This is a genomic window from Fusibacter paucivorans, from assembly GCF_018390735.1.
GTDB classification, from domain to species: domain Bacteria; phylum Bacillota; class Clostridia; order Peptostreptococcales; family Acidaminobacteraceae; genus Fusibacter; species Fusibacter paucivorans.
On record NZ_JAHBCL010000029.1, the window covers coordinates 1 to 57,671 of the forward strand.

Genomic DNA, 57,671 nt, shown 5'->3' on the forward strand with positions numbered 1-57,671 from the left:
CCATGATTATTGGGCTGCAGTAACACTGCAGCCACTACACGCATTTTTTGAGGCAAGATAAGCGAGCTAGCTACGGCAAGAGTTATGAGCTAGGCAATGACAGAACTAGAAATCAGAAACAGGTACCCAAAAGGGGGATCTAGCTGTCATTGCTGAGCATAACGGTCAAAGAGCAGGCGCTGTGTTTATTCGCCACTGGTATAAAGATAACAAAATGCGTGGCTATATTGCGGATGATATCCCCATTTTAGTGATTGGCGTCGTACCGCCTTACAGGAGAAGAAGTATTGCTAGCGGCCTTTTAAAAGCGATTAAAACGACTGCAATAGATAATGGCATCTCAAAAATAAGCCTATGCGTTACAAAAAACAATATCGCTTATCCGCTCTATGTAAAAAACAATTTCGAAATCGCGGAAGATCTAGGCGATTCCTATAATATGCTCTGGAAAGCTTAAAAGACAACAACAGTCATCAAACATATCCCGAAGCCGAACTGGCAATCAACACGATCACTTCAAAAGAAGATCGTTATCTCACAGAAAAAACAGTTATTACACGATATAAGCACGAAGAATTCAACGTTTTAGAAGATTCTCAACATCTTCGAAAAATGCTTGGGGTCTATTAAATTATATCTATTAAAGCTAAATCGTATCTTACAAAGACAGTAACAGGAGGTACTCAGCGTGGGAATAAAATCATCTATAATCTGCTTGCACTTATTGTCAATCATAAATTTTTTACCGATTTTTGCTCTAAAATACCTTGGCTATTCCAAATTAATATTGCTAATCGGCGGGATCTATTCACTCATATTATTTATAGCGGTTCAAGTCATCATCCGAGGGTTAAAAAAAGAAAAGTATTGGTCATGGGTTGCCGGTATCATCATCCTAGCACTGCATTTAAACAGTCTATATATCATTATTTGTGTTATCGGCTTAATTGGCATGTTCAATAAAGAGACTAGGGCCTTATATAGTCACTAGCCCAAAATTCAGTTCAAATATCCGTTAAGAATGGCGTATCTATGCAGACGGCTAAAATAATCATCATAACATTATTGTATCTCATTGAAGGGTTCATACTGATTAAATGTTTTAGCTTTAGGTTGAATGAACCAAAGAAAAGCTATCATTTCTAAAGGGGTTGCTTGTTTGCATTGTGGTGGAACTAATGTCATTAAACATGGAAATATTGATAGTCTTTGAAATATTGTGAAATATTATTATTGAAAGTTGGTGAGGATTTGGAAAAGACGAAAAGTTCCAGAAGGAGAATTCTTAGATTAGTCATTACAATAGCGGTTATTGGGTTTGTTTTATTATGGTTTTCAGATTTTCTACCTCAAAGAGTTGCTGAAGTTGTTGCTTCAGGCTATATGAGTAAACAAGAAGATGGGAATGAATATGATTTAATTGGGGTGGATTACTCTAATGCTCACGATTGTTACATGGTATACTTTGAAGATGAAAGCGGTGCAAGACAAAGGAATATTGGCATATATTGGAGATACTTTCCTTTTAATGTATACTTTGATTCCGACTACCCAGGCTAAAAGAGAATGATAGATTCTCTTTTTTTATTTATGAACAGCACTAAAATCTAGCAGAACCTATCTTTTAAAGTAATTCAATTTTAAAATCCTCGACGGACGCCCACGATCGTTGACAATTCGTTCACCGACAATATTGCAGTAGCCATGTCGCTCTAGCTTCTCAATCACTCTGCTCAAAGTACGATAATTGACAGCACATTTATTGGATAGCTCTGCAACTGTAAACGTATCTAAGCCGTTTTTCTTTGACTTGCTATAAATATTATAAAGAATTTTAGAGCTAACACCTGTTTCATTAGAAATTTCATCTAGAATTTTATCGATGTTTTCATTGCTGGGAGCGGGTAGTGCGCTAGATGACATTTTTTGAATATGCTTTTCACTATAGACAATATATGCCGCATTACCGCCTGCTTTAATGGAGACATTCATACCGTGTATCGCATTATACTTGGCCTTGTTTGCAGTAGAGCCATAGCCAATACCGGCACTGATCGTATAAAAAGTCTTTTTCTCAACTTTTTGAATCAGTTCAAACTTATTAAAATGATCGGTCTCAAGTTCCAGCATCTTTCGCGTTGTAAACACCAAGAACTCTTTATTGGATATCTCAATAACTGCCGCTTCAATTTTTGCAGCAAATAAGTAGATTAATTCTGTGATTTTCATTTTATTGAGAATAAATTCATATTCATCTTGAGCCATAACAGAATATGAACTTAAATTATCAATTGCAATTGAGATGGCAACAATCTGACTATTTTGATTTTCTTTAATTAAATACGTCAGTTTTAACTGTGTGAATGCAGATAGTATGACGCTGTTTGTCAATTTGCTGCGTATACAGGGGATCCCCATATCACGCAGCTTGTTATAAACGTTAGTAATACCTGTAATACAGAAAATTCTGCTATTTAAATAATAATTTTGCAAATGAAAATTGATAACCTGTTCCTCATAATCATCATCAAGTAATCTTAGATCGGCAACGAGTATGGAATGCTGACTATCATTTAAATTAGCGATTTCGATAGCCTCATTAACAACGTCCTGATAGTAGGTATCAATGCTTAGGTTTTCAATGATTTTCTTATCCCGCAAAGTGAGTTCTAAAAACGTTCCCATTAGTGAACTTATTTCTCTGGGACAATAATGCCAAGGTACCAATGGTTGTATATTGTCCATTGCATAGGCATAGGGGATTTTGCCGACAAACATAATCGCATCCATATTGAGTTGGTCTTTTTCGAGAATTGAAAGCGTTTCTTTATAATTTTCATAAATTAAATCAAAGAATACGATATTTTCTTCTTTTTGACTTTCAAGAACTTTATGCGTATTTTCAACGATATCTCTTGGTCCTAAAATTCCAACTTTCATATCCTGACCCCCAAATCTTATATGTATCACATACTATCATGTCAACTTGAGTCTATAAAATTTAATCAATCCGAAACAAGCCTTATTCAGGCTCATTTCGGATTGATTTTTAGTGTTCTTAATCATTAATAATATAGTTCATATCCTGCAATTTGTCAAAACATGTCTTAAAATCCTATAAAGCGACTTAAAATCCTATGATGACGCCAATAATAACTGCAAGCATTGAAATACCTACCCATATACCGATTAATGGCATAATAAATTTTAACCATTTATCATATGGTACTTTTGCAAGGCCGATAAAGCCCATAAGTGTACCAGATGTTGGAATAATCAAGTTTGATACACCATCGCCGTATTTGTATGCCGAAATAATAACTTGCTTCGATAAGCCGATGACATCACCTAATGGTGCTAAGATCGGCATAACCACAGCAGCTTGTCCACTGCCTGACGGTACAAATAGGTTGAATATGAGGTTAAAGAAAAACATAAATACTGCCGAGAACATCGTAGAAATATGCGAAAGCGGCAATGAACAATAGTAGATAATTGTGTAAATGACATTACCTTGTGTTAATACGACTGAAATTGCCGTTGCAAATCCAATAAGAATCGCTGAGAATACAGCCATTTTACAGCCATCAACAAATTCTTTACTCATATCTTCAGGAGACATTTTGCCAATCACGCCACTGACAATCGCTAAGATGATAAAAATTGTGTTGAGGTGAGCGATACCAAAACCAAGGTTTAATGCACCATAGATGTAAATGCCTAAGAAGATAAAAATCAGAGCTAAGATAACTTTATGTCTGAAATTAAATTCTGTTTTGTTGCCTTCGTGAATTTCGACAGCCCAATCATAATCAGCAGTCCCAAGTGCCGATAGTGATGGGTCTTTCATAACTTTCTTTGCATATCGCATTAAATAGAGTATTGCACTCACTAAAAGCAAAAGAAAGACAATGGTTCGATAGGCGATACCTGACAACAACGGTACGCCGGCAATGGTTTGTGCGACGACAACTGTAAAAGGATCCATCCCCGATCCTATGAAACCTGAATAAGTTGCCAAGTACATCATCGACAAACCGACAATGGGGTCAAGCTTTAATTTTCTGGCAATGACGAGACCAATCGGTATAAAAACAATGGTCTGGTTAACGACAATGCCAAGATAGCCTAAAACAGACATCAATGCCATAATAACAGGAATAAGCAAAAGAACACGCTCCTGTAGCTTTGCTGCCATTGAATCAACAACTGCCTCAATAGAACCAGTTGCGTTGATTACACTGAAAGCCCCAGAGAGTAAAAATACCGAAAAAATAATTGAAGACCCTTTTGTTAAGCCAGCCGTAATCGCCATAATTGCATCAAAGAAATTAACCGGTGTCCTCTCAATAAAATGGAAAGTACCCGCTGTAACAAGTGTTTTTCCCGTCGCCTCGTCCAGATACGTATCATACGTCCCCGCAGGCAAAATGTACGTTAGCACTGCTGCTATTAGAATAATGTAAATAAGCAGTACATACGTTCCTGGCAGTTTAAAACGCTTTTTCTTCTTCATAGTTTCAACTGACATTACTAATCCTCCTTAGATATCCATATAGCCCCCATTCAGCTATAAGCATTTTAATGTTTAACGTTTAACATTAAATTTAACATTATGATAATGTAAAATATCTGACATTAATATGACAATATATTGTCAATTAGTAAATACAGGGTGTATTTATTGTCACTTTAATGCCGTTTTATTGCCTGTTTATTTATATTATTCTGAAAAAAAATGATGAGATCGCAAAAGCAGATTAATGGAGGCAAGTTAATGATAAAAAATATTATTGAAAACATAGAACATAGGACAAACGACACCATTTCACTCTTAGAAAAACTCGTTAATATTGATTCTGGATACGATAATCCGGAAGGCATTCATGAAGTCGCTCATATCGTAGGCGATAAATTAACCGCATTTGGATTTGATGTTGAGTATATTACGGATCCGGGTTTGTCTACACATGTCCTGGCAAAACGAAAAGGGAAGAGCAATAAAAATATAATGATCATTGGTCATATGGATACAGTCTTTTCAAAGGGAACTGCTGAAAAACGTCCTTTTAAAATCATTGACGACAAAGCATATGGCCCGGGTGTATTGGATATGAAAAGCGGATTGGTCATCGCTTTATCAGCTCTACAAGCACTTTCAGATATCAATTGGCAGGAACACAATCTGACCGTACTCTTTTGCGGCGACGAAGAAGTTGGGCATCATAACGACAAAGCTTCAAAACTATTTATGAAAGAAGCAAAGGGAAAAGATGCTGTTTTCAACATGGAAACGGGATCAGATGACGGTGCTGTCGTCGTCGGCCGAAAAGGTGCCATCTATCCTGAAATTCATATTCAAGGAAAATCGACACATGCCGGCAAAGATCCACAGAAAGGTGCGTCTGCCGTCTTGGAATTAGCGAATAAAACAGTTGATCTGCACGCTTTAACGGATTATGAAGCGGGCATCACTTACAACGTCGGCGTTGTTGAAGGCGGCACGGTGCCAAATGCCATCGCAGGCAATGCAAAAGCGCGATTGGACATCCGTGTTACAACCGTTGAACAAATTGAAATTGCTTTAAATCAACTGCGAACCGTTGCAGATAAACAATATGTAAAAGGGACGACAACCAGCATTTCAAACGATCACGTTAGATTTATGCCAATGGAAAAGACAGAACAAACCATGAAGCTTTTTCAAGTCGTACAGGATCAAGGCAAACAGTTGGGGATTGAACCGGAAATACAACCGATTACTGTCGGCGGCGGCTCTGATTCCTGCTGGACTGTTATGGCAGGTGCACCTACCGTATGTGCTATGGGCGCAAGAGGAGAACTTAATCACGGTGAACATGAATACATTCACTTATTTAGTCTTGATGAACGCGCAAAATTACTCGCATGTACCATTACTGCATTATAGTTACTACAATAGGCATTGTATTATAAGCAGTTAATCATCAGCAAAAGCAATAGACATGCGTAATGCAAAAGGAGAGACGTATGATGGTGGATACAATACACTTAAGAAAAACTTGGGCAGAAATCGATATCGCAAAATTAATTAAAAATATAGAAGAAGTTAAACGCTTGACACATCCCGGTGCGCTCATCACAGCTGTCGTCAAAGCAAATGGCTATGGACATGGCGCAACAAAGGTGGCAAAGATATTTTTAGATCATGGAGCCGATCGTTTAGCAGTCGCCATTCTCGATGAGGCGATTGAGCTTCGAAAAGCCGGTTATTCAGTGCCGATTTTAATCCTTGGGTTTACACCGATTGAACAATTAGATGAAGTGGTTCAATACGATCTCGAGCAAACGATCTTTTCCTTTGAATCTGCTCAGTTGCTTTCCAATCTGGCTGTCGTCCAAAAAAAGCAAGTGAAAATCCATTTAAAAGTTGATACGGGGATGGGCAGAATTGGTTTTGAGCCAAGTGAAAATACCATCGAGACAATTAAGCGCATTGCTGCGTTGCCAAATATCATTATCGAAGGGATCTTTACACATTTTGCAATTGCAGATAGTACGGATAAATCATATACAAACGCACAATTTAAGTTATTCGAACAATTCTTTCATCAATTAAATGATCAAGGGATTCAAATTCCGATAAAACACTGTGCCAATAGTGCTGCAATCATTGATTTACCTGAATATCATCTCGATATGGTTCGCGCGGGGATCATGCTCTATAGTGTAACCCCGACGAAAGATATGTTGAGGGAAACCTACTTAGAACAGGTTATGACGCTTAAAACTAAAATCGCACATATTAAAACAGTTGAACCTGGTGAAAGCATCAGCTACGGTCGTACATTTACTGCACACCGCAAAACCCGTATTGCAACACTGCCAATCGGTTATGCTGACGGCTACCCAAGAGGACTTTCAAATAAGGGGAGCGTATTAGTAAAAGGGATGAAAGCACCCATTGTCGGGCGAATTTGCATGGATCAATGCATGATTGACGTGACAGACATTGATGATGTCCACGTCGATGAAGAAGTCGTCTTATTTGGTCAGCAAGGTGAAAGTTTTATTGCAATTGACGAACTCGCGGTGACACTGGGGACGATTAATCATGAGATCATCTGTGGAATCAACCGACGCATTCCCAGACTTTATATCAAAGACGGCGAAGTCGTCGATGCACTGAATTATTTGCTTTAATTAATACAAATCAGTACAGCTCAATACAGCAAATGATTGGCTTTAGATGCCTTAAAGCATATTTTAAAATGATTACCAATTGATAAGATAGCAATAGAATAAAGGACAATCTAAAGAGTAGAAAATGGAAAAAGACCTAAAAAAGTTACAGAAAATGCTAACTTTTTAAAGGTCTTTTTTAACTTCAATTTAGGCTTCAATTTTAAATTTCAATTTTATGCTTCAATTTTGAGCTTCAATTTTTATAAACTTCAATTTTAAATACATTTGTGATTAGTTTAGGATCAATTTAGGATCAATTTCAAATAAATTTGAGAATAACTTAATCATTTAATTAATTTAGCGATCATCTTCTTCACTGTTATTTTCGTCGTTAAACTCATCCAAGAGTTCATACTGATTGATAACATCACGTTTTGCATTGCGGCGATGAGCCGAATAGAGCTGCGTCGTCGTCACATTTTCATGATCCAGCAGGTTCTGTACATCATAGATTGAAAACCCGTACTGAATCAGCGAAGACGCAGCGGTGGCACGCAGTTTATGCGGACTGTATCCCTTATCTCGCGGCACCTGCATAGCAATGGATGTGTATTTTTTAACGAGATCGCGTATCGCGCGTACCGTCATACGTTTGCCTTGGAGCGATAAAAACAGGGCATCATCATTATTTTGAGGTGCTGAACGCTCCAGATGTATATACTCATCAATCACTTTGATAGCTGACTGATTTAACGGCATCGTCGTTTCTTTGCCGCGTTTTCTAAAAATCCTGAATTCACCTCTGGCATAATTAAAAGAACTGATATTCAGCTGCTGAAGCTCACTCACGCGTAGACCATAGGTCGTAAAGAGAATTAAAATCGCCTTATCACGGCGTTTTGTCTTCTCCCAGTACTGTTTTTCCTTATCGGTGAGCTTTTCACCGGTTTCGACAGCTTTCAGCATCATGGCAACTTCTTCAATCTCAAGTCGTTTAATCGCATCAGGCTGTGGCTTAGGCATTTTTATCGGATTAAAACCTTCGGTAATATTGGTTGTTAACAGCTCGTTGCGATAGAGAAATTTAAAGAGCACGCTTAGTGAGGAACGTTTCCTTGCCAGCGCCCGCGTATTGTTTTCGATAATATAATCGGCATTTTCTGTCTCGACTATATAACGCGTACAATAATCACCCAAGAAAATATTAATATCCTTGGCTGTCAGCTGATAAAACGCGTCTGCCTCAATCTGAGCCATCTCTTCATAATGTTCAAATTTTGGATGGTGTTCAATGAGATATTGGCAAAAAAACTGTAGATCACTGAGGTATGCCAAACGACTGTTAATCGCAATGGCATTCTTCAAATACAGAAAATAATCGGTGAGAAAGTAGGGCAATCGCTTTTCAATGGCCATACATTGATTGAGCGTTTCATTGCGCTTAATCAAAATATTATCCGGCACATCTGATTTATTATATAGTTTCTGAATAGGCTTTTTATTTTTTGCAGCCGTGTCTGAAACAATTTTCTTACGTGCCATTCGAGAACCTCCAATAAAATAATTTGAATAATTGCTAGGAAATAAAAAGAAATAATTAATCAAGTGCATTGCAACGACAATGACTTGGGCATTAAGTAGCAATGGATAGCTATATAAAAGCCGGATCGAGTATGGTCGTAACGCCAACGCAACTATTCTTTAAATGTATATTTAGGGAATAGTTGATAGCTTTTCTTTAGTATACTTGATTTTAATCGCTTTGTAAACCGTTAATTATTAAATGAAAATCATGAACCTACAAACCACCCTTAGCTCAACACAAAAAAGCATTTCAACATCCTTTATACGCTCAACATTTCGTTTCACATTTCAAAGATGTAAAATGCTTTTTCATCATTATAAATCATAAATCACAAATTATTCTTTAATCATTACCAAATCATCACGCCTAACAATCTCCGTCAGTTCCGGTACATGGTCGTAATAGATTGTCTCATGTTGATATGTAAATACAGCACTCGTCACTGGCCACCAATTGAGATCAGGCTGTAATACATTATATATAAGTGTACGTTCAGTTGAACCGCCACCAGATGATCCTTGGAAATATCGATTAAGCCAGCCGCGGTATTGATCATCGTTTTCCGCGTTTGGCAATTCTTCTAAATTTATATAAGCACAGTAACCATCTGTTTCAGAATCGCTTTCCAGTTTTTCCAATTGAATTGGTAAATAGTCAAATATTTCAGCACTCATACGTTGTATGACATCATTCAACATATTTTCGGCATCATTTGCCGTTATGTCTGACATCCCAGATGCATTTAACAGCGTTTCGTTATTTATAAAGTAAAGCATTTGAGGGTTCCACATATCATCAAAAGCATACAAGTGAATGTATTTGCCGCTATCGATGCCTTCTGCTGCCATAATCGCCATTTGATCTGCAAGAATGGTTTGATAATGAGTCACTTTGTCACTCTGCGCTTCTGCAATGGCTTCATACAACTTCAACTGCTGGTTTTCAGCTTGCTGTGTTGATTGAATCGCATCTATTTGTGATTTCAACGCCGTTAATTGAGATAACAGCTGCTGATTTTCTGTTGTTAAACGACTAGACGAAAAACTGCCATACCAAATTGTACCGATTATAATGATGATGAGCCCGATCATTACAATATGCTCTTTTTTCAAGGCTATCCCCTCCTATATCCTACCTATATCAACTAATTGATTAATACTTCATAATTATTGTACCTAATTATTTACTTAATTATTGTACCTAATTATTATTGTATTTAAAAAAAGTATCTGAAAATCAAATCAAAACGGCCGAATCGTAAACGCCGTCAAGCAAATTGGCAATAATGACATCCGGCATTTTTTCACCAAAATAAGCCAAGAAGCTCAATCTAAAAATGAGTGCAATTGCGTCTTTTTCAATCTCGTTTAATGGGCGCACTTGTTCATAAGCACTGATAAAATCATTCAAATAAGCAAAACCGCTTTCCCATTGAAATGGCTTACCATTGACAATATACGTATTGAGAATTGCTGTTTGTACCAATTCATTGACGTACTTTTCACGTCCCATTAAGTTAAAATCAACAATGCCGACTACGTTTTCCTCAGCATCAAATGCTAAATTGTATTGCCCAAAGTCACCGTGGACAATCCCTTCAGGCAAAAGTGCCCAAATGCCTCTAAGTTTATTCCGTACAGCATGGTAGCGATTGAGATGTTCCGGCAACCGTTCTGTCAAACGTTCAATTTTTCTGGACACTGCATCGTAATCATACAGCGTATTCGTAAGATTGCTGCCAAATATTCGCCACTGAGAACCACTCTTCATCTGGCACTCAAAAGCTTCAGACCATTTATGGATATTGCCGAGCATCACTCCGATTCCATGCAGTTTCAAATCAGAAAATGCCGTCTTTCTAAACATACTGCATTTCGCTTCAATCGTCAATGGATACCCCGCCAACATGCAAAAGGGTTCACCCTCTATTGTCAATCGATACGGCATCGTCTGAATACCTTTTGCCTCTAAGAATTCTTTAAAGAGCTGCTGTTGCCAAAGGCGATTAGCATCGACAAAATGATCATGATGAATTTTTACAATATATGAATCACCTGTTGCCGTCGTCATACTGTAAACTTCATTATACCCCTCTTCGCATTTTAAACATTCAAACATCACACCTTCTAAATGATATGCATTTTGAATAACGGATTCCAGTGCTTTCATCAATGTGCAGTTCTCCTTCGATTGCAAAAAAAATACCCGTTAAAGGGTATTTTAATTTAGTTTTTCATCCATCCAAACCTTGAGCTCATCTTCAGATCTGAAAATATGAAATTCTCTTTCCGTGAGCTTTCCAATTGCTTCAATCGCCATTTTTTGCAATAAATTTGCACGGTAAAAGGCAGATAATGAAATGAATGGCTTATGTTTCGTCGACATCGCTTCAAAGAGGCGCGTAACCTTACGATCAAACATCACATTTTCAATATTCGTGATGACAACGATGTTATCTTCGCCACTATTTACAATTTCATGATGTGTCGCATCGAAAGCATCCATCAAAGCATCTTGGTCAAGGTTGGAAAAATCGACTTTTAGGACATTGTAGCCCTTTCCAGTTTCCCATTTCAATCTTTCCATAAGCGTCTCCTACTTTTTTATTCCCCAAAGTAAAGATCCCCTAATTTTATTATACCCAAAATGACCTTCAATAATCAACGCGCCATCAGCCTCTAACAATTGAGCCATTCGTACGAAAGCTATTCAGCATTTTGTCCTATATTACGAATCAAACATTGCGCATTTCAAACATTTCGCATTCTATTGTATCTTTATGTCGCGATATGAGCCAGACACCAATCTCACGAAACGCATAGCATCATACGCATGTATTACATTTTAACAAAACGATCAATCTCAGCAATCGTCTTTTCAACATGTTCTTCCTGTATCATGTGTGTACTATTTTCAAACGTTACAATTTCAACTGGTGCCGAAGCATTGGCCTTGATGAATTCAGCTGTCTTAATCGAATAAAGCGGATTATCAGGCAAGAAATATGAAACAGGTACAGTAATCGCCTTAATATCCTCGCGATAATCATTGTACATCATGGAATTCCAGAAACAAATCAATGCCTGATGGTCATTCACGCCCACTAAGCCCGGTGCAACCAGTTCTTTCAATTCTTCCGGCAGTGCGCCAAAATCAGGCAATACAAGCTTCCAGAAACGCCACATGAAATCACTTAGGGACATGCTCATCAGTTCCATGTCGCTTAAATAATCACTCATTTTATAAGCACCACACAGCAAACCGGCATCCCAATCACCTTCATTAACAAGTTTTGGACTCATGTCCATCAACACGACCTTTTTAAGTCGATCACAACCAAATTGTTTCACATAGCTGTAAATGGTTGCAGCACCCATTGAGTGTCCAATGAGTACGACTTTCTCAAGCCCCAAGTAATCCAGCAGCGCATTAAGATCTCTCCCCAATTGATCAATCGTAAAACCGCCTTTTGGTGCAGATGAAGCGCCATGTCCTCTATGATCATAACTAATACATTGATATTGTTTTCTCAGTTCTTTAACAACTGGTGCAAAAGTCTTTGTTGAACAAGACCAACCATGGATAAACACCAAAGGGTCACCTGCTCCTACGACCTCATAATAAAGTTTCGTAAAATCTTCCGTTGCAAAATATGCCATGATACATCTCCTTTCCATTCAATCAAGCTTTTCATGTCGCCTATTGCGTTCGTTGAATAGGAAATATCATGATCCGGATTATATGTGAGTCAATTAACCGTTGCCATCACACACATGATGCTTCCTTTATCTTTATCATATATCAGAAGCTGCACGAATACTAATATCTATTATACTTGCGATTGATAACCTTGAGTTATGGATTAATGCCTACTATAATAAGAATATATGACAATCATAAAAGCATGTGCTGCCACGCCGGTCACCGGTCGTGCATGTTCGCGAAAAATTGATGCGAAAGCACTCGGTACATGAGCATTGACAGCTGCATCACACCATAGAAACTATAAGGGAGGTTATCACCATGGATATCCGCGAGATGAAATATATTAAGGAAATTCAATTAACCGGTCATTTTACCAAGGCAGCAGAAAACCTATATATCTCTCAACCCGCACTCAGCAAGGCCGTCAAAAGAATTGAAGCAAATCTAGGTATTAAGCTCTTCCAAAAATCCGGGGTCAAAAATGTATTAACGCTTCAAGGTGAAGCACTTATTAAAATGATTGATCCCGTTCTTGAAGCTTATCACCAGTTTGAAAAATCAGTCAAGTCGATCCAGACAAACCATGCCTTTGTCAATTTTGGCTTTACCCCTTATTACTGCACACCTTTCACCACGATGTTCCTATACGCATTTAAAGAAGCATTTCCAGAAATCGTCGTCAATGTCGTTGAAGCATCTCAGAACATCCTAGCACAGAAAATACTCAATGGTGAAATTGACGTCACCATGACCGAAGCGATTATGCCATCACCAGGCATTGATGTCTATTCGGGTTTTCAAGATGACGTCGCCATCGCAATCGGCGAAAAAAATGCGTATTATGATCGTGAAAGTGTTACTTTTGAGGAGTTAAAAGGTCAAACATTTAATATGATTACCAACAGCCAAATTCTTTACAATCAAATTATGAAAGGCTGCTTAAAAGCCGGGTATTCACCCAGCATCGGTTATCAAAGTTCTCAAATTGGATTACTTCTTCAAAGAACCTGCACCGAGGACGGTATTTGCATCTTTAACCGACCAATGATCTACGATAACATCTCAGCCAATCCAGCTTTTAAAGCACTTCGCATCGTCGGTATCGACCCGCCTCCTCAGTGTTTCTGCTATGTATCTTATCGCAAAGATGCCAATATCACACGTGAACTCGGTGCTTTTCTGGCGCACATTACCACAGCGCTTACTGAGGACACAAAAACGCGCATTCTTTAAACATTTAAAAAAATGCGCGCTTTCGTCAACGATGCATCAATACGCCATACGGCATCGTCGCTTTATTTTGATTTCTGTTAATTGAGTGCCCTTTTCACGCATCTCAATTATAATGTTCTGCTTTAAATCCAAGCATATGCGTCAGACGATCCTGCTTAATAATCCAGCTGAAAATCGGCACGCCAGCAAGCGTAATGACGACGAATTCGCCTACAGCAACCATTACCGTCCAGAACCAAAATGATTCCGGCGCACCAAACACCACTGTAATCTCAAACGCAATGATAAAGCTAAAAATAGCCGGCCATAAACTCGCGACAATTAATCCTTTTAAGTTGTATCCAAGCACTTGCCGCGTCTTATAAATCATCAACAATGCGACAAGTGAAGAAAAAGAGCCGAACACCGCATCAATAATGCCATAGGGGCCCATTAAGTTCGCCATAAAGCAGCCGAGTACCAGACCGGGAATATAGAGCGGATCAATAAAAGCCAGCAGCACCATCACTTCAGATACTCTAAACTGAACCGCTTCATAACTTAAAAAATAAAATGCAAAAGTAATGACGACGTAGAGCGCTGCAACCAGCGCTGTTTTTACGAGAAAATGCGTGTTACGCTTCATGAGAATTGCCTCCTACACCAAAATCAGTATTATGCCAAAGTATTTCGATATTCGCTAATTTTTCAAGCGCACCATACGTATTGTGAAACCATTCGATCAAATCTTTATCCGCCTTTATAGGCGTTGAATTATTTTGGAAGATATTGATACACCCATACTTAAAATTTTTTAATAGGATCTCAATATCGCGATGAATCATCGCTTTTGTCTGCCCTTGAATACCAACCAACAGACAAATACTTTCAAAATGTGATGCCACTTCGCTGGGCGCATTAAAATAGACACCCTTTTTTAGCACCTTATTCCGAAAATCATCATCGAATGTCTCAATACCCGTTTTAAAGACAATGGGTACTGTAAAACGCTTTCGAAACGCTTCCAGTTCATGCTTGTACTGATAATGCGCTTCAAAATACAGTTTTTCAATGGCTTTTTCTGTTACGATGGCTTGGATGTCTGATAGTGTTTCATTTGGCAATTCCATGCAACTGCCCGAATTAATAATTTCCAGTTGACGATGTATACCTGTTACACGCTTTATAACCTTTTTGTTCATACGAATGTTCTCTTGCACATTGACATCATTATCACTGATGTAATCACAAAAAGAACAAAGCCCCCAATGACATGGTCTGCTTTTCAACAGCAGCATTTCACGGGGGTTTTTCATCTCAATAACACTATAACGTTCTATTGACAAATTAATCAACCCCTTGTTTTTTTAGTGGGTACCAAGGAAACACTATACAGACAGACAAAATTATACCATAAAACGCAATAAAGTAAAGCATTAAATGACTTCAATATTTGATTATACTTGTAATATCCAAAATGATAAACAGCTGTCTGACATCATACGTTCGCTTTGCGGTTACAATTGTCTTCTTGTCATACATGCGTTTTGAGCACCTTTTTTCTTGTCTGATGTCTTAACAAAGATATTTTTACAAAACGGCAGAGAATGATATTGCTATACGCGCAGCGTTACCTTTTGATTTAATGCATCGGCATGCTTTTCACGAACCGGTGCAACAAAATGTTCAATAAAATAGTCCACTTGTTCAGGGCATCTGCCAATATAGGTTACTGGTGTCATGAGCTCTGATAGATCATCTTTTGTCAGATTGAATATGGGATCATCGACAATGCGATCAATAAGGTCGTTTTCCAAGCCCTCTACTTTAACTTTTGCACCAGCATCCATTGAGTGTACACGAATAGCTTCATGAAGTGCCTGACGATCGCCGCCCTTTTTGACTGCTTCCATAATGATATTCTCTGTCATCATAAACGGCAATTCTGCCATAATATGACGTTCAATCATTTTTTCATAAACTACCATGCCCGTTGTCACATTATTGGCGATATCTAAGCATGCATCAATAGCCAAAAACCCTTCAGGAATGGCAAGTCGTTTATTCGCACTGTCATCCAGCGTTCGTTCAAACCATTGCGTTGAAGCAACTAATTGTGGACTGCTGCTCAATGAGATGACATATTTGGCAAGTGATGATATACGTTCACTGCGCATTGGATTACGCTTATAAGCCATTGCCGATGATCCAATTTGACTCTTTTCAAAAGGCTCTTCAATTTCCTTTAAATTTTGAAGCAACCGCAAATCATTCGTCATTTTATGGAGCGATGCAGCGACTCCGGCTAATACACCGAGCGCTTTTGCATCGATTTTCCGCGTATAAGTCTGACCGGTAACTGGAAACGACGCCTCAAATCCCATCTTTGACGCCACCATTTGATCGAGTGTTTCAACCTTATGGTGATCGCCGTCAAAGAGGTTTAAATAAGAAGCCTGGGTACCTGTTGTGCCCTTGGTACCTCTGAGCTTAAGTTGTGATATTAAAATAGAAACATCTTCATAATCCAACAGCAATTCCTGTATCCAAAGGGTTGCACGCTTACCGACAGTAGTCAATTGAGCTGCTTGAAAATGTGTAAATCCAAGTGTAGGCAGTGCTTTATACGTATCAGCAAAATGCGCAAGCTTATCAATTAATATCGCGATCTTCTTCTGAATAACATAAAGCGCTTCTCTCATGACGATGATATCCGTATTATCCCCTACAAAGGCGCTGGTTGCACCAAGATGAATAATTGGCATCGCCTTTGGGCACTGTTCACCAAAAGTATGAACGTGAGCCATAACATCGTGGCGAAGCTTTGCTTCAAATTCAGCGGCTCTTTTAAAATCAATCTTGTCGACATTCGCCTTCATCTCTTCAATTTGTTCATCAGTAATATTTAAACCCAGCGCTTGTTCGGACTCTGCTAAAGCAATCCATAATTGACGCCAGGTTGAAAATTTTTTCTGGGGTGAAAAAATATGCAGCATTTCTTGACTAGCATAACGCTCAATAAGCGGGTTTTGGTAATTATCCATGATATATTCCTCCATATTATTCGTATTATAACGAACATTTATTTCATTAATTAAAGATAATATAGCGCCAAAACTATTATAATATATATTGTTTTTAAGTTCAACAATGTTAACCTATTCAGTCATAAAAAAAGACAGTAAACGTTTCGACTAACTTGCGTTCCAACTAACTTGATGGTAATCGATTCGTACAATGCGTTATAAATGCGTTATAAATGCGTTATAAATTCGAACAATGCATCGTAATAATTTGATACAAAAAAATAAAGGGGCTGATTATGCCAGCCCTCTACTTGGTATCACGTTTTAACGATTATATCACAAATCTCATTCATTTAAACTTAGAGAAAAAATCATTCAGATGTTAATCACTGTCATCCAATTGTTAATCATTATCTCTAAAATTCTAATCATTATCTTTTAGCCATGGATTACAGTCTATTAGATTATTATCTTGGTTGAATGATTAGCTTAATCGCAGTCCGTTCTTCGCCATCAATGATAATATCGGCAAAAGCCGGTACACAGACTAAATCAATGCCCGACGGTGAAACAAAGCCTCTTGCTATTGCAATTGCCTTAATCGCCTGGTTAATTGCACCTGCCCCTACTGCTTGAATCTCTGCACTGCCATGTTCGCGAATGACGCCGGCAAGTGCTCCAGCAACGGAATTTGGATTAGATTTTGACGAAACTTTTAATACTTCCATCTCTACATGCCTCCTTCATTATCTCTTACTGTTCCTTTTACCATAAGTTCTATTGCAGTTCTTCCCCTTGCCACTTTTCTATCCAGAAGCAGGTGTCTTACGAATTGCCGCATGACGGATCAGCTGCATTTTAGTATTATTATGATGTCCTCTCCTTCACACACCAATGTAGATTATGTAACATAGATACCCTAGGTTTTTTTTTATAAACATTAATCATAAAAGGCTCTATTGCATCTTTAAATAGCGTGAAAATAAACCGCCAAGCTCCCGAGAGCGCAAACGATACCTTTTAATGGTAGCAGCATCGTTTTAAAAACTTTCCGTAAAATTAAAAAGAAGAATCCATTTCTGAATTCTTCTTGCATCCATGATTGTTTTATTCTATAACATTATTTAGCATAATCTGTAACTCTGGATTCTCGGATGATATGCACCTTGATTTGTCCAGGGTAATCGAGATCTGCTTCAATTTTCTTGCTTATTTCTCTTGCTAACAAGAACATACTATCATCATCAACTTTTTCAGGTAAGACAACAACCCTAACTTCTCTCCCTGCTTGAATCGCAAACGATTTCTCTACACCCTCATAGCCATTCGCAATACTTTCAAGTGCTTCCAACCTCTTAATATATGTGTCTAAGGTTTCGCGTCTTGCACCTGGTCTTGCTGCGGACAACGCGTCTGCTGCAGTAACAAGAATTGCTTCAATACTTTCAGGTTCATAATCGCCGTGATGTGTGCTCATTGCATGAATAACGGTTTTTGACTCACGATACTTTCTTAAAATTTGCATACCAAGTTCGATATGCGTCCCCTCGAGATCATGGTCAACGGCTTTGCCGATATCATGTAATAACCCCGCTCGTTTAGCCACTTTCACATCAGCACCCAATTCAGATGCCATCAACCCGGCCAAATGTGCCACTTCTATAGCATGTTTTAAAACATTTTGTCCATAACTCGTTCTGAATCTTAATCGGCCCAAAAGCTTGATGAGTTCTGGATGTAAATTGTGAATACCAACATCAAAGGTTGCATTTTCGCCCTCTGTCTTAATGATCTGATCGACTTCTTTACGAGATTTTTCAACCATTTCTTCAATACGAGCCGGATGAATTCTACCATCGATAATCAATTTTTCAAGTGCTAATCTTGCAATTTCTCTTCGAATTGGATCAAATGAGGACAAAATAACTGCTTCTGGTGTATCATCAATGATGAGATCGACACCTGTTAATGTCTCGAGCGCTCTAATATTACGACCCTCTCGACCGATAATACGACCTTTCATTTCATCATTTGGTAAATTAACCAGAGATACTGTACTTTCTGCTACGTAGTCAGCAGCGCACTTCTGAATTGCATAGGCTAATATATCCTTTGCCTTCTTGTTCGCTTCTTCCTTCGCTTTGCTCTCAATGTCTTTAATGAGAACGACAGAATCATGTTTGACTTCTTTTTCAACGTCTGCCAATAATTGAGCTTTCGCTTCGTCAACTGTTAGACCTGATATACGCTCTAATTCACTAACTTGCTTACCGTATAGTTCTTCAATTTCAGTTTGCTTATTTTCAACAAGCTTAATCTTATGATTTAATTTGTCTTCCTTGGATTCCAAGTTTGCTGATTTTTTATCCAACAATTCTTCTTTTTGAAGATTTCTACGTTCCAGTTTTTGAATTTCTACGCGTCGATCCTTTGTTTCTTTATCAATCTCTTTGCGAATTTGCAATGCTTCTTCTTTCGCTTCGAGAATCTTTTCTTTTTTAACGGATTCCGCTGACTTACTTGCCTCAGCTATGATCTCCTTCGCTTTGAATTCAGCACTGAGAATTTCCTTCTCTGCTGTACTCTTACGGAAGACATACCCAATGCCAAAGCCAACCGCAGAAAAAGCAACGCCAATCGCTATCGCTATTATGACTGGTACGTTTATATCGTTCACCTCCTTGCGTAAATGATAAGACCAGTAAAACTGGTCTCTTATGAATAATACAAAGCATATATTATCGATACACTTATAGGATAATTTTATAATTTTTTTGAGTAACTGTCAAGATACGACACACACGATGACGTCTATTTCACTGAGTTTCACGAATTTCTTATGCATTTTCCGTTTCTTGTTTTTGACCGTCGCCCGATAAACCGTAAAATGTTCTCACTGCTGCGTCGATCTCTTTGCAGATATCTGGATTTTGTGAAAGGTATTCTTTTGCATTTTCACGTCCCTGTCCGATCTTATTACCTTCATAGCTGTACCACGATCCGGATTTTTTAACGATCTCTGCATTGGTTGCCGCATCTAGGATACTGCCGTTTTTTGAAATGCCTTCGCCATACATAATGTCAAATTCTGCTTGTTTAAACGGTGGCGCTACTTTATTTTTTACCACTTTCACGCGTGTTCTGTTGCCAATAATTTCAGCATCTTTCTTAATAGAATCAATTCTGCGAACATCTAAGCGGACAGAGGCATAAAATTTTAAGGCATTACCACCTGTCGTCGTTTCAGGATTACCAAACATAACACCGATTTTCATTCGAAGCTGGTTGATAAAGATAACTGTACACTGTGATTTATTAATAATCCCCGTTAGTTTTCGAAGCGCCTGTGACATCAGGCGAGCCTGAAGTCCCATGTGTGAGTCGCCCATTTCTCCAGAAATTTCTGCCTTTGGCACCAATGCTGCAACTGAGTCGACAACAACGATATCAATGGCACCACTTCGTACCAATGCATCGACAATTTCCAGCGCTTGTTCCCCGGTATCCGGCTGAGAGACAATCAGTTCATCAATATCAACGCCAATTTTTTTCGCATATGACGGATCCAGTGCGTGTTCAGCATCAATAAACGCTGCTACGCCGCCGCACTTTTGCGCTTCTGCAATCATGTGAAGTGTTACCGTCGTCTTACCGGAAGATTCAGGACCGTAAATTTCGACAATACGGCCTTTGGGAATGCCGCCAACACCTAGTGCAATATCTAAATCCAGTGAACCCGTCGGAATACTTTCAATGTTAATCTTTGCAGACTCATCCCCCAACTTCATAATAGAACCCTTACCAAATTGCTTTTCTATTTGTCCAAGAACACTGTCAAGTGCTTTTTGCTTATCACTCATCTCTTCACCGCCTCATTGTATTTGAACAGACGCATTAGAACGTTTGTTCTGTTTTATTATAACATAACTTGCATAGGATGCAAAGCAATTTCACAAATAATTGTTATATTTTTACATTTTATTTTTGGACCAACCGTCATTATGCCACTGCCGTAAAAAATGCACCAAACCATGAATCATTCAAGTATGGAGCATCTTTAACAGCAAATGGTTTACATAATTATATTACGTAAACCATTTGTCAGAAATGGAAATTTAATCCCTTCTAGTACCTCACTTTATGCTTCCTTCACAAGATCATAAATTAATTTTAACGTCGTGTTCATGGCACGTTGGCGGATCATACTGCGATTGCCTCTAAATCTATTTTCCAGTGTGTAAGTTTGCCCATTGTAACTAATACCAATATAGACAAGGCCGACTGGTTTTTCATCCGTGCCGCCATCCGGCCCTGCAATCCCCGTAATTGAAACACAGAGATCGGCATCGGTACGCTCTTTAAGCCCTTTGACCATTTCCAGGCACGTTTCATGACTAACGGCACCAAAGCGTTTTAATGTTTCTTCTGAGACTTTTAAGTCTTCTATTTTCGCTTCGTTGCTGTAGGTAACATAACCGCGGTTGACAACATTTGAGGCCCCCGGCACTTTTATCAACGCATCTGCAAGTTTACCGCCGGTACACGATTCTGCAAAGGCAATCGTTTGATTTAATGCACGCATGCGATTGACAATCACATCATTGATATCTTCACCGCTTTCAGAAACGATGAATTCACCGATTCTCTCTTTGATGGTTTCAACCATATCGCGAACGGCTTTTTGAGCGTAGGTCTCATCTTTATTAAAGGAAGTAACACGTACCAGCACCTTGCCCTCACCCGCATAAGTTGCTATCGTCGGATCCGTTTGACGGTCTATGAGGTCTAATAATCGATCTTCAGTCGAAGATTCACCTAAGTCGTAAACACTTAGGTAGGCAGAGTGCATTTTCATTTGATTTCTTGTTAAAAGATCATTGATCATATGACGGTTAAAAATGTGCTTCATTTCTCGCGGCGGCCCCGGCAGCACATAGACGATTTTATCGCGAGACGGCACCTCGACAATACACGCCGGTGCGGTTCCCTCGTCATTGTCTAAAATGATCGCTCCTTTTGGAAAATAAGCTTGTCGAACATTACTGTCAGTCATCTTGCGATTATAGAGTTTGAAACGTTCCCGAATACGCTGCATACTGCGTTCATCATAAATCATTTCGAGACCAAGCGCCTCGGCGACCACTTCTTTTGTTATATCATCCTGCGTCGGCCCAAGGCCGCCTGTGGTAAAAACGATATCGCACTCATTCAATAGCTGATTTAAAAGCACCTTCATACGTTCGCGGTTATCACCTACGGTCATATGATAATAGACGCTAATGCCCATATGGTTTAATTGCTCACTTAAAAAAGTCGCATTTGTATTAACGGTTTGCCCCATGAGCAATTCTGTGCCGACGGCTAAAATGCCTGCAATCATATACTGCCTCCTAGTTTTTCAAAAAAATATCGTCAAATGGCGTATTGTTAAATGATGCAATTTCTTTAATATCATTAGAAATCATTTGACAAATCGGCGCTGTTGTCAAAAACGGTTAACATAAATATTTTATGTTAACCGCCGCGTTTACTTAAGGACTTGTTTGTTTTTAATAATGTAATCTGCTCCTGAAATAATCGTTAGCGCCGTTGCAATCCAAATAAATATTTGATCCATCGGCAATCCAATCAATGAAAAAGGATAGTTGTTGAGGAGCATGATAATAATCATGATCATTTGAGAAATCGTCTTGCTTTTTCCCCACCAGCTAGCAGCAATTACAATGCCCTCTGATGCGGCAATCGCCCTAAAAATACTGACGATAAACTCCCTTGCAATGATAATCATAACGATCCACGAACTCAAACTGCCGAGTTCGACAAATCCCAAAAGTGCCGACGTGACTAAAAGCTTATCCGCAAGCGGATCCATAAATTTCCCAAAATTCGTAATGAGGTTCATGCTGCGTGCCAAATACCCATCTAAAAAATCTGTAAAAGACGCAATGCAGAACAGCACGAGTGCAATGGTCAGCTGGGATTTCAGCAAAAAGTACATAAAGAATGGAATCATGATAACGCGTAACAGCGTCAGTTTATTGGCAATGTTCATCAGCGATCACTCCTATTAAATCGTATTCTAAGGCATCTGTGATATAGACCTTTACAAAACTGCCCATGGCAAGCGGCAATGTTGTATGAATATAGACGACGCCATCGATCTCAGGAGAATCATATGCACTTCTCCCTACTAATATCTTACCTTCTTCTGCAATTTCTTCAACCACAACTTCAAAAGTTTTACCTATTTTTGATAAACTTAACTGTTCAGATATGACCATCTGCTTCGCCATCAGCCTGTCTTTTCGATCTTCTTTAACTGCCTCATCCACTTGATCCGGCAAACGATATGCAGCGGTGCCCTCCTCATTGGAATACGTAAACGCGCCAAGACGATCGAATTTTGTCGCGGAGACGAAGTCCAGCAGCGTCTTAAAGTCTTCCTCTGTTTCTCCTGGAAAACCGACGATAATCGTCGTACGAATCACAGCATTTTCATCTCGTCCTCTAATTTTTTCAATAAGCGTCATCAACGCTTCAAGCGATGTGCGGCGATTCATGCGCTTTAGTACCGCATTGCTGGCGTGTTGAATCGGTATATCAAAGTAATTGACGACTTTTTCGTTCTTGAAGAAGCCCTCGAGTAATCGATCATCCAATATATCCGGATAGGAATACTGCACCCTTATCCATTTTAATGATTCAATTGCATTTAATTTTGTCAGCAGTTCATCAAGTTTCGATTCGCCGTATAAATCGACGCCGTAACGGCTCGTATCTTGTGCAATCAATATAATCTCACGTACACCATAACTGACAAAATCTTCAACTTCACTGACGATATCTGCTATTTCGCGAGAACGGTATTTACCGCGAAGCTGCGGAATAATGCAATAGGTACATCGGTTGTCGCAACCTTCTGCAATTTTAATATAGGCATAGTGAGACGGAGAGGTCAGAATTCGGGGCAAGTTCTCAGGGATCGTCAAATCGACGCTTTCAATAAACACACGTTGATCCGTGCCGTCCTCAAGCGCTTTGACCACCTCTAAAATCTTGTAAAAGTTGCCCGTGCCAACAATTGCATCAACTGCCGGTATCTCAGAGAGCAATGCCTCGGGAAACCGCTGCGACAAACAACCGGTGACAATGAGTTTTTCACAGATGCCAGCGGTTTTTAAAGATGCAAATGCCAAGATCGTTTCCACCGATTCATCTTGTGCATCGTGTATAAACGAGCAAGTATTCACAATGATGATCTCCGCCTCTTCCGGTGTCTCTGCCAAAAGATAAGCATCGTCTAAAATGCCCAGCATGGTTTCTGTGTCTACTTGATTCTTGGAACACCCCAGCGTCTCTATATAAATCTTTTTCATTTATGCCTCTTTCTTTATTGATCATTTCATGCAAATAGGTCTGTTTCAACACTTACTCAGCGCTGTCGCTTTGAGCTTCGGCTGTCGCTGTGGGCTCTTCCATGGTTTCTGCATTGTATTCTGTACGAGTCATGAGCACCTCTCTGGGCTTACTGCCGTTTGGCGGTCCTACAATACCGCGTTCTTCCATGGATTCAATCAATCGCGCAGCACGGTTATAACCAACTCTAAATCGTCTCTGCATCATAGACGCCGATGCCTGCCCGGTATCAATGGCAAAGTTAATAGCATCTTCCAAATACTCATCAGCATCATCAGTGGGTACGGCTGTTGACGTTTTAATGTCATCGAGTATTGATTCGTTATAAGTCACTTCTTCAGTCTGTTGTTTAATAAATGTCACGACAGCTTCAACTTCCTCATCCGACATAAAGGCGCCCTGTGCTCGTTTTGGCTTTGGTGCGCCAACAGGATAATAGAGCATATCGCCTTTGCCAAGCAATTTCTCTGCGCCCCCCATATCAATAATGGTTCTCGAATCGACAGCCGAAGAAACTGAAAAGGCAATTCTCGACGGAATATTTGCCTTAATCAGACCTGTGATAACATCGACGGATGGACGCTGTGTTGCAACAATAAGGTGGATACCTGCCGCACGCGCCATTTGCGCCAAGCGGCAAATGGCATCTTCCACTTGATTGGGCGCAACCATCATCAAGTCTGCTAACTCGTCAATGATAACGACAATTTGCGGCAAGTGCTCTTCTTCCGTCCCTTCAACTTTTTTATTGTAGCCCTTCATATCACGCACACTGGTCTCTGCAAAGAGCTTATAGCGTCGCGTCATTTCATTGACCGCCCAACTCAAAGCAATTGACGCTTTTTTGGCATCGGTAACGACGGGCAAAATCAAATGTGGAATACCGTTATAGTTACTTAATTCGACCACCTTCGGATCGATCATTAAGAATTTAACTTCATCTGGTGTCGCATGAAATAAGATACTGGAGATAATCGTATTGACGCAAACCGACTTACCCGAACCAGTTGCACCGGCAATCAATAGATGGGGCATACTTGCCAAATCGCCAATAATGGGATTGCCGCTGATATCCTTTCCGAGTCCAATGGTAAGTTTTGATTTTTGCTGACGAAAATCAGGGGAATTAAGGACTTCTTTAATGGTAACCATGGTCGTCGTCTTATTTGGAATTTCAATACCGATGGCAGCCTTCCCCTGAATTGGCGCAATTCTTACTTGACTTGTCGCTAAGTTTAAGGCGATGTCATCACTTAAACCGACAATTTTGCTGACTTTAACGCCCGGGCTTGGCTGAACTTCGAACATCGTAATCGACGGTCCCTTCTTGACTGAAATCACTTTCGCATCAACGTTGAAGTTATTCAGTGTTTCTTCCAAGAGCCGTGCTTTATCTAAGTATTCCTGCTTATCGTCACTGCCTTTCGCATTGTTGACCTCTTTTAGTAAGGTCAATGGCGGCAGCTCATAATGTTGTATCTTCTTTTCCTGTGACTGTTTGATTTCGTCATTAACCGCCTGTCTCGTTTCAGGTGTAATATCTTTTTCCTTTATTTTTTCCCGTGTTTCTTCCTTGACGGCAACCGTTTCTTTCGTTGATTTTCGCTGGCCATCGTAAAAAGTAATATCATCTTTTGAACCTTCTGAAGCCGATGTTTCTGGATACGTCACTTCTGTACGAGAATGCGCATGAGTGAGAACAGTCTTATCGCTTGCGTCCTTCTGTTCAGGCAGTTCGTGCACAGCCTTATTTACGAGATCCATGACAGCAGCCTCTGTCGGCACTTCAGCAACAACCGATTCGGCACTGGCTTTTTCCATTTTTTCATACGTATCGTAATCAAAGCTTTTAATGTGCTTTTTACGATTGACTTGCCGTCTCGCATCAAGCGTCGACAGAAAATGCGGTTCCAGCTCACGTGATTTATCAGCTTGCCGATTGTTTTTTAACCGCTTGCTCTGCGACGCGTCATCTTCCTGCGGCACATCCAGCGCAGCTTCAATTATCGCCTGCATCGCTCGTTTCTCCATCGTCTCTTTACGGCGGAGTTCCCATAAATCTTGAATTGAAATTTTCGTCCAGATCATGAAGGACGCAATACACATCACGAGAATAATGAGATAAACGCCGACGATGCCGATCAGTTTTAAGGCACCGATGGTTAACAAATTGCCAACGACTCCGCCGGTTTCATGCAACAAGCCGCCTGCAAAGAAAAGCTTTACAGCATCCCCCGTTAGCGGTGCCTCTATTGCGAGAAGTTGGTTCCGTGCCGTACTGCCATAAGCAATAAGCGTCGAAATCAATGTTCCCGCCAAGAGCAGGAGTGTTACCGCAATATTTAGTCTTAATTTTGCCGGCTTTAAGTTGCGGTTGAGCCCTATGAAAACATAGGCAAAGATAAAGAACGGCATAATATACCCTAAGTAGGAAAACATTCCCAAGTACACGGTTCGAAATGCGTCGCCGACAATGCCGACAACTTCTGTATAGAGTCCAACCAGAGAAAGTAATGTAAAAAAGATGAGTCCCAGCATTTTCAGTTCATACTGAATTTTATAATTTCTGGCCAATTCCTGTGCATTCGGCTTTTTAGCGCCCGTTTTTCGAGCCGTTGTCGTCTTTGTCTTCGCAGGTTGTTTTTTCTTTTGCGTGTTTTTTTGTGATGACGCCAAACTATCACCTCACTTATTATGACACCTTTTCGGTTTACAAACTTAAATCAAATGTCTCATGCAGGATCGGTAATGCATCCTGCAAGTATTTTTGCTCAATCAGGCATGCAATGGTCGTATAAGAATCCGATGTCTGAAGAATCTCGACACCAGCGCCGTGAAGGGCTTTGACGACACGTCGCATAACGCCCGGCACACCGTGAATGCCCGGCCCAATAATGGTTATTTTAGAGCAGTTTTCAACAATATTACTCGACATTTTTTGCTCTGCTGCAATCGCGGCAATAATTTTCACTGACTGCATTGGTACGGTAAAAAATTTTTCGTTCGGTAAAAAGTTAATAAGATCAATTGAGATACCATAGTCAGCTAAACGATCCAAAAGCCTGTCAAAAGCAAATTCATCTCCTTCATGCGCAATGCGGCACTGCGCAATGCCGTTTAAGTGCGCGATTGCCGTCACCATAGACGGCTGCGACCGATCCGCATCAACAAAAATGCGCGTTCCCGGCGACTTTGAAAACGTATTCTTTACCCACAGCTCCATTTTAGCACGTTTTGCTACGGCAATTGCCTTCGAATCAATCACTCTGGCACCATCTAATGCCATTTGATAGACTTCCTCATAGCTAATTTGGTCAAGCACCTTGGCCCCGGCAACATAGCGCGGATCTGCTGTCATGACGCCGTCGACATCTGTATAAATTTCCACGCGTACGGCTTTCAGCATCTCGCCGACAATAACGGCTGTAGCATCTGAACCGCCTCTTCCCAGCGTCGTGACGCTGCCGGTTTCGGTAACACCTTGAAAACCTGTTAGTACAAGGACATCGTAATCATTGACAACGCGCAGCAGTTTCGTCGCATCAGTTTGAATAACCGTGGCACTTCCGAATTGGTCATCCGTCGTAATACCGAGCTGTGCACCGCTCACGGCACGCGATGACATGCCCGCACCTCTTAGTGTATTGGCAATCAGCGCTGCCGAAATCACTTCGCCACAACTCATGAGAAGATCAAGATCCGGCGATGCTTCCTCATCATAAATCGCCCGGTACATTTCAATAAGGGAATCCGTTGCATAAGGTGCCCCTTTTCGACCCATTGCCGATACGACGACGACAGGCATCTCATCATGTTCCAAACAGTATTTAGCATTTTCAGCAATAACACGGCGTCCAGCATCCGTTGCAACAGAAGTACCGCCGTACTTTTGAATGACAATATCCATGCGCGCCTCTATACGCCTGTTGAACCAAAGCCACCAATGCCCCTTTCGGTATCATCAATGGAATCAGCTTCTTCCCAAGCGATAGTTTCATATTTCGTAATAATCAGTTGGGCAATGCGATCGCCTCTCTCAATCACAAAAGGGGCATCCCCTAAATTAATCACAGGAATTTTTAATTCTCCGCGATAGTCACTGTCAATGGTTCCCACACAATTTACCAGCGTTATGCCGTTTTTTATAGATAGGCCACTACGTGCGCGCACTTGGCCTTCATAGCCACTTGGAATAGCAACAAACAAGCCTGTTGGCACAAGGGTTCGCTGCATTGGCAATAGCGTTATTGCCGTTTCATTATCGGCAAGTAAATCCATCCCCGATGCACCCTCTGTCTTGTACTCAGGCAGCGGATTGCTGGATTGATTGACAATTTTAACGTTCATGAATACCTCCTAAAGCATTTATCGTCTTGTCAGTTGTCTGACAAATTCATCATAATAGTCTTTTGCTTCACTTTCTTTAAGATCGCCAACAATGGCCATGGCGCATTGCCCCGTTCCAAAGCAGAGCTCGATGAGTTCGTTCAATGTACCGCCCGTTATGGATTCAATTTTTTCAATCATGGTTGGCACATCCTTCTCTAAATGATTAAAGAGTTCAATACGCCCGATGAGATCCATATAATGGTCTGTACCCTCTAAACCCAATAGAAAGCTACCTTTCAAATGTGCTTTACCGGCTTCGATTTGATGCTTTGTGATGCCGTTCTCTCTGAGCTTCCAGATTTCTGCTGCGATACAGGCTAGTGTTTGTGAAAGATTTTCTTTGGATGCGCCAAAAGTGACATTCAATGTCCCCACGTGGTCGTAAAATGAAGGCTGTGCATAGATTCCATAGGAAAGACCATTCTGTTCCCTGACGGATTGAAACAGCATGGAACTGTTAGTCCCGCCAAAGATATTGCTCAGCAGCATCATCTCATAATTGCGGTCATCTTCATAAGAAATACCCGGAAAATCAATTGACACCTGAACCTGTTCGATATCCTTCTTTCGACAGATAAATCCCCAATGCATCGTCGGTACTTCAACATCCGGCACAATCATATCTCTGTCGTTTTCCAGACTGCCAAAGTAAGTTTCCATCAAATAGAGCATCTGCTTTTCATCAAAGGCACCCGTCACTGAAATCACCATAGCACTTGGCTGATAAAAACGATGAAAATAATTTAATAAACGCCCACGCGTCAGCCCTTTTACCGATTCCTTATTCCCTAAAATAGGTAGCGCCAGCGCATGCGAACCAAAGACCAAAGCTGTCAGCAAATCATCGACGACATCCTCAGATGAATCCTCATACATATTGATTTCATCGATAATGACATTGCGTTCTGTCTCGATCGCCTCCGGATCAAAGACGGAGTGACCGAGCATGTCCGCCAGCAGTGCAATCCCCGTCTCTAGATCATCACTCAACAGTTTCGTGTAAAAGCAAGTGCAGTCCTTCGCTGTAAAGGCATTGATTTCGCCGCCGAGATCATCAATAATTTGTGAAATCTCATAGGTTGAGTGCGATGTTGTCCCCTTGAACAGCATATGTTCAATAAAATGCGAAACGCCATTGTTCGCTTTCGTTTCATGTATGGAACCCGTCTTAATCCACGCGCCGACACTAACGGATTGGTAACCTTCCAGTGTCTGATAAACGACGGTTACGCCGTTATTAAGCTGTATTTTTGAATGCAATCTTTCACCTCAATTATGCGTTCTGTCATTTATGCTGAAAGCGATCAAATCGCTCCCATAAAAGTATTATAACATAAGAAAGATAATAGCCGCAGGGATGCGAGTATTATCTTTACGAAATGCATGTCATAACTTCATTCATCGAATGGTTGCGTCTTTGACGCATCTGTTATTTATGCGTCTTTATTATTTTCCAGTAATGCTTTTCGAGATAAGTTGATGCGGCCTTGATCGTCAATTTCAATGATTTTAACCGTGACTTCATCACCAATGTTCAAGACATCTTCAACTTTCGCGATGCGTTTTGTATCAATTTGCGAAATGTGGACGAGTCCTTCTTTGCCGTGACCTAGGTCGACAAATGCACCGAATTTCATGAGACGCGATACTTTACCTGTGTAGACTTGACCGACTTTGGCATCTTGTGTAATAGCTTCGATTTCTTCGAGTGCCTTTTGACCGCCAATGCCGTCATTTGCGGTAATCAGTACCGTACCATCATCTTCAATATCAATTTTAACGTTGAATTCTGATGTGATTTTCGTAATAACTTTTCCGCCTGGTCCAATAACGTCTCTGATCTTATCAGGATTGATGCTGATCTTGAAGACACGCGGCGCATACTGAGAAAGATCCGGTTTTGGCGCGTCAATAACCTCAGCCATTTTGCCAAGGATAAACAGACGTCCAACTCTCGCTTGCTCAAGCGCTCTTTCTAAAAGTGCTTTATCAAGACCGTCAACTTTAATGTCCATTTGAAGTGCTGTAATACCGTCTTTTGTACCAGCTACTTTAAAGTCCATATCGCCGAGCGCATCTTCCATGCCTTGGATATCACTTAAGATCGCGATTTCATTATTTTCCTGAATAAGCCCCATTGCAATCCCTGCAACAGAATCTTTAATTGGTACACCGGCGTCAAGCAACGACAGCGTGCTGCCGCAAATACTAGCCTGTGAGCTAGAACCGTTACATGTAACGACTTCCGATACCAGTCGAATGGTATATGGGAAATCAGCTTCTGATGGGATCACCGGCAGAAGTGCACGTTCGCCAAGGGCACCATGGCCGATTGCGCGGCGGTTGGTTCTGTTGATACCGACTTCACCAACTGAAAACGGTGGGAAGTTGTAATGATGCATGTAGCGTTTTGTATCCTCAAGGCCTAAGCCGTCAATACGCTGTGATTCACCGAGCGCACCAAGTGTTGTAATGGTCAGCGCTTGTGTTAAACCGCGCGTAAAGAGTCCTGAACCGTGTGTTCTTGGCAGCAGACCGATTTCACAAGATACAGGACGAATGTCTTTAATGCCGCGGCCATCTGGTCTAACGCCTTCATTGATAATCATTTTTCTGACAATATCTTTTTCAATTGCTTTAAATTGATCTTTCAGGAAATCGTCATCATCGGGATGTGTTTCACTAAAGTGTTCAATCAGTGCCGATTGCAGTTCATCCAGTGCGTCATTACGCTCATGTTTCCCTGGTATACGAACGACTTCATTCATTTTATCTGCGAGAAACGCTAAAATTTCCTGTTCATAAGCATCATCTTTTTCCGGTAAAATGACGTCAAATTTCGCTTTGCCGACTTCCGCAATAATATCTTCGATAAATTGACAAATGCGTTGAATTTCAGCATGACCAAACATAATCGCTTCCAGCATTACGCTTTCAGGGAGAATATTGGCACCCGCTTCTACCATGACAACGGCTTCCTTCGTTCCGGAAACGACGAGATGCAATGTCGATTTTTCAGCTTGTTCAACCGTTGGATTGATAACGAGTTCGCCATCGACATAACCTACGACAACGGCTGCTGCCGGTCCGTTAAATGGAATATCGGAAATGCCGAGTGCAATGGATGCACCATTCATGGCAACGGTATCCGGTGTACAGTTTTGATCAACAGACATAACGGTTGCCGTTACTTGAACATCATTTTTCATACCACTTGGGAAAAGTGGACGAATTGGTCTATCGATCAATCGTGCCGTTAAGACAGCACGTTCAGAAGGACGGCCTTCACGTTTAATAAAACCGCCTGGTATCTTACCAACAGAATAGAGTTTCTCTTCAAACTCGACACTTAATGGAAAAAAGTCAACGCCTTTTCTCGGTTTTTTCGACGCAACAGCTGTAATGAGCACCATGGTTTCACCATAGCTAATCAGAGCTGAGCCATTTGCCAAATTACCGATTTTACCGATTTCAACCTTAAAAGGTCTGCCGGCAATCTGCGTTTCAAAAGTTTTTACTTCGTTAATCATAATGCCTCCTAGCTAAATTGTAATGACATTATCACACAGAATTTATCCTACTTATTTCAAATCAGCCATCATCAATGCCGTCATCTGCTGAAAGGACTGCACAAACATGAGGACTCACTTCAAATAAGTAGGATATCAAGATAAATTCTCGGATACTGTCCGGGGGTTACCCCCTATTGTTTATTATACTAAATTTACAACAAAATATAAAGCACGAATCTTATCCTATCCCATTTGCTGCCACAGGCCATTTCACATGACAGCAACTTTAGCGCTTTAAAAAAGACAGGCTTAAAAGCCTGTCTTTACCATCGACAATACTATTTTCTGAGGTTGAGTTCTGCAATAAGCGCTCTGTATTTCTCGAGGTTGTTGTCTTTCAGATAACCGAGAAGGTTTCTGCGTTTACCAACCATTTTGAGAAGACCTCTTCTTGAGTGATGATCTTTCTTATGAATAGATAAGTGACCGTTCAGCTCATTGATTCTGAATGTCAATATTGCGATTTGCACTTCCGGTGAACCCGTGTCCGTTGGATGTGTCTTAAACTTTTCGATAATTTCTTGCTTTTGATCTTTAGTCATTTTAATTCTCCTTTTTAATATTTAACCTAAAACCGAGTGACCGTCGGAGTTTCGTATCACAAAGTCTTGGTCCAGAACATTTCGATTATACCATGCTCTAGTACTGTTGTAAAGTTTATTCTGCATCAAAATAGGCCATCATGCTGCGGTAGTCATTTTGCATTGCTTCGACAAGTGCATCCACTGAGTTAAATTTCATTTCATCTCTTAACCGCTTAATAAAGTGCACTTCTATGACTTCATCGTATAAATCTCGATCAATCCCTACGATATGTGTTTCAAGGTGAATGCCCTTTTGATTAAACGTGGGATTCGTGCCCACATTGGTAACACTGCGATACTTTTGACCGCGCAAGATGGTTTCAGTAATGTAGACGCCCGATTTTATGGTGCTGATGTTTTCCTTTATACGCAGATTGGCCGTCGCGAAATTAATGGTTCTGCCAAGTCCTTTGCTGCGGACGACCACGCCTTTTACAAAATGACGTCTACCAAGATAATAATTGGCCTCTTCAATTTTGCCTTCGATTAAAAGCTCGCGTATGAGCGTCGATGAAACGCGTATGTCGTTTTTCATAATCGGTTTGACAATCTCATACGTATAGCCATATTGTTCAGAAAATGCTTTTAACATCTCGACGTCGCCGCGCCCTTTGAGACCAAAGTGAAAATCGTAGCCGACAGTCAAGTGCTTCATATTCAGCAGCTTTACCAAAATCGTTTCAATAAAAACTTCAGGTTCAATAGAAAGCTGAGCCATATCAAATTTAACCAGTGCAAGATAATCAAAGTCGAGTCGTGTAAAAATCTGTACTTTCTCCTCGACATCCATTATTTTGGGCGGTACATTGTCAGGCGACAACAATTCCCTCGGATGATTTGAAAATGTGTAGACAAAGGATTTAAGGTCTTTCTCCTCCGCAACGCGTTTCATACGATTCAGCACTTCAATATGACCGATGTGAAGGCCGTCAAACGATCCCAGTGCAACAGATGTTCCCGCTTCAATCGGTTCAATTTCCTCTATATCAAAAAAAATTTTCATCGTCTTTCTACCATTGATCTTTCTGTCCCAACTATTTTTGCCCATTGAAGTCATGCTAAGAGACCATCAATCGTCAAATCGCTTTTTCAGTATTCGCTTCCCCGCGGAATCCATGCAGATGCCATAAAATGCCTGATTAACATAGAGTCGATACAAGGATTCAGAAACTGATGAAGGATTCATACCCATCTCAGCAACTGAAAAACAAGGATCTGCAAAGGCCTTTAAATCAAATTTAACACCATTATCCAGCATTTTCCGATGCTGTTCATCCAGTTCAACTGCAAAGATCGGAAAATGCACCAATGCCGTTTCAATACTCACCAGATGCGCAGCCGCCCCTTCAGCCTCGAGCTGCTCCAGCGAAACTGCCATGTCCATGGTGAACGGTTCTGAGCTGGTTCGCGTCAGAGCTGTCATATGACCAAGCGTTCCCAGCGTCTTTGCAATATCTTCACAGAGCGTTCTGACATAAGTTCCCTTTGAGCACTTGACCGTAAAACCGATTTTGTCACGGTCAAATGTCAAATGATCCATGCTGTAAATTGTTATTTTTCTTGGTTTACGTTCGACTTCAACCCCTTGGCGTGCCAAGTCGACAAGCTTCCTACCATTTATTTTAATAGCGCTGTACATTGGCGGAATTTGCTCAATTTCACCGACAAACTGCGCAACAGCCAGCCGTACGATATCTAAGTCTAAAGTCGGTACCGATGCAGTATCGACAACAGTTCCCCACTGATCACCTGTATCTGTCGCTTCGCCGAGCTTCATTTCACAGACATAAGTCTTTGTGCGATCCATCAAAAAATCCACGATTTTCGTCGCATCGCCAATACAGATGGGCAAAACACCTGTCGCCATTGGATCCAGCGTTCCCGTGTGTCCAATTTTTTTTTGATTTAAAATGCGCCGCATGCGTGATACGACATCGAATGACGTCATATGCTGCGGTTTGTTAATGACGATCACACCATTGATCATGTATTTGATGCCTCCATTTGCTTACAGACGCGCTCGACAATTAACGCTTCAAGTTCTGCCATAGGCAGCGAAGTGGTAAAACCAGCCGCTTTAACATGCCCGCCACCGCCAAAGTGCTTGGCAATAGCACTAACGTCAAAATTATTCTTTGCTCGCAGCGATCCTTTAATACCGCCATCTGTTGTTGTCTTTAAAAAAATGACGACCTCAACGCCTTCGATGTCGCGAACATATTCAACCACACCATCTGTATCATAATCATCATACGCCAATTCGCGTTTCAAGGTGTCGTCGAGTTTCACAAATGCGACACGCCCCTTTTCAAACCGCTTAAGCGTTTCAAAAATACGATTGAGCAAATTCAGCTTTTCAAATGGCTTGTTTTGAAACAGCGCGACGTTTAGCGCATTGAAATCAAACGCATATGACATGAGTCTGCAACAGACTTCAAAGGTATACGGCCTTGTATTAGAGTACCTAAAACTGCCGGTATCGGTTACAATCGCCGCATAGAGCGCTTCAGCAGAAAGCGCGTTTAATGGCATTTCCCACGACTCTATCATTTTACAAATCAGTTCACCTGTCGACGATGCATCAATCTCAACGATATTGAGGTCGCCATACGATTCATTTGTAAAATGATGATCAATATTGATAAGCGGCATTCCAGATGTGATCAACGCGGCACGATCTGCAAAGAGTTTTGGCTCACCACAGTCAACTGCGATCACAAAACGGTAGTTGTCCGGCACGTTACCGGCGCTGACCAAACTGCCCGTCGGCAGCTTTTCTGTTATAAACGTCAAATTTGAGGGGATATCATCATTTAAGATGATGACCCCCTCAATACCTTGTGTTTTTAACAGATGCTGTATACCGATTGCAGAGCCGATGGTATCACCATCAGGGGATATATGCGGAAAAATAAGAGCTTTTTCACCGCTGTATTCAGCTAAGAACGCTTTAAATGCTTCATATTGAATCATAAACTGCCTCCAAATGCTTGCTATTCGTCATGTGCATCCGGCATTTCATCTGTTTCTTTTTCAGCTGCATCGTCAGATGCAGTTGCTTCTGTGTTGTCACTGTTCTCTGTCTCTTCCGGTCCCATAGCATGCGAAGCCTTAAGCTGACCGATAATTTCATTGATGTGCATACCGTGTTCGATTGAGTGATCAATTTTAAAAATCGGTTCCGGCGTATAATGAAGTTTCATGGATTTGCCGATTTCTTTTCGAATAAAGCCCTTGGCACTGTTCAGTCCGTCAATGGTGAGCTGTATATCGTGATTGGGATCAAAGCAACTGATATAAATCGTTGCATAACGCAAATCATTGGTAACTTCAACATATGTGACAGATGCCAGTTTTGATACTCTTGGATCTTTGATGCCAATGAGTATCGCCTGACTTACAATTTTTTTTACTTCCTCGGATATTCTCCGTATTCTTGGGTTGGGCATCAGACCACCTTCTTTCTTAATATTTGAGTGTCCCTCTGCTGCCTTGTAGGATCAGGCGAAGTCCCTATTTAAGGCCTTCGCGCTTTACTTCCTCCATTACAAATGCTTCGATTTCATCCATTTCCTGCAAATCATTATAGCTTTCAAGGCCAATACCGCATTCATAGCCCTGTGCCACTTCTTTCACATCGTCTTTGAAGCGTTTCAGGGATGCAATCTTACCTTCGAAGACGACAATGCCTTCTCGAATAAGACGTACCTGTGCGTTGCGCGTTACTTTACCGTTGGTTACATAGCCGCCGGCAATCGTGCCGACACTTGGCACTTTAAAGGTTGCACGCACTTGAATTCTGCCGAGAATAACTTCCTTAAACGTTGGATCAAGCATCCCCGTCATAGCCGCTTCGACATCGTTGATCGCATCGTAGATAATGCGGTAAGTTCTAATATCAACACCTTCTTGTTCTGCCAAGTACTGAACGTTGCTGGACGGTCTGACATTAAAGCCAATGATGATGGCACTGGAAGCAGATGCCAAAGTGACATCAGATTCTGAAATCGCGCCTACGTTGGCATGGATAATATTAACCCGTACTTCTTCATTGGAAAGTTTGAGTAATGACTGTTTAATCGCTTCAACTGAACCGTGAACATCCGCTTTAATAATGATATTGAGTTCCTTGATCTCGCCTTCTTTAATTTTGGAAAAGAGATCTTCGAGGGTAATACCAACATTTTTATTAAGCGATTTCTCTCTGAAAGTAATCGCGTTTTTCTCTGCAATATATCTTGCTGTTTTCTCGTCTGGTGTGACATAAATCTTCTCACCAGCTTGCGGTACCTCTGCCAAACCATCTATTTCAACGCTTGTTGAAGGCCCGATACGCTTAACTTTCTTGCCTTTATCATTATAAAGCGCTTTCACTTTACCATAGGTAATGCCCGCGACAACCGGATCACCAACTGTCAGCGTTCCTTTTTCAAGGATAATGCTGGCAACCGTACCACGGCCTTTAACCACTTTGGCTTCAATCACGGTTCCGACGCCCGGACGATCAGGATTTGCTTTAAGTTCTAGCACCTCAGCGACGAGCAATACCATTTCAAGCAGTGTTTCAAGGCCTTCACCTGTTTTGGCTGAGACTGGTACTGCGATAACATCACCGCCCCATTCTTCAATGATAACACCCTTTTCAGACAGCTCTTGCTTAACACGATCTGGGTTGGCATTTGGCTTGTCAATTTTGTTGATGGCAACAATAATCGGTACACCAGCTGCTTTACTGTGGTCAATGGCTTCAATTGTCTGAGGCATAACGCCGTCATCCGCTGCTACGACGAGGATTGCAATATCTGTAATCTTTGCGCCACGCGCTCTTAAAGATGTGAAAGCCTCATGGCCCGGTGTATCCAGAAATACTATTTTTTCATTGCGATGCATAATTTCCGATGCACCAATGTGTTGTGTGATACCACCGGCTTCACCGACGGCAACGCCCGTATTGCGGATGGCATCGAGAAGTGATGTCTTTCCGTGATCAACGTGGCCCATGACCGTTACGACTGGTGCACGTTTAACCAGCGTACTCGGATCGTCCTCGGCATTGAGTTCATAAACTTCTGCCAAGTCAATCTCTTCAACTTCTTCAAGTTCGAGGCTGATATTGTAATCTGCTGCGATCAATGCCGCCGTATCGTATTCCACGTCCTGATTAATCGTCGCCATAATACCTGAATCCATGAGTTTCATAATGACTTCATTTGGATTTTTGTTGATAATTTCAGCCAATTCCTTAACGGTAATCTTTTCAGGAATGGTTACAACTTCCTTTTGAAGGATTTCATCAAGTTTTTCAGAACGCTCTTTTTCACTGGCTTTTTGGTACTTTAGTTTTTTCTGTTTTGTTTTCTTTGTGAAGTCGAAAGCGCCTCTTCGCTCATTGGTGTTTGAACCGGCGTCTTTTACTGGACGTTTTGCTTTTTTTGATTTTTTATCGAGTTTGTCCGTTTCGAACGTAACAACAATTTTATCTTTCTTTGTGCGTTTCTTTTTACTTGGTGTCTTTTCTGCTATTTCTGATGCAAACGTATCTTTTTTCGGTTCTGTACGCTTTTTCTGTTGGTAAGCAGGTCTTTGATCGCCGTCTTTGTCTTTATTATAACCGCCGCCGCGATTATCATAACTCCTAGGCGGTCTACCCGAATTGCCTTGGTTGCGGTTATCGTAGCTTCTTTGAGGACGATCGCCTTGGTTGCGGTTATCGTAGCTTCTTTGAGGACGGTCACCTTGGTTGCGGTTATCGTAGCTTCTTTGAGGACGATCACCTTGATTGCGGTTATCGTAGCTTCTTTGAGAACGATCGCCTTGGTTGCGATTATCGTAGCTTCTTTGAGGACGGTCACCTTGGTTGCGGTTATCGTAACTTCTTTGAGGACGATCACCTTGGTTGCGGTTATCGTAGCTTCTTTGAGGACGATCACCTTGGTTGCGGTTATCGTAGCTTCTTTGAGGACGATCGCCTTGGTTGCGGTTATCGTAGCTTCTTTGAGGACGATCGCCTTGGTTGCGGTTATCGTAATTTCTTTGCGGTCTGTCACCTTGGCTTTGGCTGCGGTTGTCGTAATTTCTTTGCGGTCTGTCGCCTTGATTTTGGCTGCGGTTGTCGTAATTTCTTTGCGGTCTGTCACCTTGATTTTGGCTGCGATTGTCGTTGCTTCTCTGAGGGCGATCGCCTTGGTTACGGCTTCGATTATCGTTATTTCTAGATTGACGTTCTTCTTGTTTTACTTCTTTTGTACGATCGTAAATAATCTTATTGTGTGACTTTTCAGGTGCCGGTTTAAACGTTTGTTTAAGTTTGGCAACTTCGTTATCCTCAAGTGTACTCATGTGATTTTTCACATTCATACCTAGGGATGACGCTGCATCAATAAGATCCTTACTGGATTTATTCAAAGTTTTTGCTAACTCGTGAATTCGGACTTTTGACATAGGTTCACCTCCGGGGTTATCGCGCATCAATTTCAGCAATTAATGCTCTCGTAAATTTCTTGTTTGCAATGCCGAACAGGCCATAATTTGATTTTCCAATTGCCTGAGAGAGCACCTCCTTGGTAGACAATACTCTATAGGGAACACCTTGGGCTTCGCACAATCTGATAAACTTTTGTCGCGCTGATTCGCCAAGATCATCAGCAATAATCAGCAGTGATACTTTTCGGCGCAGCACCCCTTGTTCACAGGATGTTTCACCTAACATTAAATTGCCGGATTTTTGTGCAAATCCCAATAGTGTCAATACATTATTCATGTTCAGCTAACCTCTCTCGTAATGCCTGAAGCACATCGTCGCCAATTTGCGTTTCCAGTGCACGGTTAAAGGCATTTCGTTTTGCGGCGGTGTCAAAACACTTTTTATCATTGCAAATATACGCACCTCTGCCATTCGCCTTTCCTGTAAAGTCCACGAAGACCTCACCTTCTTTGTTCTTGACAATACGTATGAGTGCTTTTTTAGGTTTCTGTTCGCCGCAGCCAATACATTTTCTCATTGGAATCTTTTTCATGGCTATGCCTCATCTCCATAAACATCGTTGTATTCACCGATTTCCATTAAGTAATTTTTGTATTGCGTTTCACTTTTAATATCAATCTTCCAACCGGTTAATTTTGCAGCGAGTCTGGCATTCTGACCCTCTTTTCCGATTGCAAGAGAAAGCTGATAATCCGGTACGACAACAAGTGCCGAGTTGTCATCCTCATCGACTTCAACACGCATGACTTTTGAAGGACTCAGTGCGTTTGAAATGAGGATAGCCGGGTTTTCATGCCATTCGATGATATCAATTTTTTCACCTTGGAGTTCATCGACAATGCTTTGAACGCGATGTCCTTTTTGACCGACACATGCGCCAACAGGATCAAGATCCTGATTATTGGCATAGACGGCAATCTTCGTTCTGGATCCCGGCTCTCTGGAAATGCTCTTAATTTCGACTTCGCCATCGTAGATTTCCGGCACTTCAATTTCAAACAAGCGCTTTACAAGTCCCGGATGTGTACGAGAAACATAAATCTGCGGCCCCTTCGTCGAGTTGCGCACTTCTGTAATATACGTTTTAAGGCGTTCGCCTTGAATATAGGTTTCATTTGGAATTTGTTCATTTAACGGCAAGATTGCTTCAGTACGACCTAAGTTAATGTAAATGGTCCCTTTTGAAATCCTGTGAATAACACCATTGACGATTTCACTTTCTCGACTGGAGAACTCTTCAAAAATAACACTGCGCTCCGCTTCGCGAATTTTTTGAACAACAACTTGCTTCGCCGACTGCGCTGCAATTCTGCCAAAATCTTTTGGAATAACCTTTTCCTTGACCACATCACCGCTCTCATAATCTGAATCGATTTTCTTGGCGTCTTCGACAGAAATCTGGGTGATGTCATCCAGTACTTCTTCAACGACCAATCGGACGGAATAAACGTTGAATTCGCCAGTTTCTCTATTTAATTCGACTTCTACGTTATGCGTTGCGCCAAAATTGTTTTTATACGCCTTGATGACAGCATCTTCAATAACGTCAAAGAGCATATCTAATTCCAAACCCTTTTCTTTTTCTAATTGCTCTAAAGCCAATAGTAACTCAGTTTTCACGTTTTTCCCTCCTAATCAAAATCTACCACAAGCTTTGTGAGTGATACTTTACTCTTCGGAATCTTTACCGTTCCCATCGATGCATGATTGAGTACGACTGAATCCACTTCAAGGCCGACGAGTTCACCAACAATCACCTTCTGACCTTCATAAGGCTGATACAATTTAAGCTGTACCTGTCTTCCGGCAAAGCGTTTAAAATCAGCGTCTTTCTTGAGAATACGCTCAACGCCAGGCGAAGTCACTTCCAGAAAATACTGTTCTTCAATCGGATCGAGCTTGTCTAGTTTATCATTTAAAAATCGACTGACATCAGCACAGTCGTCCAAAGAAATACCCGTTTCATTATCAATGGTTACCCTCAAATAACGATATGGCCCTTCCTTAACAAATTCTACATCCACCAGTTCCATTTTTTGAGCAGTCAAAAAGGGGGCTAAAACCTCCTCCACAATATCAACAACTCGTTTTTTTCTCATGGGGCACCTTCTTTCTATTCAATTGTCCTGCATTCACAATTTGCATGCAGTTTCATTTATGTGATGCCGAAAAGACATTTCGGCAAAAGTTCCAATTTAATGGCGATTAAAGCCTTAATTTAGGTTGTACACACGAACAAAGAGTGGGATTTCCCACTCTTTGAAGTCTAAGCCTATTAACGTTTTTATTATAACACATATTGCCTTCAGTTGCAAATACCAATTACGTCTTTCGCTGACGGCATCTGGCTTTGTACCATTTCAGCTATTCGCTAAAATCATAACTTGCTATCTAAAAGAAGGATAGCTGATTGGCATCCGGAAGTTCTTCAAAACAACCGTGAACCTTCATTGCTTCGACAACGGTCTTTGAGACACGTGTCTTCATTTGAAAATCCTCAATGGACATAAAATCATCGCTGGCATCTCTCACTTCAGCAATGGCCTGTGCCGCACTGGCACCAACACCTTGCAGCGCTAAAAATGGCGGCAAGAGCTTTCCGTCTTTGATCTTGAATTTTTCTGCATCTGAATCCTTGATGCTCACTTTGAGCATTTGAAGTCCCCGACTATACATTTCGTCGACGATCTCCAGCAGCGATGCAAAATCCTGTTCCTTTTTAGACGGTTTTTCAATCTCCTCTAATCGCTTCATTTCAGCCCGCACGACTTCTACGCCTTTGCAGACAAGTTCTGCATCAAAATCATCAACTTTACTGGCGTAGTATGTTGCATAAAATGCCAACGGCTGATGTACTTTAAAATAGGCGATTCTGACGCTCATCATAACGTAGGCGACAGCATGTGCTTTTGGAAACATGTATTGAATTGTCTGACATGACTTGATGTACCAGTCTGGTACGTCTTTGGCTTTCATATCGACAATATCCTGCTCGCCAAGGCCCTTGCCCTTTCTGACTTTTTCCATAATTTTAAAGGATGTCAGCGGTTCGAGCCCCATTTGGAGTAAATAGTTCATGATGTCATCACGCGTTGCAATAACATCTTTAATGGTAACAATATTTTCTCGAACCAGTGTCTGGGCATTGTTGAGCCAAACGTCGGTACCATGGGACAGTCCCGAAATACGAACGAGGTCGGAAAATGTTTTAGGTTCTGTATCTTTCAGCATTTGGCGAACAAACTTAGTGCCGAACTCCGGAATACCCAAACTGCCAATATCAAGTGAATAAGTAGGATCTTTAATATTGAGCGTATCAATGGATGTAAAAATTTTCATGGTGTCGGGATCACCAATTGGGATATCAAAGACATCTATACCCGTCAATTCTTCAAGCTGCTTAATAATAGTCGGCACATCATGGCCCAGTATATCGAGCTTAAGCAGGCGTCCGCTGATAGAATGATAATCAAAATGCGTCGTAATGACATCTGATGACACATCATTGGCTGGATACTGTATCGGACAGAATTCATGAATATCATGATCGCTCGGTACGACCATGATGCCGCCGGGATGCTGCCCTGATGTTCGTTTAATCCCTGTCAGTCCCTTTGCCAATCGCTCGACTTCTTTATAGTGAATATTCATTTCACGTTCTTCAAAATATTTTTTTACATAGCCAAAAGCGGTCTTATCGGCAATGGTACCAATCGTACCGGCTTTAAACGTCTTGCCTTTACCGAAGAGCACTTCACAGTATTTATGTGCATTTGCCTGATAAACACCTGCAAAGTTAAGGTCGATGTCGGGCTCTTTATCGCCATCAAAACCGAGGAATGTTTCGAATGGAATATCATAGCCATCTTTAAAATACGGTGTTCCACATTCCGGGCACACTCTATCCGGCATATCACAGCCTGAACCATAACTGCCGTCTGTAATCCATTCGGAATGCTTGCAGTTTTTGCAGATATAATGCGGCGGCAATGGATTGACTTCAGTAATATCGCTCATCGTAGCCGCCAGCGATGAACCGACGGATCCCCTCGAACCAACCAAATAGCCATCTTCAAGTGATTTGGTCACCAGTTTTTGAGCAATGATATACATGACAGCATAGCCATTGCTGATAATAGAGTTCAATTCTCGATTAAGCCGCTTTTCAACAATCTCCGGAAGCGGATCACCATAAATCCGCGTCGCTTTTGCAAAACACATATCACGGAATTCTTCATCGGCGCCCTCTATCTTTGGCGGAAATGTTCCCTTGGGTACAGGGAGAATGGCTTCGCACATCTCCGCAATCAACTGTGTGTTATCAATGACGACTTCTTTTGCCCGACTGCCGAGGTAATCAAACTCTTTAAGCATTTCTTCTGTGGTTCGGAAATATAGGGGGGCTTGATTATCCGCATCTGAATACCCGGACCCAGCCATGAGAATCCGCCTATACACTTCATCATCGGGATTAAGAAAGTGAACATCACAAGTTGCGACCACAGGTTTACCAAGCTGGTCACCTAGCGCCAGTATTGCCTTATTAAAGTCAGCCAGCGTCTCTCGTGACTTAACACGACCGTTTTCGATCATAAAGTTATTATTGCCTAACGGCTGAATTTCCAAGTAATCATAAAATGAAGCAATCGCTTCAACACGCTCTGCTTCAAGATTGTTGAGCAGCGCCTTGTATAGTTCGCCCGCCTCACACGCACTACCGAGAATAAGCCCTTCACGCTTTTCAATCAGTTTTGATTTCAGAATACGCGGTTTGCGGTAAAAATATTCTAGGTTAGACATGGAGACGAGTTCATACAAATGCCTTAGACCTTGGTAGTTTTTCGCCAGTATAATGATATGATTCATATCGCGCATGCGGAAATCCATGTTTTCCGATGCATATGCATTGAGTTGTTCCAGTGTCGAAACACCAGCTTCTGTTAACATTTCAATAAACTTAACCAATACCCGCGCAGTCGCCTCTGCATCCGCTACAGCTCGATGGTGATCATTGAGCGCGATTTTAAGATGCTTCGTAACTGCTTTGAGGTTATGTTTTTTAATCTTCGTCAGTAAAAGTCGGCTCAAAGCCAACGTATCTAAAATCGCATTTTCGAATGCGAGACCCAATCGCTGGGCATTTGTCCTGATAAAGCTGCAGTCAAACACCGCATTATGTGCGACTACAGGCGCATCGCCGACAAATGCCAGAAATTCAGGCAAAATGACATCAATGGTAGGGGCATCAGCAACCATATCATAATTAATGCCTGTGAGTTCGACGATATGGCTGGGAATCTGCCTTTCGGGATTAACAAATACGCTGTATCGATCAATAACAACGCTGTCTTTGATCTTTACAGCACCAATTTCTATAATTCGGTCATCCTGATTGGAAAAACCGGTGGTTTCAATATCAAACACGATATAAGTATCATTCAACTGGTAATCTAAATTGCGATCGACCATTGGCGTCACATCATCAACGAGATAACCTTCGACACCATAAATGACTTTGATTTTATCACCGCATGCATGATCGGCATCCGGAAATGCTTGAAGGGCGCCATGATCAGTAATGGCTACGGCGGGATGTCCCCACTTTATGGCCGTTTTAATCAATGCGCCGACAGATGTCATGCCGTCCATTTCACTCATATTCGTGTGCATATGCAGCTCAACGCGCTTATTTGCGGCATTATCCATACGTTCTGTCAACTTTTTCCCCGCATTGATTGCCAATAAGTTTAATGTTTTTTCACGATCATACGTATCATAGCGATTGGTGCCTTCTACAATCAGCCATGCATTGGCATTGATAAAATCCAGCACTTCTTCTGCTTCATTCTTTTTGACAAACATTTTTGCGCAGATTGCATCGGAATGGTCTGACAGGTAAATTTTGATCATGGTCTTGCCGCTTTGCAGTTCGCGTGTATCGACACTGATTACTTCGCCCTCAATAGCATAGACTTCTTCCTCGTTGACAATATCAGCGACTTTACTAATTGACTTGCGAATACTGCCCTTAAGGAGACGGCTTTTTGAAGCTTTTGTATTACCGCTGTTTTCGCGGCTTTGATTTTGTGATCTTTCTACTGATGCAGCAACGGCTGCCGCGCCGGTATTGTTTTGGATATGCGTTTGAATTTCATCTTCCTGCATGCGCTCAAACGCTTGAAACCCTTCAAAAGCTTCTTTTTCAGCAGCTGTTTCAATGCGCGCCGCAATATCGAGATTTTGATCACAAATTTTTTGGATCAAAGCCGTCGTGTTGAATTGATGAAACGTATTTTCCAGTCCTTTGTCATCAAAGGTTATGTGAATCAAATCGTTTTCGAACTTTATTTTTGACTGACTTAAGATACTCGCAACAGCAGGACTCTTTCGCTTCACAACGCCCATGATATTTTCCCAGTTGCGCTCAATGAGCAGTTCTTTGGAACATTCTTCCGAAACAATACTGACATCAACGCGTTTAATAAAGCTGAGCGTCGCCATCAGTTGATTTTTCAATTGTTCAATTTTCGCATCTTGGATGCGCTCTGCCGTGCCAATTTGTATGTTCAGCGCCTCACGGCTTTTAATGTACTCAATGCGCTTGACGTCAAGTTTTTCAATATCAACAATATTGCCAACCAATTCATTAAATTTCATGATGCCATCCCAACTTTAGTTCATTTACCAATACAGTTCCCCTCGTACTATCAACGAGTCGAAGGCCTTCATCCTATTTTCCCTTAAAGTGTTTCGATTTCCGCCATAAGGGCTTCAATGACTTCGGATTCCTTCACTTTTCTAATGACGACACCCTTTTTGAATATCAGGAATTCGCCCTTTCCCCCTGCAATGCCCAAATCTGCTTCACGCGCTTCACCTGGTCCATTGACAGCACAGCCCATAATGGCTAGCGTCAGTTTTTTTGGAACATCTTTAAGCTGCTCTTCAACTGCTTTTGCAACACTAAAGAGGTCTACGTTGGTACGACCGCATGTCGGACACGAAATGAAACGTATCCCAAAATCCCGCAAATTCAATACTTCCAGTATCTTCTTTGCTACGCGCACTTCTTCGATTGGCGATTCTGTCAGCGATACGCGAATGGTATCGCCAATACCATTTAAGAGAAGCGACCCAATGCCGATTGCTGATTTAACCGTTCCAGAAAATTGTGTTCCCGCTTCGGTTACGCCAAGGTGCAGCGGATAGTCAACGGATTGTTTTAATAATTGATATGCATCGTATGTCAGTTTGACATCCGTTGCTTTAATGGATATGACAATGTTGTCAAAATCCAGCTGATTCAATATGCGAACGTGTCCCAATGCACTTTCAACAAGCGCTTCCGGTGTGACACCGCCATATTTATTATAAACTTCTCGTTCCAACGAACCGGAATTAACACCGATCCGTATGGGAACACCACGATTGGATGCCGCGTTGACCACTGCCTTAACTTTGTTGACATCACCAATATTGCCTGGATTTATGCGAACCTTGTCGACACCAGCTGCAATGGCTTCAAGCGCTAGTCGATGATCAAAGTGAATGTCTGCAACCAACGGGATGTGTATTTGTGACTTTATCTTGTCAATTGCCTTTGCCGCCGCCATATCCGGCACGGCGACGCGAATAATTTCACATCCTGCGCGCTCAAGTTCAAGTATTTGTTTAACAGTTGCCTCGACGTTGTCAGTCTTTGTATTTGCCATTGACTGAATGCGAACAGGATTATCGCCGCCGATGGTGATATTCCCAATTTTAACCGTTCTGGTCATGCTGCCTCCTATTAACAGCACAGGAACGAGCTTTTATACATCTGCGTCTCCCTGTGTTAATCTCTCTTCATTCGATTGGTCTCACGATTAAGACTTCTATCCCATTTTATATCGACAGTTTATATCGACTATTTATCGCTGCTGTTTAGCGCTTCCTTATTGACCACAATTTATATCCTGAATTTCAAAGCATAGAATCGATATCCGTCTTTAGAGATTAGAGATATCCCTAAAAACCAAAAATACCATTAATGCCATCAAAATGGTAATCCCAATAAAGTGAACATAGCCTTCTTTTTCACGGTCTACCGGCGATCCCTTAACCATCTCAATAAGGACAAAGACGATACGACCGCCGTCGAGAGCCGGAAATGGCAAAAGATTGACAATACCTAAATTGACAGAAATATAAGCTGCTATAAACAGCAAATTTAAAAAGCCGACACGTGAAGCCTGTCCGATAACATTGACCATGCCAACTGGACCGATAATCTCACCTTCTACATTTTGATGCCCAAGCTGAATAAAAAAGTTGAAAATGTCTGTAAAAAAGACAAAAAATTGTTTACCGGCATAGCTGAAGGCTTTTCCAGGCTGTTTCACCAATGCAGAAGTGACGCCGATCTTATACTGTCCATCATCTTCAGATATTATCGGAACAAGGGTATACGTCCGCAGTTGATGATCGCGTTCCACCGTAATCGCCATTGGCTCGCCATTACTGGCTGTAATCCTTTCGACCACTTCTTCCCACGACGTAATTGGCTCGTTGTCAATTGCCGTGATGGTATCACCGGTTTCAATGCCCGCTTCTGCCGCCGGGTAATATGGAATAATTTCGTCCAGCGTCGTCGATGCAAAACCCATTCCCATCATAATAATCACGAGCAGTACATAGGCGAGCAAAAAATTCATAAGTGCACCTGCCGCTAATATCAACAGTCGTTGAATTGGCCTTTTCTGAACAAAACTTCTGGGATCACTCGATTCGCCATCTTCCCCTTCCATTTTGACGTAGCCGCCAATGGGAAGTGCACGTACCGAATAAAGTGTCTCTCCCTTTTCCTTTGTAAAAACAGCCGGGCCCATTCCCAGCGAAAATTCTAAAATCTTAACGTCATTGAGCCTCGCAGTAATGTAGTGGCCAAATTCATGTGACATGACAATGATGCCAAAGACAAAGATAAAACTGATCAGAGTTAACAACATAGATTCATCTCCTTAATTCAAGTAGGCGCCTGATTTCAACACGCGCCATTTTGTCACTCATTAAAATGTCATCAATTGCAGGATTCTCTATTTTCGGAATCGCAGCCATCGCTTTTTGGATGTATTCAGCAATATCATAAAAGCCAATAGTCTCTTTTAAGTAGGCTGCTACGAGTTCTTCATTCGCTGCATTTAATACCGCCGGCATATTGCCGCCTTGCGCCAGTGAATCAATCGCCAGCGCCAAGCATGGAAAGCGCTCAAGATCAGGCGCTTCAAAAGTCAGTGATTTTAAAGCAAAAAAATCTAGTTTTTCAAGTTTGTTAGGATATCTGTTAGGATAATCCAACGCATAAATAATTGGCACGCGCATATCGGGCGCCCCTAATTGTGCAATAATGCTTTGATCTTTGTAGCGAACCATTGAGTGAATAATACTCTGCGGGTGAACAATCACTTTAATCTGCTCGGCTGATACGCCAAATAACCATTTGGCTTCAATAAATTCAAGTCCTTTGTTCATCAGTGTTGCAGAATCAATGGTGATCTTCGCACCCATCGCCCAGTTTGGGTGTTTCAGTGCATCTGAGGCTCTTCGAACGGCAATTTCACTTTTTGTCAGTGTTCGAAACGGTCCACCTGAAGCAGTCAAGAGAATCTCATCAACTGAATCGGCGTGTTGCCCTTGAAGACACTGAAAAATAGCACTGTGTTCACTGTCTACCGGTAGAATTGAAACGCCATGTGCCGCCGCAAGCGGCATAATGATCTCGCCGGCTGTGACAAGTGTTTCTTTATTGGCCAGTGCGATGGTTTTTTTTGCTTTAATTGCTTCAATCGTTGGCATGAGCCCAATACTCCCAACAACCGACGTCAAGACGATATCAACGGGATCTGCCGTAGCCGCTTCAACAAGTCCTTCCATACCGCAACTCACACGGCAGTTTAAATGTGCTGCTGCTGATTTTAATGGTTCATACATTGCCTTATCATACACGACTAAAAGGACAGGGCTGTACCGCTCAGCTTGCTCAATCAACTGGTCAATATTGTGATGACAAGCCAGCGCGTAAACACTGAACCGATTTGTATCTGAAATAATATCAAGGGTCTGACGGCCGATTGATCCCGTTGACCCCAATATAGAAATTTGTTTTCTCATTTAATGAAGACCTCACTCATTTACGATCACTTATTACTATTGTAGCACATAACGCCGCAATCCATTTGAATTCATAACTATTTTACATTTTAGTCATCTTTTTGCTGTTGTCATGCCTCCTCTTTATCGTTCTCAATGCGCTCATCACGACAGACTCTGACGCTGCATATTATCCAATATAGCTAGCTGCTGGCAGTTTTAATTTGCCAAACAGCGTTTCACGCATCAAACGCTAATGCAGCCATTCGAAGATAACGATAAAATAATAAACGAGTGGTATTGTAATAATCAAGCTGTCAAAGCGATCCAGTACCCCACCGTGTCCAGGCATAATTTTTCCAAAATCTTTAATATGCGTAATACGCTTGATTCGCGATGCGATTAAATCGCCAACGATCGAAAGTGCGCTGCCGACAAAGCCAAGTAAAATTGCATAGCCAACAAAATCCGGATACCAAATTTTAGCATAAAGCCCCGACAGAATCGTACAAAGCACTAATCCGCCAACAGCACCCTCTATCGTCTTCTTTGGACTAACAGCTGGTATGAGTTTGTGTTTTCCGAAGAAACGCCCTGTAAAATAGGCAAACGTATCAGAGGAAAAGGCAATAATAAAAGGATACCAAATAAAAAAGGCATTGTTATATTGAGAGATCAATAAAATATGTGAAATGGTAAAAGACACGTAAAAGAATCCTATAAACCCAATCATTTCATCAAAGAGAACACTGTCTTTCTTCGAAAAAATAATATGGCTTAGGATTCCAAATAAGTATACGGAAATACAAAGCGTATCATATGCTTTTGGGAAATCAAAATATAGGCCAAGATACCAAAATAGCGTCATCACATAGCCAAGTTTCACAACTGGATCATGCGTCTTGCTGAAGGCACGATAGAATTCATATTGACCAACAAGGCTCAATATCAATGCAGCAAGGAATAGAAAAATGCCTCCTTTTAATAGCACAAGAAACAGCAGCGGCAGTGCGACAATTGCAGATATGGTACGTTTTAGCATACAAACACTCCTTACAACGCACCAAAGCGTCGATTTCTTTGATCGTATTCCAACAAGGCATTCCGGTAAACCGCTTCTGAAAAATCAGGCCAATAGAGATCTAAGAACAGGAATTCGGAATATGCCAGTTGCCAAAGTAAAAAGTTGCTAAGGCGCTTTTCGCCGCTGGTGCGAATCATCAAATCCGGATCTGGAAAATCTTTTGTGTACAGATATTGTTCAATCAATGTTTCATCAATCGCATCGCTGCTGTATTCACCACGCTTTACAGCTTCTGAAATTGACTTTACAGCTCTTACGATTTCATTGCGCGCACCATAATTCAGAGCAATATTAAAATTCATGCCGTCATTCGCAGCGGTTTTATCGAGTGCATAGCATACGGCTTCCTTTGCCGCCGCCGGGAGTCTATCAATGTCACCCAAAATATTCACTTTTACATTGTTTTCATGAATTTCATCAATCTCCGAACGGATGAACTTCACGAGAATTTGCATCAAACCTTCGACTTCATCAACCGGCCGTTTCCAGTTTTCTGTTGAAAAAGCATAAAAAGTAATGTATTGGATACCCAATCGCTGACTTTCTTTCACAATGCGCTTGATGGTTTCCATACCGGCATTATGACCAAATAGGCGCGGCATCCCTCTTTTTTTCGCCCATCGCCCATTGCCGTCCATGATAAATGCAACGTGAACAGGCGGTTTTGATAAAGTAACTTCTTCATCTTTTTTATTAAAAAAGGAAAGCATCTATATCTCCTAAATAAGCTCTGAGTCCATGCTCGAATGGCTTAAATCTTTTTTTAATCTTTCTATTTGAATAAAAGCCCTCCATAGATCGGAGGGCAGATTTTTTATACTTCCATAATCTCGTCATTCTTTTTGTTAATTTGTTGATCAATTAAAGCAACCTGATCATCTACCATCTTTTGAACTTCCTTCTCACCAGATGAAAGTTCATCCTCTGTAATTTCCTTCGATTTTTGCATTTTCTTAAGCTGGTCTATCGCATCGCGTCTTTCGTTCCGCAGTGCCACCTTAGCATCTTCGCCGAGTTTCTTCACGTGTTTTGTCAATTCTTTACGTCGTTCTTCGGTGAGCATCGGAATAATCAAGCGAATAACCTTGCCGTCATTGCTGGGATTCAAGCCGAGATCGGATGTTAAAATGGCTTTTTCCACTTCTTTCATAATCGTTGCGTCATACGGTTGTATTTGTATAATGCGAGGCTCTGGAACAGAAATGCTCGCAAGTTGCTTAATGGGTGTCTCAGCGCCGTAATATTCGACTTTCAATTTGTCCAATATCAATGGATTAGCTCTACCTGCACGAACGTGATTGAGTTCTTCTTTTAAGACATTTAGCGTTTTATCCATTTTTTCACTTAAATGATCATGTATCTGATTTCTCATCTAGACCTCCTCAATGATTGTTCCAACATTTTCACCCGAACATGCCTTAATGATATTTTCGGGATAATTTAAGTCAAATACTGCAATGGGAATATGATTATCCATACAAAGTGTGATCGACGTCAAATCCATAACACCCAATTTCTGATCCAATACTTCCTGATAACTAAGTTGGTCATATTTTTTTGCATTCGGATTCAGCATTGGATCACAGTCATAGACACCATCAATTTTCTTAGCGAGCAGAATTAGTTCAGCATCTATTTCAGCTGCTCTAAGCGCCGCAGTTGTATCCGTCGAAAAAAAAGGACTTCCCGTTCCCGCCGCAAAAATAACCACTTGACCTTCTCTTAAATAACTGACGGCATTCTCACGATTATAGGGTTCTGCTAATTGCGTCATGGTGATGGCACTCAAAACGCGATTTGAAACATTAATATATTTTAGGGCATCTGACATGGCAAGAGAATTCATGACCGTTGCCATCATTCCCATATAATCCGCCGTTGTACGTTCCATCTTGCTGTTGCTTCGACCTCTCCAGAAATTGCCGCCGCCAATGACAACACCTACTTCAACACCCGCCGCACTTAGTTCTGCTATATATTTCGCAATGCCTTCTACGGTTTCATAGTCGACGCCAAAGCCCTTTTGACCGGCGAGTACCTCACCGCTCAATTTCAAGATGACGCGCTTATATTTAAGTTCCAATGAAAGCCCTCCGTTCTAATATCTATTTTACAGTAAATTATTTTACGCTTCAAACAATTTTTCCCTAAAAAAGAGAACACTTGCGTGTTCTCTAGTATTTATACCATTTATTTTGGTGATTAACCTTGTAATTGTTTTGCAACTTCTTCAGCAAAGTTTTCTGATTTTTTCTCAAGACCTTCGCCGACTTCAAATCTTGAAAATCTTCTGATTGAAAGGTTTTCACCAATTTTTGCTATTTTTTCTTTTAAAAGATCATCAACTGTTTTATCAGGATCTTTAATAAAAGGCTGCTCGAGCAGACAAACTTCTTTGTAATATTTTGCAATACGACCCTCAACCATCTTATCAACGATTTTTTCAGGCTTACCTTCATTTAACGCTTGATTTCTTAAGATTTCTTTTTCAGCTTCGATTGCAGCTTGCGGCACTTCTTCTCTTCTAACGTAGATTGGATTAGCAGCCGCAACTTGCATCGCAATATCCTTGCCAAATTCTTGGAATTCTTCGTTTTTCGCAACAAAATCTGTTTCGCTGTTGATTTCGACGATAACGCCGATTCGACCGCCGTGAATATATGAAGCGACTATACCTTCCGCAGCAATACGATCCATTTTTTTTGCTGCTTTGGCAATGCCTTTTTCTCTTAAATATTTGATAGCATCATCCATATTGCCATCTGTTTCGACGAGGGCCTTTTTACAATCCATCATCCCTGCGCCAGTTGCTTCTCTCAACTCTTTAACCATTGAAGCTGTAATTGCCATGATACTTCCTCCTTTAAACGTTCGCTTTTAAAAAGGTAAGAGTCTCCCCTTACCTTTCTTAGGTACATCTTAATTGCCAGATCTTAAGCTTCTGTCGTCGCTTCGGCTTCAGCAGGCGCTGCTGCTTCTGTTAATTGCTCACCTTGTTTTGCTTCGATTACGGCATCTGCCATTTTACCAGCAATGAGTTTTACAGCTCTGATTGCATCATCATTGCCTGGGATCACGTAATCTACTTCATCTGGATCACAGTTTGTATCCACGATTGCAACAACAGGAATACCGAGGTTTCTAGCTTCTTTAATCGCAATACGCTCTTTTTTAGGGTCTACGACGAAAATAGCATCCGGCAGTTTTTTCATTTCTTTAATGCCGCCCAAGAATTTTTCGAGTTTTTCTTTATCAGCTCTAAGTTTAATAACTTCTTTTTTAGGAAGCGCTTCAAATGTGCCGTCGCTTTCCATTTTTTCTAATTTATAAAGCAGGTCAATTCTTTTTTTAATGGTTTTGTAGTTCGTTAACATACCGCCCAACCATCTTTGGTTAACGTAGTACATTCCAGCACGATTTGCTTCTGTTTCAATCGCTTCCTGTGCTTGTTTTTTTGTACCAACAAAGAGAATTGAACCATTTTCCTCAATGACTGATCTTACAAATGCATAAGCATCTTCAATTTTACCGACTGTTTTTTGAAGGTCGATAATGTAGATACCATTTCTCTCAGTGAAGATGTATTCTGCCATTTTAGGGTTCCATCTTCTCGTTTGGTGACCAAAGTGGACACCGGCTTCTAATAATTCTTTCATAGAAATAACTGACATGTAATGCCTCCTTGTTTTTTTGTTCTGCCGCCCTGTTCATCATCCCGTTCGAACACCGCAAAACGGCAACATCCGAGCGATTAAAACAGGTGTGAATTTATTACCTTAAGTAGTATATCACAGGGTATGGGGTTTAACAACTATTTTTTAAGATTCATATTGATGAGAAGTTGAATTTCACCCATTCCCATACCAAGCATTTTAGCGATTTCCGTCAGAGAATACCCTTGGCTTCTCAGGGTTGTAATCTGAGCCATGGTGTCTTCTCCGGAATCATTTGCCGTTTCATCTCTCACAGCTTCGTATTGTCTCTTTGTTTGGGCGCTGTCAATTACCTCTGTCGTGACCTTTTCAGGTTTTTTTCCCTGATCTGAAGAATCTGACAAGTCACGAGAGGTTTCCTGCATTTGGTGCATACGTTTCAGATTATCGGATAATTCGCGTTTCACTTGGGATTGCGCCTGTGTCACGGCAAGTTCCGCCGCTTCATAACGCGCCATTTTGGTTTCAATATCTGAAATCGTCTTTTCATGCAAGCTAATATTGCCCTCTATTTCACCAATGATTTCGTAGAAAGCGCTGTTCATTTCATTAATACTGAGCTGTAAGTCTTCTAACATTTTAAAGAGATCATCCTGATTGTAGATCCCCGCCTGTTCAATTAATTGTGATCGCGTCCGAACCGCTGTATTCAATTCTCTTCTAAGCATAAAAATTGAACTGACGACAATGATCAGTCCAATGATAAAACTAATGATAAACATGTGATCACACCTTCATATCAAAATGTCTTCCCGCATTGCCAATAACGCGCTTCGCATCTTTTTTTTCTTCTGTCTCGTCTTCATCTTCATCAGATTTTTTTTGATCGGGCGGTTTATAGTTCCCTCCCTGTCCTTCACGATCGGCATTTATAGCATTATGGCGCGTTTCTTCAGTCGTTGCAACAGTATGATGCTGCTCTACGACATTTTCTTTATTTGCATTTTGAGATTGTAAAAGTTCATTTTCCTGCTTGCTGACGACACTTTGCTTCGCTGAATGAACTTCCTGAACCTTGTGTACGACAACCTGCATGTCAACGGGTCTAATCCCCATGTGATCACCTTCTTCGTCAATTGGTTCGAGCGACAATTTCTCCACGATCTTTTAACAAAATAGTATGTTTCATTTCATTTTTGACATAATAACTCGTACTGCCTATTTTAAGCCGAGTCCCGGGATAAATCGTTCTAGCTGCAAGGCTTGAACCCCTAATATTGTTAACGAGTTCATTGAGCATTTTAAGGCGTTGGCGCTTTTCCGTCAGTTGCGTGTCGAGCTCTAAAAAGCTAGCGCTGTATTTTCGGAACATGAAAAGTGAGCGTTCATCTTCTGGATTCTGGTCAATTTTAACTTTTAAAAGCTTTAGTGATTTATCTAATTTGTCATGCAGTGCCATGGTATCCTTAACATCTGCTGAAAGTGTTTTCAGTTCTTCGATAATTTCCATGTCAACGCCAAGTTTAACGGATGTGATTACGCCAAGCTCTGATCCTACAGTATTCGCCTCAATATCACCCTTGCATGTAATTTCACCACCGACGATAAGACCTTTTTTGCCCTTCACATGGATATTACCATCACAGTTCACATCGCTATTCATAATGGCACCGGTTTCAATATCGCCTCTGACATTTATTTTGGCACTATTGATAAAGTTAACGGTTAAATTGCCATTGCATTCAATTGAAGCGGCATCCATTCCCTGAACACCTCTGGAAATCACGATATTGCCGCCGGATTTAATGGCTGCCCCTTCGACGACGCCATTAATGGTAACATCACCATCGCATTCAATGCTGTAGCCAGTCGTCACATTGCCATTGACAACGACTTGCCCGTGAAAAAAGATATTACCGGTTTCTACGCCAACATCGCTGCGGAGTTCGAGCAGCTTTATAACAGAAATTTTATCACCATCAAAAATGACAGAACCGTCAGTCTCTGAAATAACACTGAGACCATCCTGAGAAATGCGGACATTCTTACCTACTTTAAAGGCAACATCCTTGCCGTCTTTCCCGCGAATAACGCGCCCTGAAACAGTGGTGCCGCTTTTACCTTTTGTTGCAGGTGTTTTAACTGCCAACACATCTTCTGCGCTGACGACATCGACATAGCCTAAATTTTTAAAGTCGACGCGACCGTCATCAAGAATTTGAGGCTTTGCCTTTTTTTCTTTATCGACTGTAAATTCAATCACTGCATCCAGCCCATTTTCATGCGGCACGCCTTCTGCAATGATCACACTATGAACGGTGCGTCCCTGTTTACAAATATCTTCTACAACGTTGTACTTAATGCCAAAAACGACATTACGGTCTTTAATTGCCTTAATGAGATCATCCGATTTAATCGGCACGCCTTCAGTTTCAGGTTCAAACGAGACAAATGCTTTGTAATAATCATCAGACATCTTAACTTCGAGCTGGTATGTGCTATCACCCATTTGTTGAGACCCTCCCCTAGAAATAGTTGTCTATTTATATATATATCGGACAATGTAGACGATATTATTAATATCATTATACACTTTTTGCTGAAATATTACAAAATCACAGCACTTTGCTGTGATTAATAGACGCTTTTCAAAGAGATTCTAAGTTTTGATATCGCTTTTGTGTGTATTTGAGAAACACGTGATTCAGAAACACTTAACACCTCTGCGATTTCCTTATACGTTAACTCTGAATAATAGTAAAGCTGCAAGACCAAGCGTTCCTTTTCGGGGAGCTTGTCAATGACGTCAGCCAACAGCATTTTCATCTCTTCATCAATATAATGTGTTTCCGGTTCAAAATCCTGATTGGAGGATTTGATGTCAAAGCTCGTGTTATCATCAATTTTCTCTTCCAGAGAGACAACAGAATAAGTAGTCACTTCACCCAACAGCTTCAAATACTCATCTAAGGGCATCCCCATTTCCTCAGCGACAATTTCATCGGGAATATCATAACCGTATTCTGCCTGAAGTTTCGTGATTGCATCTTCTATGCGTTTATATTTTTGCCTTGTGCTGCGCGGGATCCAATCCAAATGTCTGATTTCATCTATAATTGCACCCCGAATGCGAATATTGGCATAAGTTTCAAATTTAATCTGTTTCTTGTGATCAAATTTTTCAATGGCGTCAATGAGTCCAATGACACCATATCCCAGCAAATCATCAAATTCAACATGTGCGTTATAACTTGTAAACAATCTGCCGGCAATAATCTTGACTAATGAGACATAGTGAATAATAAGCGCTTCTTTTGCTTCATTGCTGTTATGCTCTTTGTATTTCACCCAAAGTTGTTCATTCGTCATGAAAGTCCACCCAACATTATAATTCTTTAACGCCTTTACCAGCGGTTTTAATCAACAATCTGCCATCATCACTGTAAAACTCAATCGTCCGACCAAAATTACCGCCCGTATCGTCGGCTTTTATCGGAATATTGAGTTCTTTCAGCATGCCTCTTACAGCCTCTGCATTCCGTTCACCTATTTTCATGGCATCATTTTGCGAAGAAAAGGAAAACATCTGTGCTCCACCAGCAATTTTAGCAAAAAAACGCACCTTTTTTGCCCCCTTGCTTTCCATCTGTTTGATTAATTCAACCACTG

The 57,671-nt window shown here is 41.1% G+C and carries 51 protein-coding genes (1 of these 51 running past the window's edge); 5 read left to right on the top strand and 46 right to left on the bottom strand.

Features of this window, described 5'->3' with window-relative positions:
• Positions 1-148 precede the first annotated feature (148 nt).
• Together KHM83_RS14930 and KHM83_RS14935 are read left to right on the top strand one after the other, a co-directional pair.
• Positions 149-457 carry a GNAT family N-acetyltransferase gene (locus KHM83_RS14930; protein WP_343213163.1) on the top strand — a complete coding sequence of 103 codons (309 nt, stop codon included), beginning with the start codon at positions 149-151 and terminating at the stop codon, positions 455-457.
• Positions 458-1,251: 794 nt separating this feature from the next.
• The gene (locus KHM83_RS14935; RefSeq protein ID WP_213237840.1) at positions 1,252-1,560 is read left to right on the top strand and encodes a hypothetical protein; all 309 of its coding nucleotides are present in this window, start codon (positions 1,252-1,254) and stop codon (positions 1,558-1,560) included.
• Between the two features lie 57 nt (positions 1,561-1,617).
• Here the strand turns inward: KHM83_RS14935 and KHM83_RS14940 are convergent, their stop codons facing one another.
• Together KHM83_RS14940 and KHM83_RS14945 are read right to left on the bottom strand one after the other, a co-directional pair.
• A complete protein-coding gene (locus tag KHM83_RS14940; RefSeq protein ID WP_213237841.1) occupies positions 1,618-2,940 on the bottom strand; it encodes a GGDEF domain-containing protein in 1,323 nt (440 codons plus the stop codon).
• 187 nt (positions 2,941-3,127) lie between these two features.
• A complete protein-coding gene (locus tag KHM83_RS14945; RefSeq protein ID WP_213237842.1) occupies positions 3,128-4,531 on the bottom strand; it encodes a YfcC family protein in 1,404 nt (467 codons plus the stop codon).
• 246 nt (positions 4,532-4,777) lie between these two features.
• Here KHM83_RS14945 and KHM83_RS14950 point away from each other — a divergent pair, with 246 nt between their 5' ends.
• Positions 4,778-5,929, top strand: a complete 1,152-nt coding sequence (locus KHM83_RS14950; RefSeq protein ID WP_213237843.1) for a M20 family metallopeptidase — start codon at positions 4,778-4,780, stop codon at positions 5,927-5,929.
• A gap of 80 nt (positions 5,930-6,009) precedes the next feature.
• Positions 6,010-7,182 (top strand): alanine racemase, encoded by a 1,173-nt coding sequence (gene alr, locus KHM83_RS14955; RefSeq protein WP_213237844.1) that lies wholly within the window; start codon positions 6,010-6,012, stop codon positions 7,180-7,182.
• 339 nt (positions 7,183-7,521) lie between these two features.
• On the opposite strand, the gene KHM83_RS14960 is transcribed toward alr, so the two are convergent.
• The 5 genes from KHM83_RS14960 to KHM83_RS14980 form a co-directional block, all read right to left on the bottom strand.
• Positions 7,522-8,706 (bottom strand): tyrosine-type recombinase/integrase, encoded by a 1,185-nt coding sequence (locus tag KHM83_RS14960; protein WP_213237845.1) that lies wholly within the window; start codon positions 8,704-8,706, stop codon positions 7,522-7,524.
• Positions 8,707-9,084: 378 nt separating this feature from the next.
• On the bottom strand, positions 9,085-9,861 hold the full coding sequence (locus KHM83_RS14965; RefSeq protein WP_213237846.1) for a hypothetical protein: 777 nt from the start codon (positions 9,859-9,861) through the stop codon (positions 9,085-9,087).
• A gap of 124 nt (positions 9,862-9,985) precedes the next feature.
• Positions 9,986-10,918: a phosphotransferase enzyme family protein gene (locus tag KHM83_RS14970; RefSeq protein WP_246543139.1), complete on the bottom strand. Its 933-nt coding sequence runs from the start codon at positions 10,916-10,918 to the stop codon at positions 9,986-9,988.
• 51 nt (positions 10,919-10,969) lie between these two features.
• The gene (locus KHM83_RS14975) at positions 10,970-11,335 is read right to left on the bottom strand and encodes a hypothetical protein (RefSeq protein ID WP_213237848.1); all 366 of its coding nucleotides are present in this window, start codon (positions 11,333-11,335) and stop codon (positions 10,970-10,972) included.
• Between the two features lie 251 nt (positions 11,336-11,586).
• Entirely contained in the window at positions 11,587-12,408 is an 822-nt protein-coding gene (locus KHM83_RS14980) for an alpha/beta fold hydrolase (protein WP_213237849.1), read from the bottom strand.
• A gap of 364 nt (positions 12,409-12,772) precedes the next feature.
• Here KHM83_RS14980 and KHM83_RS14985 point away from each other — a divergent pair, with 364 nt between their 5' ends.
• A complete protein-coding gene (locus tag KHM83_RS14985; protein ID WP_213237850.1) occupies positions 12,773-13,687 on the top strand; it encodes a LysR family transcriptional regulator in 915 nt (304 codons plus the stop codon).
• Positions 13,688-13,790: 103 nt separating this feature from the next.
• Here the strand turns inward: KHM83_RS14985 and KHM83_RS14990 are convergent, their stop codons facing one another.
• From KHM83_RS14990 to KHM83_RS15180, 39 genes are all read right to left on the bottom strand, one after another.
• Positions 13,791-14,312 (bottom strand): QueT transporter family protein, encoded by a 522-nt coding sequence (locus KHM83_RS14990; protein ID WP_213237851.1) that lies wholly within the window; start codon positions 14,310-14,312, stop codon positions 13,791-13,793.
• Positions 14,302-15,006 (bottom strand): radical SAM protein, encoded by a 705-nt coding sequence (locus KHM83_RS14995; protein WP_213237886.1) that lies wholly within the window; start codon positions 15,004-15,006, stop codon positions 14,302-14,304. Before KHM83_RS14995 ends, KHM83_RS14990 begins: the two co-directional genes overlap by 11 nt.
• A gap of 276 nt (positions 15,007-15,282) precedes the next feature.
• The gene (gene purB / locus KHM83_RS15000) at positions 15,283-16,710 is read right to left on the bottom strand and encodes an adenylosuccinate lyase (RefSeq protein ID WP_246543137.1); all 1,428 of its coding nucleotides are present in this window, start codon (positions 16,708-16,710) and stop codon (positions 15,283-15,285) included.
• Positions 16,711-17,159: 449 nt separating this feature from the next.
• Positions 17,160-17,420: a stage V sporulation protein S gene (locus tag KHM83_RS15005; protein WP_213237852.1), complete on the bottom strand. Its 261-nt coding sequence runs from the start codon at positions 17,418-17,420 to the stop codon at positions 17,160-17,162.
• Positions 17,421-17,812: 392 nt separating this feature from the next.
• Positions 17,813-19,360: a ribonuclease Y gene (gene rny / locus KHM83_RS15010; RefSeq protein WP_213237888.1), complete on the bottom strand. Its 1,548-nt coding sequence runs from the start codon at positions 19,358-19,360 to the stop codon at positions 17,813-17,815.
• A 169-nt stretch (positions 19,361-19,529) separates the two neighbouring features.
• The gene (gene recA, locus KHM83_RS15015) at positions 19,530-20,552 is read right to left on the bottom strand and encodes a recombinase RecA (RefSeq protein WP_213237853.1); all 1,023 of its coding nucleotides are present in this window, start codon (positions 20,550-20,552) and stop codon (positions 19,530-19,532) included.
• A gap of 278 nt (positions 20,553-20,830) precedes the next feature.
• Positions 20,831-22,072, bottom strand: coding sequence for a competence/damage-inducible protein A (locus KHM83_RS15020; RefSeq protein ID WP_213237854.1), 1,242 nt, complete (start codon positions 22,070-22,072; stop codon positions 20,831-20,833).
• Positions 22,073-22,219: 147 nt separating this feature from the next.
• Entirely contained in the window at positions 22,220-22,744 is a 525-nt protein-coding gene (gene pgsA / locus KHM83_RS15025; RefSeq protein WP_213237855.1) for a CDP-diacylglycerol--glycerol-3-phosphate 3-phosphatidyltransferase, read from the bottom strand.
• Positions 22,728-24,068, bottom strand: a complete 1,341-nt coding sequence (rimO, locus tag KHM83_RS15030; RefSeq protein WP_213237856.1) for a 30S ribosomal protein S12 methylthiotransferase RimO — start codon at positions 24,066-24,068, stop codon at positions 22,728-22,730. The genes pgsA and rimO overlap by 17 nt, the downstream gene beginning before the upstream one ends.
• A 52-nt stretch (positions 24,069-24,120) precedes the next feature.
• Positions 24,121-26,784 (bottom strand): FtsK/SpoIIIE family DNA translocase, encoded by a 2,664-nt coding sequence (locus tag KHM83_RS15035; RefSeq protein ID WP_246543138.1) that lies wholly within the window; start codon positions 26,782-26,784, stop codon positions 24,121-24,123.
• A gap of 34 nt (positions 26,785-26,818) precedes the next feature.
• Positions 26,819-28,015: an aspartate kinase gene (locus KHM83_RS15040; RefSeq protein WP_213237857.1), complete on the bottom strand. Its 1,197-nt coding sequence runs from the start codon at positions 28,013-28,015 to the stop codon at positions 26,819-26,821.
• Between the two features lie 8 nt (positions 28,016-28,023).
• Complete coding sequence (gene dut, locus KHM83_RS15045) at positions 28,024-28,455, bottom strand: dUTP diphosphatase (protein ID WP_213237858.1); 432 nt, start codon at positions 28,453-28,455, stop codon at positions 28,024-28,026.
• 18 nt (positions 28,456-28,473) lie between these two features.
• The gene (locus KHM83_RS15050) at positions 28,474-29,757 is read right to left on the bottom strand and encodes a M16 family metallopeptidase (RefSeq protein ID WP_213237859.1); all 1,284 of its coding nucleotides are present in this window, start codon (positions 29,755-29,757) and stop codon (positions 28,474-28,476) included.
• 173 nt (positions 29,758-29,930) lie between these two features.
• On the bottom strand, positions 29,931-32,027 hold the full coding sequence (locus tag KHM83_RS15055; protein WP_213237860.1) for a polyribonucleotide nucleotidyltransferase: 2,097 nt from the start codon (positions 32,025-32,027) through the stop codon (positions 29,931-29,933).
• 320 nt (positions 32,028-32,347) lie between these two features.
• Positions 32,348-32,611, bottom strand: coding sequence for a 30S ribosomal protein S15 (rpsO, locus tag KHM83_RS15060; protein ID WP_213237861.1), 264 nt, complete (start codon positions 32,609-32,611; stop codon positions 32,348-32,350).
• 115 nt (positions 32,612-32,726) lie between these two features.
• Positions 32,727-33,701 (bottom strand): bifunctional riboflavin kinase/FAD synthetase, encoded by a 975-nt coding sequence (locus tag KHM83_RS15065; protein WP_213237862.1) that lies wholly within the window; start codon positions 33,699-33,701, stop codon positions 32,727-32,729.
• A 21-nt stretch (positions 33,702-33,722) separates the two neighbouring features.
• A complete protein-coding gene (gene truB, locus KHM83_RS15070; RefSeq protein WP_425513880.1) occupies positions 33,723-34,637 on the bottom strand; it encodes a tRNA pseudouridine(55) synthase TruB in 915 nt (304 codons plus the stop codon).
• Entirely contained in the window at positions 34,637-35,626 is a 990-nt protein-coding gene (locus tag KHM83_RS15075) for a DHH family phosphoesterase (RefSeq protein ID WP_213237864.1), read from the bottom strand. Before KHM83_RS15075 ends, truB begins: the two co-directional genes overlap by 1 nt.
• A 20-nt stretch (positions 35,627-35,646) precedes the next feature.
• Positions 35,647-36,102, bottom strand: a complete 456-nt coding sequence (gene rbfA / locus KHM83_RS15080; RefSeq protein WP_213237865.1) for a 30S ribosome-binding factor RbfA — start codon at positions 36,100-36,102, stop codon at positions 35,647-35,649.
• A 64-nt stretch (positions 36,103-36,166) separates the two neighbouring features.
• Positions 36,167-39,094 (bottom strand): translation initiation factor IF-2, encoded by a 2,928-nt coding sequence (gene infB, locus KHM83_RS15085; RefSeq protein ID WP_213237866.1) that lies wholly within the window; start codon positions 39,092-39,094, stop codon positions 36,167-36,169.
• A 16-nt stretch (positions 39,095-39,110) separates the two neighbouring features.
• The gene (locus tag KHM83_RS15090) at positions 39,111-39,413 is read right to left on the bottom strand and encodes a L7Ae/L30e/S12e/Gadd45 family ribosomal protein (RefSeq protein ID WP_213237867.1); all 303 of its coding nucleotides are present in this window, start codon (positions 39,411-39,413) and stop codon (positions 39,111-39,113) included.
• Positions 39,406-39,675 (bottom strand): RNase P modulator RnpM, encoded by a 270-nt coding sequence (gene rnpM, locus KHM83_RS15095; RefSeq protein ID WP_343213164.1) that lies wholly within the window; start codon positions 39,673-39,675, stop codon positions 39,406-39,408. Before rnpM ends, KHM83_RS15090 begins: the two co-directional genes overlap by 8 nt.
• A complete protein-coding gene (nusA, locus tag KHM83_RS15100; protein ID WP_213237869.1) occupies positions 39,672-40,757 on the bottom strand; it encodes a transcription termination factor NusA in 1,086 nt (361 codons plus the stop codon). Before nusA ends, rnpM begins: the two co-directional genes overlap by 4 nt.
• Positions 40,758-40,768: 11 nt before the next feature.
• Positions 40,769-41,236: a ribosome maturation factor RimP gene (locus KHM83_RS15105; RefSeq protein ID WP_213237870.1), complete on the bottom strand. Its 468-nt coding sequence runs from the start codon at positions 41,234-41,236 to the stop codon at positions 40,769-40,771.
• Between the two features lie 292 nt (positions 41,237-41,528).
• On the bottom strand, positions 41,529-45,794 hold the full coding sequence (locus KHM83_RS15110) for a PolC-type DNA polymerase III (protein WP_213237871.1): 4,266 nt from the start codon (positions 45,792-45,794) through the stop codon (positions 41,529-41,531).
• An 83-nt stretch (positions 45,795-45,877) separates the two neighbouring features.
• Entirely contained in the window at positions 45,878-46,927 is a 1,050-nt protein-coding gene (gene ispG, locus KHM83_RS15115; protein ID WP_459251411.1) for a flavodoxin-dependent (E)-4-hydroxy-3-methylbut-2-enyl-diphosphate synthase, read from the bottom strand.
• A gap of 198 nt (positions 46,928-47,125) precedes the next feature.
• A complete protein-coding gene (gene rseP / locus KHM83_RS15120) occupies positions 47,126-48,124 on the bottom strand; it encodes an RIP metalloprotease RseP (protein WP_213237873.1) in 999 nt (332 codons plus the stop codon).
• Positions 48,125-48,128: 4 nt separating this feature from the next.
• Positions 48,129-49,286 (bottom strand): 1-deoxy-D-xylulose-5-phosphate reductoisomerase, encoded by a 1,158-nt coding sequence (locus tag KHM83_RS15125; RefSeq protein WP_213237874.1) that lies wholly within the window; start codon positions 49,284-49,286, stop codon positions 48,129-48,131.
• A 232-nt stretch (positions 49,287-49,518) separates the two neighbouring features.
• Positions 49,519-50,307, bottom strand: a complete 789-nt coding sequence (locus tag KHM83_RS15130; protein ID WP_213237875.1) for a phosphatidate cytidylyltransferase — start codon at positions 50,305-50,307, stop codon at positions 49,519-49,521.
• An 11-nt stretch (positions 50,308-50,318) separates the two neighbouring features.
• The gene (locus tag KHM83_RS15135; protein ID WP_213237876.1) at positions 50,319-51,059 is read right to left on the bottom strand and encodes an isoprenyl transferase; all 741 of its coding nucleotides are present in this window, start codon (positions 51,057-51,059) and stop codon (positions 50,319-50,321) included.
• Positions 51,060-51,163: 104 nt separating this feature from the next.
• Entirely contained in the window at positions 51,164-51,721 is a 558-nt protein-coding gene (frr, locus tag KHM83_RS15140) for a ribosome recycling factor (RefSeq protein WP_213237877.1), read from the bottom strand.
• Positions 51,722-52,432: a UMP kinase gene (gene pyrH / locus KHM83_RS15145; RefSeq protein ID WP_213237878.1), complete on the bottom strand. Its 711-nt coding sequence runs from the start codon at positions 52,430-52,432 to the stop codon at positions 51,722-51,724.
• 119 nt (positions 52,433-52,551) lie between these two features.
• Positions 52,552-53,199, bottom strand: a complete 648-nt coding sequence (tsf, locus tag KHM83_RS15150; protein WP_213237879.1) for a translation elongation factor Ts — start codon at positions 53,197-53,199, stop codon at positions 52,552-52,554.
• An 83-nt stretch (positions 53,200-53,282) separates the two neighbouring features.
• A complete protein-coding gene (gene rpsB / locus KHM83_RS15155; RefSeq protein ID WP_213237880.1) occupies positions 53,283-54,020 on the bottom strand; it encodes a 30S ribosomal protein S2 in 738 nt (245 codons plus the stop codon).
• Between the two features lie 140 nt (positions 54,021-54,160).
• The gene (locus KHM83_RS15160; protein WP_213237881.1) at positions 54,161-54,784 is read right to left on the bottom strand and encodes a DUF6115 domain-containing protein; all 624 of its coding nucleotides are present in this window, start codon (positions 54,782-54,784) and stop codon (positions 54,161-54,163) included.
• Between the two features lie 4 nt (positions 54,785-54,788).
• Positions 54,789-55,118: a hypothetical protein gene (locus tag KHM83_RS15165; RefSeq protein WP_213237882.1), complete on the bottom strand. Its 330-nt coding sequence runs from the start codon at positions 55,116-55,118 to the stop codon at positions 54,789-54,791.
• Between the two features lie 16 nt (positions 55,119-55,134).
• A complete protein-coding gene (locus KHM83_RS15170; protein WP_213237883.1) occupies positions 55,135-56,511 on the bottom strand; it encodes a DUF342 domain-containing protein in 1,377 nt (458 codons plus the stop codon).
• A gap of 125 nt (positions 56,512-56,636) precedes the next feature.
• Entirely contained in the window at positions 56,637-57,371 is a 735-nt protein-coding gene (locus KHM83_RS15175; protein ID WP_213237884.1) for a sigma-70 family RNA polymerase sigma factor, read from the bottom strand.
• A 16-nt stretch (positions 57,372-57,387) separates the two neighbouring features.
• On the bottom strand, positions 57,388-57,671 hold part of the coding region annotated (locus tag KHM83_RS15180; RefSeq protein ID WP_213237885.1) for a chemotaxis protein CheD (this coding region is incomplete at its 5' end). The annotated region continues 194 nt past the right edge of the window; 284 of 478 annotated nt are visible.

What these genes read in the sequence shown, in the direction of transcription:
- rpsO (WP_213237861.1), bottom strand. Translation starts at nt 32,611, where the DNA reads ATGACTAAAGATCAAAAGCAAGAAATTATCGAAAAGTTTAAGACACAT.
- KHM83_RS14985 (WP_213237850.1), top strand. Translation starts at nt 12,773, where the DNA reads ATGGATATCCGCGAGATGAAATATATTAAGGAAATTCAATTAACCGGT.
- KHM83_RS15075 (WP_213237864.1), bottom strand. Translation starts at nt 35,626, where the DNA reads ATGATTCAATATGAAGCATTTAAAGCGTTCTTAGCTGAATACAGCGGT.
- alr (WP_213237844.1), top strand. Translation starts at nt 6,010, where the DNA reads ATGATGGTGGATACAATACACTTAAGAAAAACTTGGGCAGAAATCGAT.
- KHM83_RS14945 (WP_213237842.1), bottom strand. Translation starts at nt 4,531, where the DNA reads ATGTCAGTTGAAACTATGAAGAAGAAAAAGCGTTTTAAACTGCCAGGA.
- frr (WP_213237877.1), bottom strand. Translation starts at nt 51,721, where the DNA reads ATGAGAAATCAGATACATGATCATTTAAGTGAAAAAATGGATAAAACG.
- KHM83_RS15090 (WP_213237867.1), bottom strand. Translation starts at nt 39,413, where the DNA reads ATGAATAATGTATTGACACTATTGGGATTTGCACAAAAATCCGGCAAT.
- KHM83_RS14990 (WP_213237851.1), bottom strand. Translation starts at nt 14,312, where the DNA reads ATGAAGCGTAACACGCATTTTCTCGTAAAAACAGCGCTGGTTGCAGCG.
- KHM83_RS14975 (WP_213237848.1), bottom strand. Translation starts at nt 11,335, where the DNA reads ATGGAAAGATTGAAATGGGAAACTGGAAAGGGCTACAATGTCCTAAAA.
- purB (WP_246543137.1), bottom strand. Translation starts at nt 16,710, where the DNA reads ATGGATAATTACCAAAACCCGCTTATTGAGCGTTATGCTAGTCAAGAA.
- pgsA (WP_213237855.1), bottom strand. Translation starts at nt 22,744, where the DNA reads ATGAACATTGCCAATAAACTGACGCTGTTACGCGTTATCATGATTCCA.
- tsf (WP_213237879.1), bottom strand. Translation starts at nt 53,199, where the DNA reads ATGGCAATTACAGCTTCAATGGTTAAAGAGTTGAGAGAAGCAACTGGC.
- KHM83_RS15125 (WP_213237874.1), bottom strand. Translation starts at nt 49,286, where the DNA reads ATGAGAAAACAAATTTCTATATTGGGGTCAACGGGATCAATCGGCCGT.
- KHM83_RS14960 (WP_213237845.1), bottom strand. Translation starts at nt 8,706, where the DNA reads ATGGCACGTAAGAAAATTGTTTCAGACACGGCTGCAAAAAATAAAAAG.
- KHM83_RS14980 (WP_213237849.1), bottom strand. Translation starts at nt 12,408, where the DNA reads ATGGCATATTTTGCAACGGAAGATTTTACGAAACTTTATTATGAGGTC.
- KHM83_RS15135 (WP_213237876.1), bottom strand. Translation starts at nt 51,059, where the DNA reads ATGCTTTCCTTTTTTAATAAAAAAGATGAAGAAGTTACTTTATCAAAA.
- KHM83_RS15005 (WP_213237852.1), bottom strand. Translation starts at nt 17,420, where the DNA reads ATGGAAGTATTAAAAGTTTCGTCAAAATCTAATCCAAATTCCGTTGCT.
- rimO (WP_213237856.1), bottom strand. Translation starts at nt 24,068, where the DNA reads ATGAAAAAGATTTATATAGAGACGCTGGGGTGTTCCAAGAATCAAGTA.
- infB (WP_213237866.1), bottom strand. Translation starts at nt 39,094, where the DNA reads ATGTCAAAAGTCCGAATTCACGAGTTAGCAAAAACTTTGAATAAATCC.
- KHM83_RS14970 (WP_246543139.1), bottom strand. Translation starts at nt 10,918, where the DNA reads ATGAAAGCACTGGAATCCGTTATTCAAAATGCATATCATTTAGAAGGT.
- recA (WP_213237853.1), bottom strand. Translation starts at nt 20,552, where the DNA reads ATGAGTGATAAGCAAAAAGCACTTGACAGTGTTCTTGGACAAATAGAA.
- dut (WP_213237858.1), bottom strand. Translation starts at nt 28,455, where the DNA reads ATGAACGTTAAAATTGTCAATCAATCCAGCAATCCGCTGCCTGAGTAC.
- rbfA (WP_213237865.1), bottom strand. Translation starts at nt 36,102, where the DNA reads ATGCCCAACCCAAGAATACGGAGAATATCCGAGGAAGTAAAAAAAATT.
- KHM83_RS14940 (WP_213237841.1), bottom strand. Translation starts at nt 2,940, where the DNA reads ATGAAAGTTGGAATTTTAGGACCAAGAGATATCGTTGAAAATACGCAT.
- KHM83_RS15105 (WP_213237870.1), bottom strand. Translation starts at nt 41,236, where the DNA reads ATGAGAAAAAAACGAGTTGTTGATATTGTGGAGGAGGTTTTAGCCCCC.
- KHM83_RS15055 (WP_213237860.1), bottom strand. Translation starts at nt 32,027, where the DNA reads ATGATTAACGAAGTAAAAACTTTTGAAACGCAGATTGCCGGCAGACCT.
- KHM83_RS15040 (WP_213237857.1), bottom strand. Translation starts at nt 28,015, where the DNA reads ATGGATATTGTCATTCAAAAGTACGGCGGTACTTCTGTTGCAACGGAT.
- KHM83_RS15065 (WP_213237862.1), bottom strand. Translation starts at nt 33,701, where the DNA reads ATGGGCAAAAATAGTTGGGACAGAAAGATCAATGGTAGAAAGACGATG.
- rseP (WP_213237873.1), bottom strand. Translation starts at nt 48,124, where the DNA reads ATGTTGTTAACTCTGATCAGTTTTATCTTTGTCTTTGGCATCATTGTC.
- KHM83_RS15130 (WP_213237875.1), bottom strand. Translation starts at nt 50,307, where the DNA reads ATGCTAAAACGTACCATATCTGCAATTGTCGCACTGCCGCTGCTGTTT.
- KHM83_RS15020 (WP_213237854.1), bottom strand. Translation starts at nt 22,072, where the DNA reads ATGATTGCAGGCATTTTAGCCGTCGGCACAGAATTGCTCATGGGGCAA.
- KHM83_RS14950 (WP_213237843.1), top strand. Translation starts at nt 4,778, where the DNA reads ATGATAAAAAATATTATTGAAAACATAGAACATAGGACAAACGACACC.
- KHM83_RS15160 (WP_213237881.1), bottom strand. Translation starts at nt 54,784, where the DNA reads ATGTTTATCATTAGTTTTATCATTGGACTGATCATTGTCGTCAGTTCA.
- KHM83_RS15170 (WP_213237883.1), bottom strand. Translation starts at nt 56,511, where the DNA reads ATGGGTGATAGCACATACCAGCTCGAAGTTAAGATGTCTGATGATTAT.
- rpsB (WP_213237880.1), bottom strand. Translation starts at nt 54,020, where the DNA reads ATGTCAGTTATTTCTATGAAAGAATTATTAGAAGCCGGTGTCCACTTT.
- KHM83_RS15165 (WP_213237882.1), bottom strand. Translation starts at nt 55,118, where the DNA reads ATGGGGATTAGACCCGTTGACATGCAGGTTGTCGTACACAAGGTTCAG.
- KHM83_RS15175 (WP_213237884.1), bottom strand. Translation starts at nt 57,371, where the DNA reads ATGACGAATGAACAACTTTGGGTGAAATACAAAGAGCATAACAGCAAT.
- KHM83_RS15110 (WP_213237871.1), bottom strand. Translation starts at nt 45,794, where the DNA reads ATGAAATTTAATGAATTGGTTGGCAATATTGTTGATATTGAAAAACTT.